Raw genomic sequence first — 55061 nt, 5'->3', positions numbered from 1 at the left:
GCGGTCGGCCAGGGCCTCGTTGCGACCGGCGGGCCGTGTCAGCACGGCCACGCGCGGCGCTTGGGCGGCGGCCCTGTCCATCAGTCCTCGGGGGATGCGTCTTGCAACAGCTCGTCGAGAATGGCCTGGGCGCCGGCATCGAACAACTCGGCGGCGACCGCCTCGCCGATCGCCTGCGCCTGGCCCACCGGACCGCTGCGTTCGGCGCGCAGGGTGCGCGTGCCGTCGGGCGACGCCACCAGCGCGCGCAGCGTCAGGCTGCCGCCGTGGATTTCGGCATAGGCCGCCAGCGGCACCTGACAGGAGCCGCCCAGCCGGCGCGACACCGCGCGTTCGGCCAGCGAGATCGCGGTCGCGGTGGCATCGTTCAGCGGCGCCAGCCAGGCACGCATATCGTCGCGATCGTCGCGGATCTCGATGGTCAGGGCGCCCTGCCCGGCCGCCGGCAGGCAATCCGAGGGATCGAGCAGGCAACGGATGCGATCCGTCAGGCCCAGCCGGTTCAGGCCGGCGGCGGCCAGCACGATGGCATCGTATTCGCCGCGGTCGAGCTTGCCCAGACGGGTATCGAGGTTGCCGCGCAGCGGCTTGACCGCCAGGTGCGGATAACGCGCGCGGATCTGCGATTCGCGGCGCAGGCTGGAGGTGCCGACGACGGCGCCGGCCGGCAGGTCGGCCAGCGTGTCGTAGCGATTGGAGACGAAGGCATCGCGCGGATCGGCGCGATCGAGCACGGCGCACAGTTCGAACGGCGCCTGCAGATCGACCGGCATGTCCTTCAGACAATGCACGGCCAGATCGGCGCGGCCGTCGAGCAGGGCGTTTTCGAGTTCCTTGACGAAGAGCCCCTTGCCGCCCACCTTGGAGAGGGTGCGGTCGAGGATCTGGTCGCCTCGGGTCGTCAGGGTGAGCAGTTCAACCGCGCACGCCGGGTACAGCGTGCGCAGTCGATCGCGCACATGCTCGGCTTGCCACAGGGCAAGCCGGCTGGCGCGGGTCGCGATGACCAAGCGTTGCGGCAGAGACACGAGGCGTCATCGAACGAAGTGGGAGACGATGACCGTCGCCACGACGCCCAGGATGGCCAGCACGAACAGGCCCTGCAGGAGGCTCAGGCCTGATTCGGATTGCTGGGGATCGGCGGATCTACGCAGACTCATGTACGGATTCCTTGGAGGCGGTTTTGCGGCTTGCCAGCCACCGTCCAAGGACAACAACGAGCAAGGCGCCGAAGATTTCTACGCCGATTTTAACCGCAGTGGGCTGGACGCCGAATTGACCTTCGACAAACACGTCCGTGACCAGCATGCCGCCCGCGATCCAGCCGAGCAGCGCCGCGCCGAAAGTCACCACCAGCGGATAGCGGTCGATCAGCTTCAGGACCAGCGTGCTGCCCCAGATGATGATGGGCACGCTCACGACCAGGCCGAAAATTACCAGACCGATCTGATGATCAGCGTGAGCATTCTGGGCCGCGCCGGCGATGGCGATGACGTTGTCCAGGCTCATCACGAAGTCGGCGATGATGATGGTCTTGATGGCGGCGATGATGGATGTGCCGCCCTTCACGTTGCCATGGGCATCATCCTCGGGCACCAGCAGCTTGACGCCGATCCAGACCAGCAACAGGCCGCCCACCACCTTCAGGAACGGGATCGACAGCAGGGTCAGCGCAAAGGCGATCAGGACCACGCGCAGCAGGATGGCGCCGGCGGTGCCCCACAGGATGCCCTGCATGCGCTGCTTGGGCTCCAGGTTGCGGCACGCCAGCGCGATCACCACCGCGTTGTCGCCGCCGAGCAGGATGTCGATGAGGATGATCTGGAATACCGCTGCCCAACTCAGCGTCTGGAAAAACTCAAGCAATTTGAACCCCCGAAGGCATTTATCAAAATAAAGGCCGGCCCCGTGCCGGCCGGCCCGCCGCCGTGGCGGCGGGCTTGGAACAACGTATTATTGTAGTTCAGCTTTCAGTCAGCTTTCTGGCGCATCAGCAAAACTTTGCCGATCGCCAGTACCAGCACCGCGCCCAACGCTCCGGTCATGAGGGCGAAGCTGTGCTGGGTCACGCCCAATGCCGCATCGATGCGCGCCACCGGCTCCTGTAGGGCGGGATCACCCACCAGCAATTCGCCGGCGATGAAGCCCAACAACGCCGCGCCCACCCAGACGATGAGCGGGAAGCGTTCGATGACCTTGAGCAGCAGCGTGCTGCCGAAAATCACAAGCGGAATACTGATCGCCAGGCCCAGCACCAGCAGCGTGGTGTCGCCCATCGCCGCGGCGGCGACGGCCACCACATTGTCCAGGCTCATGACCAGGTCGGCGATCATGATAGTGCGGATTGCGGTCAGCAGATTGCCATGGGTCTTGCCGTCCCCCTCTTCCTCGCCTTCCGGCAGCAACAGGGTCACGCCGATGTACACCAGCAGCAGTGCGCCGATGAGCTTGAGCCACGGCAGCATCAGCAGCTTGGCGGCGACCAGCGTCAGCACGATACGCATGATGATCGCGGCGGCCGAGCCAACCACGATCGCTTTCTTTTGCTGCGCCGGCGGCAGCGAGCGCGCGGCCAGCGCAATCACCACGGCGTTATCGCCCGACAGCAGAATGTTGACCCAAATGATCTGGAGCAACGCTAACCAGAATGCCGCTGAACTGAGTTCCATACCTCTCTTTCCTAGGACGTGATCCCCCTAGGACAAACCAAATGAATGGGTGGAAAAGACAAAAAGACGTACTGACCGTCTTGGTGCGAGCCCGACGGCATTCTTGCTGGGTACGTGCAGAATTTCTTTCATTATAGTTTCGTTCAGCTTTCCGTATGTTTCGCCGGCCGCATCATGGACACGGGATTTCCCTAGGCTGGAACGAAAAAAAGGCCCGCCGAGGCGGGCCTTCTTCATGCGCACAACCTTACAGCACCGACTTGAGCAGCTTGCCCATTTCGGAGGGGTTGCGCGTGGTGCGGATGCCGCAGGCTTCCATGACTTCCAGCTTGGCGTCGGCCGTGTCGGCGCCGCCGGAGATCAGCGCGCCGGCGTGGCCCATGCGCTTTCCGGGAGGGGCGGTGACACCGGCGATGAAGCCGACGACCGGCTTCTTCATGTTGTCCTTGGCCCACTGGGCGGCGTTGACTTCGTCCGGACCGCCGATCTCGCCGATCATGATGACGGCGTCGGTGTCGGGATCGTCATTGAACATCTTCAGGACGTCGACGTGCTTGAGGCCGTTGATGGGGTCGCCACCGATGCCGACGGCGCTGGATTGACCCAGGCCCAGCTCGGTGACTTGCGCCACGGCTTCGTACGTCAGGGTGCCCGAGCGGCTGACGATGCCGATGCGGCCCTTGCGGTGGATGTGACCGGGCATGATGCCGATCTTGATTTCGTCCGGGGTGATCAGGCCGGGGCAGTTCGGGCCCAGCAGCAGCGTCTTGCTGCCCTTGGCCTTCATGCGGTTCTTGACTTCCAGCATGTCGCGGACCGGGATGCCTTCGGTGATGCAGATCACCAGATCCAGTTCGGCCTCGACGGCTTCCCAGATGGCGGCGGCGGCGCCGGCGGGCGGCACGTAGATGACCGACACGGTGGCGCCGGTGTCGGCCTTGGCGTCCTTGACCGACGCGAAGATCGGCACGCCTTCGAAGTCCTCACCGGCCTTCTTGGGGTTCACGCCGGCCACGAAGGCGGCTTTGCCATTGGCGTACTCGCGGCACATGCGAGTGTGGAACTGACCGGTCTTGCCCGTGATGCCCTGGGTGATGACCTTGGTGTCCTTGTTGATCAGAATCGACATTTGTGAATCCTTGGATTTTTTCTCTTTACTTGACGGCGGCGACGACGCGGGTGGCGGCTTCGGCCATCGTGTCGGCGCTGATGATCGGCAGGCCCGACTCGGCCAGCATCTTCTTGCCGAGTTCTTCGTTGGTGCCCTTCATGCGCACGACCAGCGGCACGTTCAGGTTGACGGCCTTGCAAGCGGCGATCACGCCTTCGGCGATGACGTCGCAGCGCATGATGCCGCCGAAGATGTTGACCAGGATGGCCTTCACGCTCTTGTTCTTGAGCATGATCTTGAAGGCTTCCGTGACCTTCTCGGCCGTGGCGCCGCCGCCGACGTCCAGGAAGTTGGCCGGCTCGCCGCCGAACAGCTTGATGGTGTCCATGGTGGCCATGGCCAGGCCGGCGCCGTTCACCAGGCAGCCGATGTTGCCGTCGAGCTGGATGTAGGCCAGGTCGAACTTCGAGGCTTCGATTTCAGCCGGATCTTCTTCGTCCAGGTCGCGGTAGGCGACGATTTCCGGGTGACGGAACAGGGCGTTGGAGTCGAAGTTGAACTTGGCGTCCAGGGCGATGATGTTGCCCTTGCTGTCGCGGTTCAGGGGGTTGATTTCGACCAGCGAGGCGTCGGTGTCCATGTAGCACTTGTAGAGCTTCTGGAACACGTCCACGGCCTGGGCGGTCGAGTCGGCGGGCAGGCCGATCGCGTTGGCGATCTTGGTGGCTTGCTCGGCCGACAGGCCGGTCAGCGGATCGATGTATTCGGTGACGATCTTCTCGGGGGTGGAGTGGGCCACTTCCTCGATGTCCATGCCGCCTTCGCTGGAGGCGATGAAGGCGACCTTCTGGGTGGCGCGGTCGGTGACCAGCGACACGTAGTATTCCTTCTGGATGTCGGCGCCGTCTTCGATGTACAGGCGGCGGACCTTCTGGCCTTCCGGGCCGGTCTGGTGCGTGACCAGTTGCATGCCCAGGATTTCGGAGGCGAGCTTGCGCACGTCGTCCAGCGAGCGCGCCAGCTTCACGCCGCCGCCCTTGCCGCGGCCGCCCGCGTGGATCTGTGCCTTGACGACCCAGACCGGTCCACCCAGCTTTTCAGCGGCAGCCACGGCCTCGTCGACGGAAAGAGCGGGAATCCCGCGCGGCACCGGGATGCCAAATTGCTTCAGCAGTTCCTTGCCTTGATACTCGTGGATTTTCATGTGTTACCTGTCAGGACGTATGAGAAAGAGAAGGTGAATCGGAGGTCGAATCGGCCGATGCCTCAGCGCTACCCCCGGTGTACCACTTGGGATAGTGCTCAGCCACCACCGGGCCGTCGGTGCTCAGGGCATGACAGCCGTCCAGTTGGAACGGACGCCGGTTCGGGTTGCTTTCCTGCCGCCGGCGATTGGCCATGGTCTGCACCGCCGCGGTGGGAAGCACCTGCGACAGCTCGGTCATGTGCGTACAGCCCTCGACATGGCCGAAGCGTTCCTTGACCTGACGGCGGAACCCCTTGAGCAGGTTCATGCCGACCAGGTCAGCGTAGGCGGATTCGATGGCCATGCAGTGCTCGCCATAGGGAGCGGCATCATAGACGGCCCGCGCGGCCACGATGGTGAAATCGCCATCGATGGTGATGCGCAGGTGCATATGGTGGATGGGTTGCCCCGCCTTGAACATCTCGCCGTCGCGCTTGGGAAAATCGTACGCCTTGACGTCGATGAGCTCGGCTTCCAGGTCCCAGTTGCCGTCATCGCGCGCATACGACTGCACGCGTATGGAACGCGTGTGCAGCGGCTGGCGAGGACAATCCGGCGGTGGCAAGGGCATGCTTGGGGCCTGCGGGGCGAAGACGGCCGGCGCATGGTGCGCGGCAACAAAACCTTCAAAGTATAGCGCAGCCCGCCCTGCCCCGACGGTCAAAATGCGCGGCGCGAACGCCCGTCGCCCGGGCAGATCGCGCCGCGCCGCCTCAGCGTTGTGTCCACGGCGTGGCCGGACTGCCCATCCAGGCCTGCCCCGCCGGGATGCTTTCGCCCTTGAGCACCAGGGTCAGCGGGCCCAGGCGGGCCCCGTCCTCGACCCGGGTGTCATACAGGATGGTGCTGCGCGGGCCGACATTGACGCCGTTACCGATACGGACCTGCCCGATCTTCATGACGCGGTCCTCGAACAGGTGCGTCTGCGGCCCCGACCAGGCATGCAGCACGGCATCGTCCCCAATTGATACACAGTCGTATTCGGTGATGTCGGTGGTGTCCATGAACACCCGCCTGCCGATCCGCGCGCCCATGCAGCGCAGGGCCAGCGGCAGCCAGGGCGTGGCACGCAGGAAATTGAAGAAGTTCGGCACCGCGATCGACTCATACAGGCTGGTCACGGCCTCGCTCTTCCACACGAACGGCGTCCACATTGGTTCGGCGTGCGGTCGGTAGCGGCCGATCAGCAGCCATTTGAGCGCCACCAGAAACAGGAAGGTGCCGACGCCATACAGCACGCCGGCCAGCATCAGTTCGTCGAACGCCGCCACGAAACCGTCGCGCGCCGCGATCGGGATGACCTTCATGACCGTCAGGTAGCCCACCGCGATCACCACGGCCAGCGGCAGAATCATGCGCATCAGCTCGACCGCGCCGCGCGCCACCTTGCGGCCCAGGCTGGGGCGGAAGGTCAGGTGCTCGGGAAAGCCGGCCGCCTGCTCCCGCGCCGGCAGCGCCAGCGGCGGATTGCCGAGCCAGGTCTGGCCGCTGGCCATGCGGGCATTGGCCGGCGCCCGGCTCTGCACGCCGATCAACACGTCGTCGGGCAGCACCGAGCCGTCCGGCACGTAGGCGCCGTTGCCCACGAAACTGCGATTGCCGATGACGGTGGGTCGCATGGTCATCCAGCCCCGGTCGACCTCCTCGTCGCCCAGCATCACGCCATCGGCGATGAAGCTGTCGCGGCCCAGCGTCAGCATGTCCGGCACGATGCCCATCGCGGTCGAGATTTCGGTGCCGCGCCCCACCTTCGCGCCCAGCAGCCGATACCAGGTGCCGGCATAGATCGAGGCGTACAGGCCGTGCAGCACGCTCAGGCTGGACTCCTGGATCTGGTTGGTGAGCCAGCGCCGCAGATAGATCTGGCCATAGACCGGCCAGCGCCCGCCGCTCAAGCGCGGCAGCAACGCCCAGCGCAGCATGGCCGAGACCAGCACGGTCAGCAGCAGCAGCAAGGCGCTGGCCGGCAAGGCCAGCAGCAGATAGGCCAGGAACGCATTCGGCCACCAGACGCGCGAGCCCATCAGGTCGAGCCAGCGCGCGTCGATCCAGTCGATCAGCACGAAGCTGGGAAACACGGGCATGAAGAACAGCGCGGCGATCAGCGTGCCGCCGGCGGCGTAGGCCAGCATGTCGAGCCGCGCCCAGCGCCCCTCGCGCACCGGCCGCGGCGGCAGCTCGGGCGCGCGCGCCTGCGGGTCGTGCCGCGCCGGCGCGCCGCTCCAGATCTGGCCGGCGGGGATGCGCGCGCCGGCCGCCAGGGACGACAGCCCTTCGAGCCGGCCGTCGGCCTCGATCGTGACGCCGCCCTGCAGCACCGCATACGAGCCCACGTAGGCGTTCTCGCCCAGCGTGATCGGCGCCACCTCCCAGTGCGCGCCGTGGACCTCGAAATTCTCCAGGTTCACCGCCGCGCCGACGCTGACGCCGTCGGCCACCGTCAGCAGGTCGGGCGCCCGCACCGAAATGCGGCTGATGGCGGTATCGCGGCCGATGCGCGCGCCCAGCGCCCGCAGGTACCAGGCCTGCAGCGGCGAGCCCGCCAACAGGTGCGCCGGCGGAATGTCGAGGATGCGGTCGACCAGCCACCAGCGGTAGAAGGTCCAGCCATAGAGCGGATAGCGGCCCGCCTTGAGCCGGCCCAGGATGCCCCACTTACAGACCACCGCGACGCCGAAGCTGAGCAGGTTGCAGGCCAGGTAGCTGGCGATCGACAACGCCACCGCGCGCCAGACCGAGTCGCCCTCGTCGCCGGTGAAGTAGTGATACGTGAAGAACGGCGTCAGCCAGATCAGCATGCGCACGCCGATCAGGAGCGGCAGCACCGCCAACTGCGCCAGGCCGCAGGCCCAGCGCCGCCATTCCGGCGCGCGCTCGATCGGCGTCGGCTGGAGCGGCGCCGCCGCGGCCGCCGATTCGGCCGCCAGCGTGTCGAGCCGCGCCGCCAACGCGCCCAGCACGGAATGCTGGTAGAGCTCATGCATGGTCAGCGCGGAAAACTGCGGATGCTTGCGCAGCGACGACACCAGCCGCGCGGCCAGCAGCGAATGGCCGCCCAGGTCGCGGAAGAAATCGCTGGCCAGCCGCAGCGGCTGGCCGGGAAACAACGGCCGCAGGGCTTCGAACAAGGCGTGCTCGGCGGGCGAGACCGGCGTGTCGTCTTCGCCGCTGGGCTCGGACGCGGTGGCCAGCTCGCGTGCCTTCAGCGCCTTGCGGTCGATCTTGCCCGAGGTCAGGCGCGGCACCTCGGCCACCAACTCGAAGCGGGCCGGAATCATGTAGGCGGGCAGCTCCGCGGCCAGCGCGGCGCGCAGCGCGTGCGGATCGAGCCGCGCGTCACCCTCGGGGGTCAGGAACGCCACCAGTTGGTCGATGCCCGCCAGGTCGCGCAGCACCACGGCGGCCGCGCCAATGCCGGCCTGCCGGTACAGCGCGGCCTCGATCTCGCCCAGTTCGACACGAAAGCCGCGCACCTTGACCTGGTCGTCGCTGCGGCCCAGGCACTGGATCTGGCCGTTTTCGTCGATGCGCGCCAGGTCGCCGCTGCGGTACATGCGGGTGTCGTGGTCGCCGCTCGGACGCGGATTGGCCAGGAACTTCTCGGCCGTCAGTTCGGGCCGCCCCAGATAGCCGCCGGCCACGCCAGGGCCGGTGATACAGAGCTCGCCGGTCTGGCCCTGCGGCAGCACGGCGCCGTCCTCGCCGCGGATCAGCATGCCGTAGTTGGGCAGCGGCGTGCCAATGGTCACGGGCTGGCCCGGCAGCAGCTCGGCCAGGCTGGCCGATACGGTGGTCTCGGTCGGGCCATAGGTATTGAACAGCCGGCGACCCGGCGTGGCCCAGCGCTGCACCAGGAATTCCGGGCACATCTCCCCGCCCAGGTTGACGATGCGCAGGCCAGGCACGTCGCGCGCGAACAGCGCCAGCAGCGTCGGCACCGCATGCAGCACCGTCACGCCCTCGCGCACCAGCGCATCGGGCAATGCCTCGGGATCCGTGGTCAGCATCTTGGGCGCCACCCAGAGCGTGGCGCCGACCAGGTAGCTGATCCAGATTTCCTCGAACGACATGTCGAAGGCCACCGAAAACCCTTGGTACACCTTGTCGCCGTGGCGCACGCCCAGCACTTCGTTTTCGCTGCGCAGGAAATGGCAGATGCTGGCCTGGCTGATGGGCACGCCCTTGGGCTTGCCAGTCGACCCCGAGGTGTAGATCACGTAGGCCGGGTGCTCCGGCAGCAGGCCGTCGCGCCGGCGCAGCGGCGCATCGACCGCCACCGACAGCTCCCAGGTGGTCCAGGTGATCATGCCGTCCAGGCGCACGTCGCCGCCCGCAACCAGGCCGCGCGCGCCCGCATCCTGCAGGCAAACCAGCATGCGGTCGGGCGGCGTGTCGGATTCGAACGGCAGCCAGGCCGCGCCCGCCTTGGCGATGGCGGCCTGCATCACGAGCAGGTCGTCGCCGCGCGGCAGGCACAGGCCGACGATGTCGCCCGGCCGCACGCCGGCCTCGATCAGGTGGTGCGCGGCCAGGTCGGCGCGCCGCCCGAGCGCTTCGTAGGTGAGAGTCTGATCCAGCCAATGAATGGCCGCGGCGGCGGGATACCGCAGGATCGTGGCTTCCAGAATATCGGGCAGCGTCTCCGCGGCAAGCAGATCCGGCCGATAGGGGCCTTGGAGAATCATAGGTACGGCGACAATCCAGCAGAAGGGATGTTTTGCCTATTGACCCACAAGGCGCCAATTCGTTCAAGCGCCAATGAAAAAAACCCCTGTGGTGTGCATCCCGCGCACAACACAGGGGTTCCGGGCTGCCGGACCCGGGAGACTGGCCCGAGCGTGGCGGCTCAGGCGGCGTCGCGCAGCGCGCGAGCGGCTTGCACCATGCCGCTCAGCGCGGCTTCGGTTTCGGGCCAGGCGCGCGTCTTCAGGCCGCAGTCCGGATTGACCCACAGCCGCTCCTTAGGCAGGCGGGCGGCGGCCTTCTGCATCAGGCCGACCATCCAGTCCACTTCGGGCACGTTGGGCGAATGGATGTCGTAAACGCCCGGGCCGATATCGTTGGGGTAGCGGAAGTCCTCGAACGCCTTGAGCAATTCCATGTTGGAGCGCGACGTCTCGATCGTGATCACGTCCGCGTCCATGGCGGCGATCGATTCGATGATGTCGTTGAACTCCGAATAGCACATGTGCGTGTGGATCTGCGTCTCGTCGCGCACGCCGGCGGTCGACAGACGGAAGCAGTCCACCGCCCAGTCCAGGTATGCCTGCCAGTCGGCGCGGCGCAACGGCAGGCCTTCGCGGATCGCCGGCTCGTCGATCTGGATGACGCTGATGCCGGCGGCCTCCAGGTCCACCACCTCGTCGCGCAGCGCCAGCGCCAGTTGGCGGCAGGTCTGTTCGCGCGGCTGGTCGTCGCGCACGAACGACCACTGCAGAATGGTGACCGGCCCGGTCAGCATGCCCTTGACCGGCTTGTCGGTCAGCGACTGGGCGTACGAGGACCAGCCGACGGTCATGGGCGCGGGCCGGGCCACGTCGCCGAAGATGATCGGCGGCTTGACGCAGCGCGAGCCGTAGCTCTGCACCCAGCCATTCTTGGTGAAGGCGAAGCCGGCCAGCAGCTCGCCGAAGTATTCCACCATGTCGTTGCGCTCGGGTTCGCCGTGCACCAGCACGTCCAGGCCGACCTTCTCCTGGAAGCGGATCACTTCCTCGATTTCCTTGCGGATGGCGGTCTCGTAGGCCGCGTCCGTCAGCGCGCCCGACTTCCAGTCGCGGCGCAGCGCACGGATCTCGGCGGTCTGCGGGAACGAACCGATGGTGGTGGTCGGATAGGCCGGCAGGCCCAGTTCCTCCTGCTGACGGGCGATGCGGCCGGCGAATGGCGCGCGGTCACGCGACACGCTGGCCGACTCGGCCATGCGCTGCGCCACCGAGGGATTGTGGATGCGGCTCGACGAGCGACGCGCGGCCAGGGCGGCGCGCTGCCCGGCCAGGCCTTCCTGCACGCCGGCATCAGCCGCGCCGTCCAGCGCGCGACCCAGCAGGCTCAGTTCTTCCAGCTTCTGCGCCGCGAACGACAGCCAGCTCTTGAGTTCGGCGTCCAGCTCGGTTTCGTTGGCCAGATCCACCGGCACGTGCAGCAGCGAGCACGACGGCGCCAGCCACAGGCGCTCGCCCAGTTGCTGCCTGACCGGCGTCAGCGCGGCGAGGGCGGCGTCCAGGTCGGTGCGCCAGATGTTGCGGCCGTTGATGACGCCGGCGGACAGCACTTTGTCCGAGCCCAGGCCGGCCAGCACGTCGGCCAGTTGTTCGGGAGCGCGCACCAGATCCACGTGCACGCCGGCCACCGGCAGCGCCAGCGCCGTGCTCAGATTGTCCTTGAGGCCGTCGAAGTAAGTGGCGATCAGCAGCTTGACCGGGCTGGTCGACAGCGTGGCGTACACCTGCTTGAAGGCGTCGCGCCAGGCCTGCGGCAGGTCCAGCACCAGGATCGGCTCGTCGATCTGCACCCACTCCACGCCCAGCTTGGCCACGCGCGCCAGCACCTCTTCGTACACGGGCACCAGGTGGGCCAGCAGTTGCAGCTTGGCCGTATCGGCCGCGCCCTCGCCGAAAGCGTCGCCCTTGCCGAGGAACAACCAGGTCAGCGGCCCCGGGATCACCGGCTTGACGGCGTGGCCCAATGCCTGCGCTTCCCCGATCTGCTCGAACAGCGATTCACGGGCGATGCGAAAGCTCTGGCCCGGCACCAGCTCCGGCACGATGTAGTGGTAGTTGGTGTCGAACCACTTGGTCATTTCGCAGGCGGCGGCGGGCTTGCCCGACGGGGCGCGGCCGCGTCCCATGCGGAACAGCGTATCCAGCGAGACCGGCTCGCTGTCTTTCTGGCCGAAGCGCGCGGGCACTGCGCCCAGCAGCGTGGTCCATTCCAGGATCTGGTCGTACCAGGCGAAATCGCCGACGGGTACGAACTTGACGCCAGCGTCGGCCTGTACCTTCCAGTGCCGGGCGCGCAGCTCGCGGCCCGTCTGCTCCAGCGCTTCGCCGGTCTGCTTGCCCGCCCAGTAGGCTTCGACAGCGCGCTTCAGTTCCCGCTGGGCACCAATGCGGGGGAACCCCAAATTATGAATCGTAGTCATGGCAATCCCGTCGTCAGACAAAATTTGTTCAAGTGCCAGCCATTCTGACGCCAAAGCAAAATGAATCAAAATCAATGTCTACATTTATAAGATGAAAAAACCTCATATAATGTGAGCACACTCCCTCCGGGGCTGGCAGTCCCGGCCGCGGATCGCCACGCCCTTCACACCCTCATCCTCGCCGTTGCCGCCCCATGCTGGAAATCCGCCATCTCGAAACGCTGACCGCCATCCGTGAAGGCGGCAGCCTGCAGGAAGCCGCCGACCGCCTGCACCTGACCCAGTCCGCCCTGTCACACCAACTGCGCGATCTGGAGACCCGCCTGGGCACGCCGCTGCTGAACCGCCGCACCCGCCCCGCCCGCCTGACCACCGCGGGCCTGCGCGTGCTGGCGCTGGCCGACGAAGTGCTGCCGCGCATCCGCGCCACCGAGCGCGAATTGCAGCGGCTGGCAGCCGGCCGCACCGGCCGCCTGCACCTGGCCATCGACTGCCATTCCTGCTTTCAGTGGTTGATGCCGGCGCTGGACGCGTTCCGCGCGCAATGGCCGGACGTGGCGCTGGATCTGTCGGCGGCGTTCTCGTTCGCCCCCCTGCCCGCGCTGGTGCGCGGCGATCTGGACCTGGTCATCACGTCCGATCCCCAGCAACTGGACGCCGTCGAATACCTGCCGCTGTTCAAATACGAGCTCGTGCTGGCCGTGTCCGAATCGAATCCGCTGGCCGGCAGCAAGTTCGTCATGCCGGACCAGTTGGCCGACCAGACGCTCATCACCTATCCGGTGGACAGGCAGCGCCTGGACATTTTCACGGCATTCCTGGATCCCGCCGATGTCGAACCCGCCGCGATCCGCAAGGCCGAACTCACGCCCATCATCGCGCAATTGGTGGCCAGCAATCGCGGCGTCGCGGCCCTGCCCAACTGGGCCCTGACCGAATACATGAACCAGGGTTGGCTGCGCCTGTGCCGCCTCGGCCCGCAGGGTGTGTGGCGAACGCTGTACGCGACGGTGCGCAGCGAAGATACCGACGCTTCGTACATCGACGAATTCCTGACGCTGACGCGCGACGTTTGTTTCAAAACGCTCAGCGGCATCAAGTCGGCAAAATAAGCGCGGCAGAAAAACAGGCGCGGCGGCCGGCGCATGCCGGCGCGCGCCGCGCCAAGCACGCGGCCGACTCAGTCGTCGTCGCCCGCCCCCAGGATGCGACGGATGACGTCATGCGCAAAGCCGCGACTGGCCAGGAAGCGGGCCTGCTTGGCATAGGCGGCGCGGTCCTCGGGCCTGGCGCCGAAGCGTTTCTGCCAGACCTCGAGCGCGCGCTCGTATTCGGTGGCGCGCAATTGCTCGCGCAGCTCGGACACCTGGGCATCATCCACGCCGTGCTGGCGCAATTCCTGCACGATGCGGGCCGCCCCCTGGCGCGAGGCGCGGCGATGCACCAGGCTTTGCGCAAACCGCTCGGTCGACAGCCAGCCTTCCTTTTCCAGCGCGTCCAGCACGCGCTCGACCTCATCGGGGTCTTCGGCATGGGGCGCGAGTTTGCGCGCCAGCTCATTGCGGGCATGCTCGCGCCGCGACAGATAACCCACCGCGCGCATTTTCAGCGAGGGTCCCTTGGGGGGCGTGCGGGGCTTGTCTTCGGATGTCCGCGCCCCTTCGTCCGTGCCATCGCCGTCACCGTCCTTGCCACGCCGGCCGCGTCCACTGGCCGCGCGCCGTTCGGAGCTGCGCTGCCACTGCGACGCCGGGGCGCTCGCGCCCTCTGGATCCTGGCCCGACGCCGCGGTGGATTCGGCCGCCCGCCGCAGGTCGGACGTGCGGCGCAGCCCCTCGGGCTTGGCCACGGTCTCGAATTCATCGTCCAGCCTGGCGCGCAGGCGATCAGCGGACGTGACGGGCGGTTTCCAGCTCATGCGCTTCCTCTATGTGCCAGCGGCAGGCCTCCCGGGACGGGAGCCTGCCGCTGGCGGCCGGACTGGCGAGCCCGGCGCTATCCGATGACGCGACGACGCGATTACTCGTCGCTGTCGTCTTCAGCGGTGGGCACGAATTCCGCGGCGCGGCTGACGATGCCCTGGTTCTCACGGACCCGGTTCTCGATCTCGATGGCCAGTTCCTTGTGTTCCTTCAGGTATTCACGGACATTGTCCTTGCCCTGGCCGATGCGGTTGCCGTTGTAGCTGTACCACGCACCCGACTTGTCCACCACGTTGGCGGCCACGCCCAGGTCAATGATTTCGCCTTCGCGCGAGATGCCGGCGCCGTACATGATGTCGAACTCGGCCTGCTTGAACGGAGGCGCAACCTTGTTTTTGACGACCTTGACGCGGGTTTCGTTGCCGACGACCTCGTCGCCCTTCTTGATCGAGCCGATGCGGCGGATGTCCAGGCGCACCGAGGCGTAGAACTTGAGCGCGTTGCCGCCGGTGGTGGTTTCGGGGTTGCCGAACATCACGCCGATCTTCATGCGGATCTGGTTGATGAAGATGACCATGCAGTTGGTCTTCTTGATGGTGGCGGTCAGCTTGCGCAGCGCCTGGCTCATCAGGCGAGCCTGCAGGCCGGGCAGCGAATCGCCCATTTCGCCTTCGATTTCGGCCTTGGGCACCAGCGCCGCAACCGAGTCGACCACGATCAGGTCGACGGAGCCCGAGCGCACCAGCGCGTCGGTGATTTCCAGCGCCTGCTCGCCCGTGTCCGGCTGCGAGATCAGCAGGTCGGCCAGGTTGACGCCCAGCTTCGAGGCGTACTGCACGTCCAGCGCGTGTTCGGCGTCGACGAAGGCGCACGTGCCGCCCAGCTTCTGCATTTCGGCCACGACCTGCAGGGTCAGGGTGGTCTTGCCCGAGGATTCCGGACCGTAGATTTCCACCACGCGGCCGCGCGGCAGGCCGCCGACGCCCAGCGCGATGTCCAGGCCCAGCGAGCCGGTCGACACCACCTGGATGTCATGCGAGACCTCGTTGTCGCCGTAGCGCATGATCGAGCCCTTGCCGAACTGCTTTTCGATCTGCGAGAGCGCGGCGGCCAGCGCCTTGGCTTTTTCCGAAGCGGCGGCCTTGGTGGTTTTGTCGTCCATGTAGTGTCCTGTCAGGTCTGGGTCTGTAACGTATCGGGGCGCGGCACGGGGTGTCGGTCAGCGCGCGGGTTGTCGCAAGGGGTGATCGGGCCGTTGCCTGACAGTTGTTGCCAGAAAACTGGCAGTGCAAACTGTGGCGCTCAAGCGTGATCGGTAAAGCGATAGCGCAGATTATGGCATCGGATTGTACTGTACAAATAACCAGTGTGCCACAGTTTTCCACGTATTCCCTGAGTGGGCAAGCCCGATGCCGTATGACAGAATCGAGGAAAAAACTGGCGCTATGTCCCCATTGCGCTCCCGGCACGCCGCCCCGGCATCCCACCGAGGGCGGCACGCGTGCGCCGCTCACCCGGCGCCCTTCTTCTTTTCGACTGCCCATGCGCATCCTGATCGCGGAAGACGACAGCATCCTGGCCGACGGCCTGTCACGCTCGTTGCGCCACAACGGTTACGCGGTCGACGCCGTCCGCGATGGCCTGGCGGCCGATTCGGCGCTGGCGGCCCAGGCCTTCGACCTGCTGATCCTCGACCTGGGCCTGCCGCAACTGGCCGGCCTGGAGGTCCTGCGCCGGCTGCGCGCCCGCAATTCCGCCCTGCCCGTGCTGATCCTGACCGCCGCTGACAGTATCGAGCAACGCGTCAAGGGGCTGGACCTGGGCGCCGACGACTACATGGCCAAGCCCTTCGCCCTGTCCGAGCTGGAAGCCCGCGTGCGCGCCCTGACCCGCCGCGGCGCGGGCGGCGGCGCCACGCTGCTCAAGCATGGCCGGCTGGTGTTCGACCAGACCGGGCGCGTGGCCATGGTCGACGACCAGACGCTGGACCTGTCCGCGCGCGAGGTCAGCCTGCTGGAAATCCTGCTGACCCGCAGCGGGCGCATGGTCAGCAAGACCCAACTGGTGGACCACCTGTGCGAATGGGGCGAGGAAGTCAGCACCAATGCCATCGAGGTCTACGTGCACCGCCTGCGCAAGAAACTCGAGCCCAGCGGCGTGAAGATCGTGACGGTGCGCGGCCTAGGCTATTGCCTCGAACGGGACCAGGGTGCGGCCTACCTCGCAAGCTGAATCGCCACAGCCGGAAGCGCTCAACCAGGAAGCGCTGGATGTGATGCAGGCCGGGGCCCGCGGCCCCAGCTTCGCGCCGCCGCAACGCTCGCTCCTGGGCGAGATCCTCGACTGGATGCTGGCGCCCCTGTTCCTGCTGTGGCCGATGAGCGTCGCCATCACCTACGTGGTGGCGCAGAACATCGCCAACGTGCCCTACGACCGCGCGCTGGCCAACAACCTGCACGTACTGACGCGCCAGGTGCACGCCCAGGATGGCCGCGCGGTGCTGCGGATGACCGACCCAGCGCGCGATGTGCTGCGCGCCGACGAGACCGACAGCGTGTTCTGGCTGGCGCTCGGCAGCCGCGGTGAATACCTGGGCGGCGACCGCGCCCTGCCCCTGCCCGCTTCCGTCGGCCAGCCGCGCCCCGGCGAGGTCCAGTACGAGGACGACACCCTGCGCGGCTTCGGCGTGCGCCTGGCCTTCACCTGGGTCGATCTGAACCTGCCCAATACCCAGCCGGCGCTCTTGATCGTGGCCGAGACGGTCGAAAAGCGCACCCAACTGGCCAACGACATCATCAAGGGCGTGATCATTCCGCAGTTCGTGGTGCTGCCGATCGCGGTGCTGCTGGTATGGTTCGGGCTGTCGCGCGGCGTGGCGCCACTCAATGCGCTGCAGCAGCGGCTGCGGGCGCGCCGGCCGGATGACCTGTCGCCGATCGACGAACGCGCCGCCCCCTCCGAGATCGCCCCGCTGGTCGCGGCCATGAACGACCTGCTCGACAGGCTGTCGGACAACGTCCAGGCGCAGCGCCGCTTCGTCGCCGATGCCGCGCACCAGTTGAAAACCCCGCTGGCGGGCCTGCGCACCCAGGCCGAGCTGGCCCTGCGCGATGCCAGTCCCGAGGAGATGCAGGCCAGCCTGCGACAGTTGGTGACCGGCTCCGAGCGCGCCACCCGCCTGGTGAACCAGTTGCTGCTGCTGGCGCGGGCCGAAAACCCCAGCGCCATCGGACTGGCCGCCACCGACCTGAACGCCATCGCCTACGAACAGGCGATGCACTGGGTGCCGCAGGCGCTGTCGCTCGGCACCGACCTGGGCTTCGAAGGCTCGGAGACCCCGGTCGAGATCAACGGCAACCCGCTGCTGCTGGCGGAACTGCTCAACAACCTGGTGGACAACGCGCTGCGCTATACGCCGCGCGGCGGCCACATCACGGTGCGCGTGCAGGCGCAAGGCGACCAGGGCGTGCTGGAGGTCGAGGATTCCGGCCCCGGCATCGCCCCGGAAGAGCGCGAGCGCGTGTTCGACCGCTTTTACCGCGTGCTCGGCACGCTGTCGGACGGCAGCGGACTGGGTCTGGCCATCGTCCGGGAGATCGCGCAAAAGCACCAGGCCACCGTCGTGGTCACCGACCACCCGACGCCGCACTCGAACCTGCCGGGCACGCGCATCCGCGTCGTCTTCCCGCTCTACGTCGAACCCGTCGACGACCTCGGCGACTGAGGCCGGCCGACCCCGCCTGCCCCCCCCGACGGGCGCCTCGCGCCGGCCCAGGCGTTTCCCGCCCGGCGTGGTCGCGCGCCGCGCTGGCCGCCACGCAAGTTCCCCGCTCCGTCCCCAGGACTATCCCTAGCCCTCCCAGGGAATTTTACTTTTTGTTTCAAATTTAAGATTCAGGTAAGGGTTCCGTCAGAACCTCGTCAGCCTCGCGCCCCAACCTTGCGATAGCTCGATGTCGGCCCCGCCGGCGGAGGGTCAAGCACGGCGGAAAACCGCCGGCCAGAAAAATCGAGGAGACATCATGAGCACAACTACCATGGCAGGTCGCGGCCCATCCGCGGATCCGCGCCCGATGACCAAGGATGAACGCCGTGTCATCTTTGCCTCGTCGCTGGGCACGGTGTTCGAGTGGTACGACTTTTATCTGTACGGTTCGCTGGCCGCGATCATCGCCCAGCACTTCTTCTCCGGCGTGAACCCGACCGCGGGCTTCATCTTCGCGCTGCTGGCCTTCGCCGCCGGCTTCGCGGTGCGTCCGTTCGGCGCGCTGGTGTTCGGCCGACTGGGCGACCTGGTCGGACGTAAATACACCTTCCTGGTCACCATCGTGCTGATGGGCCTGTCCACCTTCCTGGTGGGCGTGCTGCCCAGCTATGCCAGCATCGGCATCGCCGCGCCCGCCATCCTGATCATTCTGCGCCTGCTGCAAGGCCTGGCGCTGGGCGGTGAATACGGTGGCGCCGCGACCTACGTCGCGGAACACGCGCCGCATGGCCGCCGCGGCTTCTACACCTCCTGGATCCAGACCACCGCGACGCTGGGCCTGTTCCTGTCGCTGCTGGTGATCCTGGGCATCCGCTCGTTCATGGGCGAGGACGACTTCAAGGCCTGGGGCTGGCGCATTCCGTTCCTGATCTCGGTCGTGCTGCTGGGCATCTCGGTGTGGATCCGCCTGCAGTTGAACGAATCGCCGACCTTCAAGCGCATGAAGGAAGAAGGCAAGGGTTCGAAGGCGCCGATCGCCGAATCGTTCGGCCAGTGGAAGAACCTGAAGGTGGTACTGCTGGCGCTGCTGGGCCTGACCGCCGGCCAGGCCGTGGTTTGGTACACGGGCCAGTTCTACGCGCTGTTCTTCCTGACGCAGACGCTCAAGGTGGACGCCAACACCGCCAACATCATGATCGCCATCGCGCTGCTGATCGGCACGCCTTTCTTCGTGATCTTCGGCGCGCTGTCGGACAAGATCGGCCGCAAGCCCATCATCATGGCGGGCTGCCTGATCGCCGCCGCGACCTACTTCCCGATCTTCCAGGGCATCACGCACTTCGCCAACCCCGCGCTGGAAAAGGCGCAGGCTACCGCCCCGGTCACCGTCATCGCCGATCCGACCACCTGCTCGTTCCAGTTCAACCCGGTGGGCACCGCCTCGTTCACCAGTTCGTGCGACGTGGTCAAGTCGTTCATGGCGCGCAATTCGGTGAACTACAAGAACGAAGCGGCTCCGGCCGGCTCGGTCGCCAAGGTCAAGATCGGCAGCGACGAGTTCGCCTCGTTCGACGGCAAGGGCATGGCGCCGGCCGACTTCAAGGCCAAGGCCGCCGAACTCGACAAGGCCCTGACCGCCGCCATCCGCAGCCACGGCTACCCCGCCAAGGCGGACCCGGCGCAAAGCAACAACGTCATGGTCGTCGTGCTGCTGACCATCCTGGTGATCTACGTGACCATGGTCTACGGCCCGATCGCGGCAATGCTGGTGGAAATGTTCCCGACCCGCATCCGCTACACCTCGATGAGCCTGCCCTATCACATCGGCAACGGCTGGTTCGGCGGCTTCCTGCCCCCGGTCGCCTTCGCCGTGGTGGCCGCCACCGGCAACATCTACGACGGCCTGTGGTACCCGATCATCATTGCGGTGATGACCCTGGTCATCGGCACGCTCTTCGTGCGCGAAACCAAGGACAACGACATCAACGCCTAACGACCATCCCCCGCCGGGCGGGACTGCTGCGCCTGCCCGGCCTTTCAAAAGCTCCCCTGGGAGCTTTTTTTTTGCGCTCGCGCCGGCTGAAAGACCTGATACGGTCTGACGTCTGCTCGATTCAGGACCCTGTCAGACCCTCGCCGTTAGACTGGCGCTTCAGATTACGGCCTTGCGCCTCTTCGCCCGGCGATTGATCCCCCTGCCAGGCGATTGCAGGGCCAGTGTTCTGACACCGATACCGCGTTCCCCGCGAGCCTTTTATGACGCGGTATTGTGTGCTCCCGTACCGGCCCGGCCTCTATTGAGCCGGGCCGCTTTTTTTTTCCGGACGCGTTCCGTTCGCGCAAGAAAAAGGCGGCCTCGCTTCGGCCGCCCGGGCACTGCGCGGGGCCGCGCCTCAGCGGCGCATGCCCACCCCGATGACCAGCACGCCGGCCACGATCGCAGCAATCCCTGCCCACATCGGAATCGGCACGGACTTCTCGGTCTCGGCCGTGGCCTTGACCGAACCGACCTGCAGCACGGTTTCCTCGGACTTGTAGCTGAAGCCCTTATACGCCAGGGCGGCGATGCCCAACACGATCAGGATGGCGCCGACAATCTTCATGCTTCTTCTCCTATTGCACAGGGGTGACGCGGACATTACCGCAAGGCTGCCCCCCTGTCAGTGACAGAACGTGTCGCCTGCCCCCATCGTATTGCACCGCTGCGGCAAAGCGGCCCGCGTCGTATAGAATCAACCCTTTTGGCCGACGCTCATGTGGTTCAAGAATCTCAAGATTTACCGTCTCTCCTCGCCGTGGACGCTGACCGGCGAGCAGCTTGAAGAAACGCTTGCGCGGCATGCCTACCAAGCCGGCAACAACCTCGAAATGCAAAGCCTGGGCTGGGTTCCGCCGCGCGAAAACGGCGGGCTGGCGCACGTCGTCGGCGGGCAGATCCTGCTGAACCTGCGCGCCGAGAAGAAGCTGCTGCCCAGCACCGTGGTCAACCAGGTCGCCAAGGCGCGCGCCCAGGAGATCGAAGAACAGCAAGGCTACAAGCCGGGCCGCAAGCAGATGAAGGAAATCAAGGAGCGCGTCACCGACGAGCTGCTGCCGCGCGCCTTCAGCGTGTACCGCGACACCCGCGTGTGGATCGACCCGCAGAATCACTGGCTGGTGATCGACGCCGCCGCCTCGGCCAAGGCCGACGAAGTCATCGGCCTCTTGGCCAAGTGCGTGGATCCGTTCCCGCTCGAAAACCTGTACGTGGCCCAATCGCCCGCCTCGGCCATGACCGGCTGGCTGGCCGAGGACGAGGCGCCGAGCAACTTCAGCATCGACCAGGACACCGAACTGCGTTCGTCCGGCGAAAGCGGCGCGGCCATCCGCTACGTCAAGCACTCCATCGACGCCGACGACGTGCGCAGGCACATCCAGTCGGGCAAGCAATGCACCCGCCTGGCCATGACCTGGGCCGACCGCATTTCGTTCGTGCTGACCGAAGGCCTGGACGTCAAGCGCGTCGCGCCGCTGGACGTGCTCAAGGAAGGCAACGACACCGTCGCCACCAATGACGACGAAAAATTCGACTCCGACATGATGCTGATGACGGGCGAGCTGGCCAAGATGCTGGCCGAGCTGGTCGACGCGCTGGGCGGCGAAAAGAAGATCTGAGCCCCGCGCTCCGGCTTCACCGCGACAGGCCGCTCCTGGGGAAGCGGCCTTTTTCATGGCGCGGCGGGACGGCGGCTGGCAAGCCGCGCAACCGCTGTCAGGCAGCGACGCTGCGATCGCGGCCCGACTGCTTGGCCTGGTAGAGCGCCTTGTCGGCGCGGTCGATCAGATAGGCGTAGTCCGGATGCCCATCGAAGGCCGCCACGCCGATGCTGGCGGTGATGCGCAAGGCGCCCACTTCCGGAATCATGAAGGCGTGCCGGCGGATCTCGGCGCCCAGTTTCTCGGCCACCAGCAGGGCCGCGTCGCGCGCCGTATCCACCAGCACCACCAGGAATTCCTCGCCGCCGTATCGAAACACGAAGTCACTCGAACGACAGGATTGATGCACCACCTCGGCGAACTGGCGCAGCACCTGGTCGCCGCCCGCGTGGCCATGCTGGTCGTTGACCGCCTTGAAGTGGTCGATATCCAGCAGCAGCACCGAGAACGTCGAGCGCTCGCGCGTGGCGATCAGGATCTCGCGGCCGATCACCGACGGCAGGAAGCGGCGGTTGAGCACGTTGGTGAGCGGATCGCTGCCGCTTTCGATCTCGGCCACCATGTCGAACAGGCCGTTGAGCAGGTGCTTGATGCGCGCCACCAGTTCCTGCAATTCGCGCACCTGGTCCGGCAGCGACGCCGGGCCGCATTGCAGCAGGCCGGGCAGCACCACGTCGTCCAGCCGCTCCACCGCCTCGGTAATCTGCCGCAGCGCCGGCGCACTCTCGAACAGCACGCCGCCCTTATGCTGCAGCCACAGGCCGAACTCGGAGGCTGCCAGGCGCGGCAACACCTGCTCCGGCGCGCGATAGTGCAGGCCGATCAGCACCGCCTGGCTCCATTCGAGCAGGGCGGCGCGCTGGCGCTCGCGCTCGGTGGAAATGTTCTGGCCCAACGCGAACAGCCGATACGCCTCGTCATTGCGGGCGCCGCGGTTGATGTCGCGCATGAAGGCGCGGCTCATCTGCTCGATCGCCAGGTCGAACAGATTGCAGACGTACTGCGTCGCGACCGAGGCCGCCACGCCGTCCAGGTCGCTGGCGCGCAGGCGCATTGCGATTTCGTTTTTCAGGATGCGGGCGCCGGCCATCACCAGGTGGATCGGGATGTGCACGCGCGCATGCACCTCTCCCACCTTCTTCTGTACCGCCATCAGCGCCGCGATGTCGCCCTGCTCGCGTACGCACAGCAGGCCCTTGAGCCAGCCCTTCATGCCCTTGTGCAGGCGGGTGGCGACAATTTCGTGCGACAGGCGCGGGCCGGCCTCGGCATCGGCCAGCAGGGTGGAATAAAAGGCGTCGACCAGCTCGTCGGCGCTGTCGGACACTACCGCCGCGACCTGGCCGCGGGTATAGGCATCGACCGACGAATAGACCGCCTGCCAGGCCTGGGCATTGGACGCGCTCAGGTAGCACGCCTGCCCGGCGGGATCAGGAGAAGACGGGACTGTGCGACTGCTCGAAGACATAAGACCATCCGACCGAAGATTCCATGGCGTGTCTCGGAGCGACACGCGACAGGAAAAACCAGCGCGGATTATGCTTGAAATCGCCGGCGTCGGCCGTCATGACGGCCGCGCCCCGCTGCCTCGCGAACGCCTTACTCCAGGCCGTGGAACACCGAGTCGTCCGGGCCGATATGCGACGGGTGCTGCCAGGTGACATCGCGCAGCGAGTGTTGCACCAGCCCTTCCACGCCCAGCAGCACCGCGAAGATGGCCATGCGGATGGGGATCCCGTTGTCGGTCTGGCGGAAGATCGCCAGGCGCGGATCATGGTTCAGGTCCACGCTCAGGTCGTTGGCGCCCGGCCGGCTGTCGCGCGGCAGCGGGTGCATGACGATGGTGTCCGGGCCGCAATACGCGTCGATGATGGCGCGGTTGATCTGGAAGTCCGGCGTGTAGCCCTCGTTCTCTTCGTTGGCAAAGCGCTCTTTCTGCACCCGCGTCGCGTAGATCACGTCGGCACCCGCCAGGCCTTCGGCCAGCGAGGTCTTCTGCTCGATGATGTTGCCGTTGCGGCTGGCCTGCTCGATGATGTAGGCGGGCATTTCGAGCCCCTTGGGCGACACCAGCGAGAATTTGACGTTCTTGTACAGCGCCATCAGCTTGATCAGCGAATGCACCGTGCGGCCGTACTTCAGGTCGCCGACCATGGCGATGTGCGCGCCGTCGAGCAGCTTGCCCAGGCGCGAGAACTCGGTGAGGATGGTGTACAGGTCCAGCAGTGCCTGGCTCGGGTGCTCGCCGGGGCCATCGCCGCCGTTGACCACCGGGATGTTGGTGGCGCGCGCGAATTCGGCCACCGAACCCTGGTCGGGATGGCGGATCACCATCGCATCGACGTAGCCGCTCATGACGCGGCTGGTGTCGTAGATGGACTCGCCCTTGGCCATCGACGAGAAGGTGAAGCCGGTGGTGTCGCAGACCGAGCCGCCCAGGCGGCAGAAGGCCGAGCCGAAGCTGACACGGGTGCGCGTGCTGGCCTCGAAGAACAGGTTGCCCAGCACCGCGCCTTCCAGTACGCGCGACACTTTCTGGCGGCGCGCGATGGGCTGCATCATGTCGGCCACGCGGAACAGGTCTTCGACCGATTCGCGCGTGAACTGGTCCACCGACAGCAACTGGTTCTTGCCCTCGACCGCGATCCGCTCACGCAGCGGGCCATCTTGTACGCTTTGCGTATATTTTTCGAGCAGCACGCCGTTTTGCACGATCTCGCTGACGAAACGCTGCACCACTTCCGGCATCGCGCGGAACTCCTGCGAGCCCTCCGGCAGCAGCCAGGTATCAAGCGCGCGGCGTTTGACGCCGATTCGGGTCGCGAACACGTCGCGCGTGAGATTCAGGCGGCGCATCGCATCGCGCAGGAAAGCTTGCTGGGAAATGGTCATGACAGGTCCCGAAGAAAGGGGTTGTATACGCACTGCGCATATTATTCCCAACGCAAGTGCATGTCCAACACTTTTGCGCACACGGGTTTACCCTCGAAATCTCAGCGTCGAGCGTAGGTTGTCATCTGCGACGCGGCATCCGTCGTGCCCTGCCCCGTCGCCAGCCAGCAGCCGGCGCAGAACGCCAGGGCGCTGACGAGGTAGCAGAGCATGGCCAGCACCTGCGCCGGCAGGTGCGCCCGGGTCACATGGCCGGTGTAGCCCTGGCGCAACAGGCTTACCTGCGCCAGGTAGGCGAACAAGACCCCGAGGCAGGCCAGCAGCAGCCCGGCCAGCAACAGCAGCAGCGGCAATTGCAGGTCGGGCGCGGCGATATCGCCCCCGACGATGCCCAGCGAGAACGCCGCCAGCCCCAGCGCGGCGCCGCCGTTCAGCCACCCCAGGAAGCGGAACGCGCCGGCCAGCAGCGCGAACGGCAGGCCGGCGGCGCGCAACTGCCGGGCGCGCGGGTCCATTAGTCTTCCTTGCGGCAGACCGGCGTGGCGGTCTGGATGGAGGTGCGCGCGGCGGCGATCTCGGCCGCGTTCCAGCGGCCCTGCCCCAGCACGGTCACGGTGACCTTGGCCTTGGCCGGGCCGTCGGCCTCGGCGGAAATCAGTTCGAGGATCTTGGCGGTTTCCCCCACCTTGTAGACCTGGACTTCGTCCGGCGCGCCTTTCTCGCCAAGGACATGCTTCCAGGCATACGCCACGTTGTACGGATGCTGCACGTTCACATGGCAGGTGCGCACGTATTCGCCGGCGCGGCGGAACGCCGCCTGGTAGTTGGTATCCACGCTGAAGGTTTCCTTCAGCACGGTATCGGCCTCGTAAACGCCCGTGCTGGCGCAACCGCCCAGCAACGCCATCAACGTGACACCCACCCATACAGACTTGCGCATGATTCTTCCTGCCATCGGATTCGGATTCCCGCGATTATGCCAGCGGCCGCAAAAAGGCCACGCCCGAAATGTCGCGACATTTCTGCGTGGCCCTGGCCGCGCCCGGGGGCGCGAGGAACGCCCGGCACCCTTATTTGGTCGCGGCGCCCTCGATCTTCTCGCCGCCGCGCTGGATATCCTTGCCCGCGCCGGCCACGGTATTGCACCCCGCCGACATGGCGGCAATCGAAAGCAGCATGACGAGAATCACTTTGTTCTTCATGGGCATCTCCTTGTCGAGGCGTGAAAACCGCAGCCAGCATACCGCAAAGACCACCGTTTGCGCAGGGTCCGCCCCTCCCCCGTACGCCTGTCGCGTATTTGGCGGCAATGGATTAGGATGCGCTATGAACAAGAAACACGTATCGGAAAACGCGGGCGGCACGCCCCAGGCATGGGGCTGGGAACAGCCGCAATGCCGCGGGCAGGCTGCGCTGGCGCTCTTCATCGACGATCTGCACCGCATTCTGCAGAATTACACCGCCGGCAGGTTGGCCGCCAGCGGCTCGCTGGCCGACGCCCAGGAACAGGTCGACCAGTTGCTGGCGCGATACAACGAGATCGCCGCCGCCCCCGAGATTTTCCTGGGCCAATCGGTCCAGCTCAAGGAGGGTGTCGATCGCAGTGGCGTCTCGCACACCGTACCTATTTTTTCCGCGCGCCTGAAGCAGTCCCTGGTCGCGATGCTTGGACAAAGACCCGGCTGACCCATCTCCGGCGTGCGCCCGCCGCCGGCCAGAACCGCTCCAAAGAGAGGGAGACCGAAGCATGAATACAGACAATGTCGTGGAGTTTCTCCGCCGGCTGTCGCTCGACGTCTCGCTGGGCGCGGCCGCCCAGCACGCCGCGAGCCAGGCGGATGCGCCTCTGGCGTTGGCCCGCCTGGCCACCGCGCACGGCTTGCCTTGCAGCGCCTCCGACTGGTCGATGTTCACCCGCGACTGCCTCGATGCCACCGACAGCGCCGAAAGCGAAACCTTCTCGGGCGACGCCAGGATCTGGCAGTTGGTGCAGGACCCGGGCCAGGGCACCAGCATGCCGGCCAGCGCCATCACCCGCGTAATCGGCATCGCCACGCAACCCGACGGCCCGACCGTCGTCGGCCATGTCGTCAACGATCTGGCGCCGCGTTCAGCCCAGGGCTCCTCGCCCTATCCCGGCAGTTCCTGATCCGGCGCGCCGACCATTGCCAGAAACGCCGCCACGCCGTTGGCGGCCACCACCCCGCTGGCCATGCACGCGGTCAGCAGGTAACCGCCGGTCGGCGCTTCCCAATCCAGCATTTCCCCTGCGCAGAACACGCCCGGCGCCTGGCGCAACATCAGGCCGGGCTCGAGCGCGTCGAACGCCACGCCGCCGGCGGTGCTGATGGCCTCGTCCATCGGACGGGCACGCACCAGCGTGAGCGGCAGGGCCTTGATCAGCCGGCCCAGGCGCGCCGCGTCGCGGAAATCGTCGGCGCCGGCGCACTCGCGCAGCAGGCCGGCCTTGACGCCGGTCAGCCCCAGCCGGCTCTGCAGGTGGCTGGACATCGAGCGCGCGCCGCGCGGATGGGTCACGGCCTGCAGCACCCGTTCCTGCGTCCAACCCGGCGCCAGGTCGAGCAAGGCGACCGCCTGCCCGGCCGCCTCGATGCGGTCGCGCAGCGGCGCCGACAACGCGTAGACCAGGCTGCCCTCGATGCCGTGTGCCGTCACGACGAACTCGCCCTTGCGGGCCGGTCCCGGTCCCGCCTCTCCCACGCAACGCAGCGTGACGGACTTGACTGGCTGGCCGGCGTAGCGCTGGCGGAAGTGTTCGGACCACGCCACCTCGAAGCCGCAATTGGTCGCGCGCAGCGGCGCCGTGGCGATCCCGTGCGCCGCCAGTCCGGGCAGCCAGGCGCCATCCGACCCCAGCTTTGCCCAACTACCGCCGCCCAGGGCCAGCACCACCGCATCGGCCGCGCAGGCGCGCAAGCCATCGGGCGTGTCGAAGCGCAGGTCGGCGGCGCCCGGCGCCCGGTCCGGCGGCCACCCGAGCCAGCGATGGCGCATATGGAAACGCACGCCGCTGCCGCGCAGGCGCGCCAGCCAGGCGCGCAACAGCGGCGCCGCCTTCATTTCGGCGGGAAAGACGCGGCCCGACGAACCGACGAAGGTCTCGATCCCGAGCTGGGCCGCCCATTCCCGCAAGCCATCGGCGTCCAGCGCGCGCAGCCAGGGCGCGATCTGCGCCGCGCGTTCGCCATAGCGCGCCAGGAACGGCGCCGCGGCCTCGCTGTGGGTCAGGTTCAAGCCGCCACGTCCGGCCATGAGGAACTTGCGGCCGACCGACGGCATCGCGTCGTACACATCGACCTGCATCCCCCGCGCGGCCAACCCTTCGGCCGCCATCAGGCCGGCCGGCCCGCCGCCGATAACGGCCACGCGCTTGGCGGATGGACTCAGGGCGCCCGGGGGCGGATACGGGTTGGAATGCATGGCGGCGGAATTCGGAAAAGCCAGGGCGGGACGGGCCGCCGGGGCTGCGATTGTCGCACGCGGCGGCGCCCCCTCCGGCCGCCGTCCCAGCCGGATGAAAAAAAGCCCCGCATGGGGCATTTTTTCATCGCAACGGCCAAGCCATTGATATTGCGGCGATATTGCGACATGCGCAACGCCTATCCCAAGGCTTGTCCACAGTCGCTGTGGGTAACTGCGCTAAGCGTTGCCAGCGGCCTGCATCGGCCCGGACCAGGGTTCGGCATCGAGCTGGAAGCGCAATTCCTGGAACTCGCCGTCGACAGCGACCGAGCGCAGCAGACCCGACCCCAGCGCCTGTCCCATCGCGCGGCGGCACAGGGTTTCGGGATCGTCCGGCAACGACTGGAACACGCCATCGGGAATGCGCAGCCGCAGCAGCGCCTGGGGATCGCCGCGTTCAGCGGGCCGCCCGATGTGGATGTGAGCCGGATAGCCGTGCGGGCACCAGATGCCCACGTGGTACTTGCCTTCGCTGCCGGTATCGGCGACATAGCCGGGATGATCGTATTTTGCCGTGCCCATGGCCCCTCCTCGTGTGCGGCGGACTCGCGCGCTTGAGCCATGGTAGCGCAGCGTCCGCCGCCTGTCCGGACCCGTGACCCCGGGAAACTCCGGACTGGAACGCCGGCTTGATGCAGGGCAAGCGGGGACGAAAAAAGAGGTAAACCACGCCGGACACGGGCGCCCGGAAAAACAAAAAGCCTTGATTTCGGCATGAAATCAAGGCTTCGAAAGCTGGTTGCGGGGGCAGGATTTGAACCTACGACCTTCGGGTTATGAGCCCGACGAGCTGCCAGACTGCTCCACCCCGCGTCTGATGTGTGAATCATACATCATTTTGAAATCTTGTGCAGCGCACCCAGCGCATTGGGCTGATTATTTTTGCTCTCCGCGCCAAAAAAACCCGTTGCGAAGGCCGCGACGCGCGCCAGCAGGCCGGGCGGATCCAGACAGATCGCCTGCGCGTGGCCGACCGCCGTCAGCATCAAGGGACCGCCTTCCGGCAGACGATGGCTTTCGCCCGCGTTCAGACGCATCGACGGCGGCAAATAGCGGCCTGGCGGCATATCCGAGCGATACGGCGGCTCGGCCACCATCAGGCCGCCGCTGACGCAGACGATGAGCGCGCCACCGCGCAGGCGCACCTGGCGGCTGGCGCCGGGCAGCAGATCAATATGTTGCGAACGCGTTTCGGGGGCGGAAAACAGGGCCATGGGAATCTCCAATCTGACCCCCTCAGACTACGTCCGCCCTGTTTTGCGCAACAGCCACACAATCCCTCTTTCTGTACCGATGCAGCCTCTCGATTTCGACCCTGTTATGGTGTACTTTGCGTGAATCTGTGCCTACCCTCAATCCAACCTAGGGGAGCATGATCGGCGCATGGACCCGCAACCGCTATACCTACGCCTGGCAAACCACTACCGGCGCGCCATCCAGACCGGGGTCCTGGCCCCGGACCAGCGCATGCCGTCCGTGCGCACCCTGGTGCGCACCCATCACGTCAGTCTCTCGACCGCGCTACAGGCCTGCCGTCTGCTCGAGGACGACGGTTTGATCGAAGCTCGCCCCCGTTCCGGCTACTTCGTCCTCAAGCCGCGCCGCAACAGCATCCCGCCCGTCAACGAACCGGACATCCGCCAGACGCTGGGAGCGGCCCAGTACGTCGGCATCCACGACCGCGTGTCGGATTTCATCGCCAAATGCGAGGCCCATCCCGTGAGCGCCAACTTCGCGCTCGCGGCGGCGGTGCCGCAAGCCTATCCGATGGAAGACCTGAAGCAGGCCATGATCCGCGCGCTGCGACAGTCGCCCGAGGTGCTGGTCAGCCCGGTGCCGCCGCAGGGCCATCCCGAGCTGCGCACGGTGCTGGCGCGGCGCGCGCTGGCCAACGGCATCAACGCCACGCCTGATGACGTCATCGTGACGCACGGCTGCATCGAGGCGTTGAACCTGGCGTTGCGCGCCGTGGCCCGGCCGGGCGACACCATCGCGGTCGAGTCGCCCACCTACTTCGGCCTGCTGCAGATCCTGGAAAGCCTGGGCATGCGCGCGCTGGAAATTCCCACCAGCCCGCAACACGGCCTGTCGATCGAGGCGCTGGACCTGGCATTCCAGACCCACGGCAACATCCGCGCGGTAGTGGTGGTGCCGAACTTCCAGAACCCGCTCGGCTGCGTCATGCCAGACGCCGAGAAGGCGCGCCTGGTGGCCCTGTGCGAACGCCAGCAGGTGCCGCTGATCGAGGACGACACCTATGGCGCGCTGAACGACGACGACACGCCGCTGGCCGCGGCCAAGTCCTGGGACCCGACTGGCAACGTCATCTACTGTTCGTCGCTGCACAAGACGCTGGCGCCGGGCATGCGCCTGGGCTGGCTGCTGGGAGGCCGCTGGAAAGCCCGCATCGCCATGCTGAAATTCGCGCAGAGCCGGCCCAACGAACCGCTGGCGCAGATCGCGGTGGCCGAATACCTGGGATCGCGCGCCTACGACCGGCACCTGGCGCGGCTGCGCCGGCAATTGAAGACGCAGCGCGAGCAGACCGCCGAAGTCATCGCCGCGCATTTCCCGCGCGGCACCCGCCTGAGCATGCCGACCGGCGGCATGCTGCTGTGGCTGGAGATGCCGGACGGCCGCTCGGGGATGGACGTCTTCGAGGCCGCCCTGCGGCAGGGCATCCGCGTGGCGCCGGGCGCGATGTTCTCCAACGGCACGCGCTACGACCATTTCCTGCGCATCAGTTGCGGACAGCGTCACACGCCCGAGATCGCGCGGGCGCTGATGAACCTGGCGCGCATCGTCGGCGAACGCCAGCCATGAATCCGCAGTTGCATCAATTCATCGTCGACTACGGCCTGTGGGCGGTACTGGGCGGCACCCTGCTCGAGGGCGAAAGCGTGGTCGTGCTGGCGGGCTTCCTGTCGCACCAGCGCCTGCTGCACCTGCCCTACGTAATGCTGTGCGCGTTCGCCGGCTCCTTCCTCGCCGACCAGGCCCTGTTCTATCTGGGCCGCCGCTACCGCGAGCATCGCTACGTGCGGCGGGTCCGCGCCCAGCCCGCGTTCGGCAAGGCGCTGGCGGCGGTCGACCGCTATCCGCATGGCTTCATCCTGGCGTTGCGCTTTCTCTATGGACTGCGCACGGTGGGTCCGGTGGCGCTGGGGGTCTCGCAGGTGTCGGCGCTGCGTTTTCTGGTCCTCAACGCCATCGCCGCCGCGATCTGGGCGGTGTGTTTCAGCCTGGTGGGCTATGTATTCGGGCAGACCATCGAGTCCCTGCTCGGCCGCCTGCACGGCGTGGAAACCAAGCTGGCGGTGGCCGTGGCGATCGGCGTGGCGACCTGGCTGGTCTACCGGCTGTATGCGCGGCGCCGGCGCCGCTGACCGCGCTACTCAGAAGACCAGCTTGCCGCTGGCGCGCAACACGTGGCGGCGGCGCGCCTTGCGATACAGGGAGCCGATGAACGGCAGCAGGGCCAGCCGCCGCAGGATGGGATGACGCTGGTCGAAGTCGTGCCAGGCCTTGAAGCCATGGCCCAGGCGCTCCCAGCTTTGGCGCGCCTCGGGAGAGAGTTTGCCGGGGTCGAACGCCGCCAGCTTTGCCGCTTCCGAGACCCGGGCCGCCAGGCCACGGTTCCGGTGTTCCGATGGATACTGATTCCGCATGGGGCGGCATATTACCCGGCTTGCGGGACCTCTGCCGGCCCCTGTCGCGCGGTGAACACAGGCGGTTTTGGCGCCGCCTTTGATCGCGCTTTGCAAGCCGTTGTAATCAAAGAAAAAAAGCGTTCTATGCCCGCACTATCCCAAGGCTTGTCCACAGAAGTTGTGGGTAACTCCGGCACACCGCCGGGGCCCGCGGCTACTTCAGCGCGGCGATGATCTGGTCGCGCACGCTCTCGAAACCCGCCACGTACTGCGGGTTTTCCGAACGGGCCAGCAGGCTGGAATAGTTCTGCTCCAGTTGCGCCTCGATCGCCTCGCGCAGGCCCGGCGAGCCCTTGGCCAGGTGCAGCATCGTCAGCAGCGCCGAGTTGAGCGCGTCGATGCGGCCGCCCTGATGCGAAATGGTATGCACGATGACCGCGATTTGTTCCTGGATGTCCATGGGAAAAGCCCTCCTGGCAATGAATATCGGCGCAAATCCTAGCATGGGCGGAGCGGGCCGCTGGGCAAGCGCCGCCGTGCGCGCTAGCATCGGGCATAGCGCGGCATAAACGGAGCGTGCCCCATGAAGACGATCCACGACTATGTGCCCCCCGACGCGGCATCGCTGCGGCGGCTGCAGGAACGGCTGGGATACAGCGATGCGCAGATGGCCGAACTGGCCGGCCTGGACGCTGCGGTGCCCTGGTCCAGCTACGTGGGCGGCCCGCGGCCGCGCGCGCTCGGGCAGCAGCGGCTGCTGGGCATCGCAGCCCGCCTGACGCTGGATGAGTCGGCCTGGCAAGGCGTGCTGGCGGCCATGCGCGACGCCGGCGCGCGCTTCGACTACGGTTCCGCCGACGCGCCCAGCGCCGCGCCGCCGGTGGCCGCCCCGCCCGCCGCCCAGGAAGAACACAAGTTCGGCATGCGGCTGGTCAGCGAGCACGGCGCCTTCCACGAGATGGAGCAGTTGCGCGAGTTCGCCCACCACGTGCAGGAATTCGGCGTCAGCGACCTGGTGCGCGAGGCCCGCTACGACAGCGCCGCGGACCTGTGCCGCTTCACGCTGGCGCCGGCGCGAGAGCCGGACGCCGCCCGTCGCGACAGGGTCTTCGACGCGGCCTCCCGGACCATCACGCGCTTTGCCTTCGACGGGCGCGTCTATCAAGGCGGCGTTCCGCCCGAATCCGACGGCTGAGCCGCGCATTGACTTGCGCCGCATCGCCCCTGTATGGTCCGCGCATGAAAGAACGCCTAGATGCCATCGACCGGCAACTGCTCAGCCTGCTGCAGGCCAATGCCCGCGAACCCGCCGCCATCCTGGCGCGCAAGCTGGGGCTGGCGCGCACCACCGTGGTGGCGCGCATCGCCCGGCTCGAACGCGAGAGCATCGTGGCGGGCTACGGCGTGCGCCTCGGCCGCCTGCTCGAAGAAGCCGCGGTGCGTGCCTACTGCTTCATCAGCGTCCTGCCCAAGACGCCAGCGGCCGTCATCCGCGAACTCGAGAAAATGCCGGAGGTCGAGGAAGTGTCCTCGGTCAGCGGACCGCATGACTACCTGATCTTCCTGCGTTGCGAAACCCATGAACAGCTCGACGCGCTGCTGGACCGCATCGGCCTGATCGAAGGCGTCAAACAGACGCAGACCTCCATCGTGCTCAGCCGCAAGGTCGACCGCCGCAGCGCGGTCGGCGCCCCGTAGCCCTCCCCGGCGGGCGGCGGGGGCGGCATAATGTTGTAATGTGGCCAATTGCCTTTTACGGATCTCCCATGCTCGCACGCCTTGCCTTCGTCTCCGCCATGCTCGCCCTGCTGACCGCCTGTTCCAGCATGAGCGAGGTGACGCCCACGGGCAAGAATGGCTACAGCGTCACCTACAGTTCCGGCACGCAGTTGCTGACGTGGGTCGAAATCAAGAACCAGGCCTTGCAGCGCGCCGACCAGTACTGCCAGTCCATCGGGCGCAAGCTGCAAAAGCCGTCTGTGACGTCCAACCACGCCACGGGCCTGGGCTCCAAGCGCGCAACGGTCACGTTCGAATGTGGCCAGATCGAACCGCCAAAGGGCGCCAAGCAGTAATCCAGGAACACATCGTGAACACTCCCCCACCCGTGGGCATCACCATGGGGGATGCCGCCGGCATCGGCCCCGAAATCGTCGTCAAGGCCTGCGCCCAGGGCCTGAACGCGCCTTGCGTGGTATACGGTGACGCCGGCGCCTTGCGCCGCGCCGCAGGCGCGTTGGGAGCGCGCCTGAAGATCACGGAAATCGCGCACGCCGGCCTGGCCAGCGGCGATGCCGGCCGCATCGAGGTCATCGCCTGTGGCGGCGCGTTGCCGCCCGACCTGCCCTTCGGGCAGGTCAACGCCGCGGCCGGACGCGCCGCCTACGAGTACGTGTGCGCCGCCATCGATGACGCCCAGGCCGGACGCATCCGCGCGATCGTCACCGCGCCGCTGAACAAGCAATCCATGCACGAGGCCGGTATCGACTATCCCGGCCACACCGAAATCCTGGCGGAGCGCTCGGGCACCGACGACTTCGCCATGATGCTCGCCAACGACGAACTGCGCGTGCTGCTGGTGACCATCCACCTCGCCCTGGCCGACGTCATGGAGCGCATTACGCCGGAGGCCGAGCTGACCGCCATGCGCCTGGCCGACCGCGCCTGCCGCCAGATGGGCATCGCCCATCCGCGCGTCGCGGTGGCTGGCCTGAACCCGCACGCCGGCGAAGGCGGCAAGTTCGGCCGCGAGGACATCGACATCATCGAGCCGGCCATCCGTCAGGCACGCGACGAGGGCATCGACGCCAGCGGTCCGTGGCCCGGCGACACAGTCTTCATGCGGGCCCGCCGCGGCGAGTTCGACATCGTGGTGGCCCAATACCACGACCAGGGCCTGATCCCGGTGAAATACCTGGGCGTGGACCACGGCGTCAACGTCACCGTCGGCCTGCCGTTCGTGCGCACCAGCGTCGACCACGGCACCGCGTTCGACATCGCCGGCAAGGGCGTGGCCGACCAGGCCTCGCTGATCGCCGCCTTCGACCTGGCCCTGGCCATGACGCCCTGACCGCCCACGGCGGGGCCGGCAGGCGGACACCCGCCCGGCCCGCCATAGGGCGGCACGCGCCCGAGGTCTACTACAATACGCCCCGATTCCGGCGCCCTGGCGCGCCGCCGCTTTCCGTCATTGCCCCTACCCCCTCCATGTCACGTCTTGTCCGTCTCCTGCCCGATCGCTTCACCCTCTACCTGATCTGCACCGTCATCATCGCCAGCATCGTGCCCGCCCATGGCCAGGGCGTGGTGGTGTTCGGCTGGATCACCAACATCGCGGTCGGCCTGCTGTTCTTCCTGCACGGCGCCCGCCTGTCGCGCGAAGCCATCATCGCCGGCCTGACGCACTGGAAGCTGCACCTCACGATCTTCTCGGCCACCTTCCTGATGTTCCCGCTGCTGGGCCTGGCGCTCAAGCCGGTGCTGGAACCGCTGGTCACGCCCGAGCTCTACCTCGGCATCCTGTTCCTGTGCTGCCTGCCGGCCACGGTGCAGTCGGCCATCGCTTTCACCTCGATGGCGCGCGGCAACGTGCCGGCGGCGGTCTGCAGCGCCTCGGCCTCGAGCCTGCTGGGCATTTTCCTGACGCCGCTGCTGGTCGGCACGGTGGTCGCCAACGCCGGCAGCGCGCCGATTTCGTTCGACGCGGTCGGCAAGATCATGCTGCAGTTGCTGCTGCCGTTCGTGCTGGGTCAGTTCGCGCGTCGCTGGATCGGCGCGTGGGTCCACAAGCGCAAGGCGATGCTGAAATTCGTCGACCAAGGTTCGATCCTGCTGGTGGTCTACACCGCGTTTTCGGAAGCCATCAACGAGGGCCTGTGGCGCTCCACGCCGATCCCGGCGCTGCTGGGCCTGGTGGCGTGCTGCGCCGTCATCCTGGCGCTGGCGCTGGGCCTGTCTGCGCTGGCCGGCAGGATGTTCGGCTTCAACCTGCCCGACCGCATCACGCTGCTGTTCTGCGGCTCCAAGAAGAGCCTGGCCAGCGGCATTCCGATGGCCCAAGTGCTGTTCGCGGGCCACGCGGTAGGCGCCATCGTGCTGCCGCTGATGCTGTTCCACCAGATCCAGTTGATGGTCTGCGGCGTGCTGGCCGCGCGCTACGGCAAGCGGCCCGAAACGGAAGAATGATTCCGGCACGCCAGCATGAAAAAGCCGCGCCCTCGGGCGCGGCTTTTCTTTCTGGCCAGGCGGCTGCGCACGCTCAATACATGTCGCGCGGCTGCGCGCCGGAGAAGTTCAGGAAGCGCGTGCTCGAGCCCTGGAAGGTCAGGCGCACCGTGCCGATGGGGCCGTTACGCTGCTTGCCGATGATGATCTCGGCGGTGCCCTTGTCTGGCGAATCCGGGTTGTAGACCTCGTCGCGGTAGATGAACAGGATCACGTCGGCATCCTGTTCGATGGCGCCCGATTCGCGCAGGTCGCTCATCACGGGACGCTTGTTGGGACGCTGCTCCAGGCTTCGGTTCAACTGCGACAGCGCGATCAGCGGACAGTTCAGCTCCTTGGCCAGGCCCTTGAGCGAACGGCTGATTTCCGACACTTCGGTGGCGCGGTTTTCGCCCGAACCGTTGCCGGACATCAGTTGCAGGTAGTCGATGATGATCAGCCCGAGCTGGCCGCACTGGCGCGCCAGGCGGCGCGCGCGGGCGCGCACTTCCATCGGGCTGAGCGCGGGCGATTCATCGATGTAGACCTGCGCGTCCTGCATTAGCTGCACCGCGTGGGTCACGCGCGGCCAGTCCTCGGCGATCAGCTTGCCGGTCCGCATGCGGTGCTGGTCGAGCAGGCCGACCGACCCCAGCATACGCATGGCCAACTGCACCGCGCCCATTTCCATCGAGAACACCGCCACCGGCAGGCCCTCTTCGATGGCCACGTGTTCGCCAATGTTCATCGAGAACGAGGTCTTGCCCATCGACGGACGGCCGGCCACGATGATCAGGTCGCCGCCCTGCATGCCCGAGGTCATCTTGTCGAGATCGGTGAAGCCGGTGGGCACGCCGGTCACATCAGAGGTGCTTTCGCGGTGGTAGAGCTCGTCGATGCGTTCCACCACCTGCGTCAGCAGCGGCTGGATTTCCTGGAAGCCGGCGGCGCCGCGCGCGCCTTCCTGGGCGATCTGGAACACCTTGGACTCGGCCTCGTCCAGCAGTTGGCGCGCTTCCTTGCCCTGCGGGTTCATGGCGGCCGAGGAGATCTCGTCGGCGATCGACACCAGCTTGCGCAGCATGGCGCGCTCGCGCACGATCTCGCCATAGCGGCGGATGTTCGCGGCGGACGGCGTGTTGTGCGCCAGCGCGTTCAGATACGCCAGGCCGCCAGCGTCTTCGGCCTTGCCGGCGCTGACCAGCGATTCGTGCACGGTGATGACGTCGGCCGGCCGCGCCAGCCCGATCAGCCGGGCGATGTGGTGCCAGATGAGACGGTGGTCGTGGCGGTAGAAGTCTTCCTCGACCAGCACGTCGGCAATGCGGTCCCAGGCTGCGTTGTCCAGCAGCAGGCCGCCCAGCACCGACTGCTCCGCCTCGATGGAATGCGGGGGAACGCGCAGGTATTCAAGCTGGGAATCGGCAGGTGTGTTCATGGCTTCAATAATAACGGCTGCAGGATATCCGCGACGCGGAAGAAACCCTGCACATCGCGCGACGGCAGGCGGCCCAGCAGGGGCCGCAGCGGCGTGGCGATGAAGGAAAGCACCCGGGTCAGGCGGCGCAGGCGGGCCTTGACCTCGGGGTCGGGATTGCATTCGAAATAGACGTCCAGCGCCAGTTTACCCAGCGCCCGGCCCACGTCGTCGGGCAATTTGCGCAACGACACCAGCGAGGCCAGCATCTGGAACAGATCATAGGCCTGGGCCAGCGGACGAGACAGCGTCGAACCGATGTTCTCTTCGAAATCGATGCGCCACAGCTCGCCGTCCTGCAGGGTGATGTTGCGAATCTGCGCGCCGCCATGCCACAGCCCGCGGGCGTGGAAGGCGGCCAGGTCGGTCGCGGCGGCGCGTGTCAGCCACAGGCGCGAGGTGGTGTCCTCGTTGCGGATCAGGTCCGCCAGGTCTTCGCCGACGAATTCCAGCACCAGCAGACCCTGCTCCTGCCACCAGACCTCGGGCACGCGACAGCCGGCCTGCAGCAACTGCTTCAGGCGCCGGGCCTCGTGTTCCAGACCGTTGCGCAGCAGGATGCCGGGCCGCGGGAATTCGCCCAGGAACAGCTTGCACCCCAGGCCGAGGAACAGCGCGCGCGCATAGCGCAACACGTAGCTCACACCGCTGGCCAGGCTCGGACGCCGGCGCTTGATGATGCAGCGCACCCCGTCGATGGTCACATCGCGCACCGACGGCTCACGCTCGGCATCCACGCTGTCGAGCCAGGCGCGCAATCCGGGGGGGGCATTGTGATGGACGGGCGGCGGGGTCAAGAGGTCCTCGGACGAAACAGCGTGGGAGACAAGCGTGCAGCCCGCAAGACTACACGCAAATGGCGATGGGTAAAGCGAGGAACAACAAGGCGCAAAGAAAAAAAGCCGGCACGCGGGCCGGCTTTTTTCTACCGCGGGGTCAGGCTTACGACAGTTCGCCTTCGACCAGCACCGTGACGTCGACGACGACGTCGGCGTGCAGGGCGACCTGGATCGGGAACTCGCCGATGGCCTTGAGCTGGCCATTGGGCATGCGCACCTGGGCCTTTTCGATGCCTTCGAAACCGGCCTTCTTCAGACCTTCGGCGATGTCGGCGTTGGTCACCGAGCCGAACAGACGGCCGTCGACGCCAGCCTTCTGGACGATCTTCAGTTGGTAGCCGTTGACGCGCTCACCCAGGGCCTGGGCGGCGGCCAGCTTCTCGGCCTGGATCTTTTCCAGTTCGGCGCGGCGGGCTTCGAATTCCTTCAGGGCGGCGTCGGTTGCGCGACGGGCCTTCTTCTGGGGGATCAGGAAGTTGCGGGCGTAGCCATCACGCACGCGGACGACTTCGCCGAGGTTACCCAGGTTGACGACTTTTTCGAGCAGAATAACTTGCATTTCAGTGCCCCGGATTAGTTGTGGTTGTCGGTGTAAGGCAACAGGGCCAGGAAGCGCGCGCGCTTGATGGCGGTGTCCAGCTGGCGCTGGTAGATTGCCTTGGTGCCGGTCAGGCGAGCCGGGATGATCTTGCCGTTTTCTTGCACGAAGTCGCGCAGGGTGTCCAGATCCTTGTAGTCGATCTCTTCGACGCCGGCGGCGGTGAAGCGGCAGAACTTACGACGCTTGAAGAGCGGGTTCTGCTGCGTGAATTTGCGTTTTTCCTTGCGTTTTCCGAAGAAAGCCATGATATGTGCCTCTATGTTTGAGGGGACCGGGTCTGCCTTGATCGGGCCCGACTCCCCGTAACCTATCCGTATTCAGAAGGCGCTCTCGCGCCCGTTGCCCTTCCCTGTCAAGCCACCAGCGGATCGCGTCCTGCGCTGCCGCCGATCTTGCGCGCCTGCTGCAGATGCAGCTTGAACTTCACCGAGTCCTTGCGCACGGGGGCCAGAAACCCCTGCACCAGCAATTCGGACCCCAGCGCCGTTCCTTGCAACAGCAACGCCAGATCGCCCAGTGCCACGGCCGAGATCGTCAGTTCGACACGGCGCGGATGGCCGGCTTCGATGACCTCGGATTCGTGCGCCAGCACCATTTCCAGGGCTGGCAGACCGGCGGGAGTGTGGCGCAAAGGCTCGCATTCGAGAACGCGGGCGCTGAGTTCCAGCTTGTTCATCCTGCCAGGCACCAAGGGGACTTCATGGGATGGGCTCTGCCTGAGCCCTGCTTACTCGGCCTGAGCCGCGACAGCTTCCGCCGAAGCCTTGCGGGCTTCTTCGCGCTCGACCGACTTCATCATGATCGAGGGAGCGGTCTGGGCCTTCTTGGTCTTGATGACCAGGTGGCGCAGCACGGCGTCGTTGTAGCGGAACGAGTGTTCCAGCTCATCCAGCGTGGCTTGGCCGCACTCGATGTTCAGGCAGACGTAGTGAGCCTTGACGAGCTTCTGGATCGGGTAGGCCAGTTGACGGCGACCCCAGTCTTCCAGGCGGTGCACCGAGCCGCCTTGGCCCGTGACCAGCGCTTGGTAACGCTCGACCATGGCGGGCACTTGCTCGCTTTGGTCGGGGTGAACGATAAACACCACTTCGTAGTGACGCATGAGTAAAACTCCTTGAGGATGTCTTGCCTGCCGCTCGCCTGACACCGTCATCAGTCCGCGCACGCATCGCGTTCGCGGTCAGTTCCGGCTTTCCAGTGCTTTCTCTATCACTGGTCTTTTTCTTCGAGGCGTATGGCTTGCAAGGGGCAGCCCGCTGCCCAAAAAACATGGGCGGTCGAGCAAGAAAGCTCTCGATTATCGCCGATCGGACCGTTGGACGCAAGCCAGGGGCGGTCAGGAAATCGGGGACGCGTTATTCGCCCCTGCCGGGCGCGGCATATCGGCCACGCCGATCTCCCGGGGCCGGCTGACCACGCTGACCATCACATAGCTGATGATCATGAGCAGGAACCACGAACCCAGCTTGTTGATCGACACCAGCTCCCAGCCTTGCGACTGGTTGGGATAGCGCCAGGCGTTGGCAAAGGTGCCGATGTTCTCGGCGAACCAGATGAACAGCGCCACCAGCACGAAGCCCAGCAGCAACGGCATGCGGCGGTAGTCGCGCCAGATGCGGAAATAGACCCAGGTGCGGGCGAACAGCAGCGCCGTCAGGCCGAACAGCGCCAGCCTGAAGTCGACAATGAAATGGTGCGCGAAGAAGTTCACGTAGATCAGCACCGACAGCGCCACGGTCGCCGCCAGCGGCGGATGGGCACGGAAACGGAAGTCGAACAGGCGCCAGACCCGCGCCAGGTAGCTGCCGACCGCGGCGTACATGAAGCCGGTGAAGAGCGGCACGCCGCCGATGCGCAGCACGCTCGCCTCGGGGTAGATCCAGGAGCCAGCCGCTGTCTTGAACAGTTCCATGCCGGTGCCGACCACATGGAACATCAGGATGACCTTGGCCTCGTCCCAGGTTTCCATGCGCAGGGCCAGCAGCGCGGCCTGGATCGCCAGCGCCGCCAGCGTCAGGAAATCGTAGCGCGCCAGCCAGGCGTCCTTGGGATACCACCAGTGCGTGCCCAGCAGCAGCGCGCACATCAGGCCGCCAAACAGGCAGGCCCAACCCTGCTTCACGCCGAAACGGAAGAACTCATAGAGCGCGACGCCCAAACGACCGCGGCCGGCCAGGTGATCGGCCAGCCGCGCTTCCCATCCCGCCAGTCGCGCAATGAGCGGCCAGTCGCTGGCCGCCGGATGCCGCACGGAGGACTCAGCCTTCCACCACGGCGTAGGCCGAGTGGTTGTGGATCGATTCGAAGTTCTCGGCCTCGACTCGGTAGCGGGCGATGCCGGGGTGCGCGTTCAGGCGGGCCGCCACGTCGCGCACCAGGTCTTCGACGAACTTGGGGTTGTCGTAGGCGCGCTCGGTGACGTACTTCTCGTCGGGCCGCTTGAGCAGGCCCCAGAGCTCACACGAGCCTTCGTCTTCGATCAGGCGGATGACGCCATCCATGCTGATGTCCGATTCCAGGATGGCCGAGACCGTCACGTGCGAGCGCTGGTTGTGCGCGCCGTATTCGGAGATGGCCTTGGAACACGGGCACAGGCTGGTCACCGGCACCTGCACCACCAGCTCGAACTCGACCTGGTCGCCCTGGGCGCGGGCGATCCACTGCACTTCGTAGTCCAGCAGGCTCTGCACGCCGGAGATCGGCGCCGACTTGTTGATGAAGTACGGGAAGGCCGCGGTGATGTCGCCGCGCTCGGCGTGCAGCAACGGCAGCATGTCGGCCGCCATGGCGCGGAACAGCGTTGGCGTCATGGGGGTGCTGCGGTACTTTTCCAGCAGCGCCACGAAGCGGGACATGTGCGTCCCCTTTTCTTCGGGCGGCAGCGCCACCGTCAGGGTCCAGTTGGCCACGGTGCCCTGGGGCGAACCGTCGGCGTTCTCGATGAGCATGGGGTGGCGCACGCCACGGATGCCCACGCGCTGGATCGGGATGTGCCGCGTGTCCGTCGAGCTCTGGACGTCGGGCATCACGATGGCGGGGTCGATCGGAGAATTCATTTCGGCTTACCAGTCTGGGCGACGAGCGTGGCGTGAACACGCAGACCCAGGAATCTTTAGGAGGGGGCCATTATCGCCCAAAGTCCCGCCAGCGCCAGGGAAAACCCTTTCATTCGTAGGCTGGCGGGGCCGGAACACACTGTTTCGCCACACGGACCAAACCGCCGGGGCCGGTCCGTGGGTGCGGGCAATCAGGCCAGCAGCGAGGCGTAGCGCGCCCGGATCGACTGCTCGATCCCGGCGGCATCCAGGCCGATACCGGCCAGCAGCGCCAATTGGTCGCCGTGGTCGATGAACTCGTCGGGAAAGCCCAGTTGCAGCACCGGGATCGCGACACCTTCGGCGGCCAGCACCTCCAGCACCGCGCTGCCAGCGCCGCCCATGATGGCGGCATCCTCGATCGTCACCAGGGCGTCGTGGCTGCCAGCCAGATCGAGGATCAGGGCGCGGTCGATCGGCTTGACGAAGCGCATGTCGGCCACGGTGGCGTCCAGTTTTTCGGCCGCCGCCAGCGCCGGCTGCAGCAGCGTGCCGAAACCGAGGATGGCGATCTTGCGCCCTTTGCGCCGCACCACGCCGCGGCCCAGCTCGACCGTGTCCAGGCCGGCCGTTTCCGGCGCGCCACAGCCCGCGCCGCGCGGATAGCGCACCGAAGCGGGGCCGGGATACTGATAACAGGTGGACAGCAGCAGGCGGGCTTCGTTTTCGTCCGAGGGCGTGGCCACCACCATGTTCGGCACGCAGCGCAGGAACGCGGTGTCGTAGTTGCCGGCGTGGGTCGCGCCGTCGGCGCCGACGATGCCGGCGCGGTCGAGCGCGAAGGTGACGTCCAGGTTCTGCAGCGCCACGTCGTGGATCAACTGGTCGTAGCCGCGCTGCAGGAAGGTCGAGTAGATCGCCAGCACCGGCTTCTGCCCCTCGCAGGCGACGCCGCCGGCGAACGTCACGGCGTGCTGTTCGGCGATGCCGACGTCGAAGTAGCGCTGCGGGAAGCGCTTCTCGAATTCGACCAGGCCGCTGCCCTCGCGCATCGCCGGAGTGACGGCGACCAGACGCGCATCCTGTTCGCCCATCTCGCACAGCCAGTCGCTGAACACCTGGGTGAAGGTGCGCTTGCCCGGCGCCTTCGATTGCTGGATGCCGACGGCGGGATCGAACTTGCCCGGCCCGTGGTACAGCACCGGATCGGCCTCGGCCAGCTTGTAGCCCTGCCCTTTCTTGGTGACCACGTGCAGGAACTGCAAGCCTTGCAGCGCCTTCAGGTTCTGCAGCGTCGGCACCAGCGCGTCGAGGTCGTGGCCGTCGATCGGGCCGACGTAGTTGAAGCCGAATTCCTCGAACAGCGTGGCCGGCGTGACCATGCCCTTGGCGTGTTCCTCGAAGCGGCGCGCCAGTTCCAGCACCGGCGGCACGTGCTGCAGCACGGCGCGGCCGACGTTCTTGGCGGCGGCGTAGAAGCGGCCGGACATCAGGCGCGCCAGGTAGCGGTTCAGCGCCCCCACCGGCGGCGAGATCGACATGTCGTTGTCGTTCAGGATCACCAGCAGATTGATGTTGGCGGTGACGCCGGCATTGTTCATGGCCTCGAAGGCCATGCCGGCGGACATCGCGCCGTCGCCGATCACGGCGATGTGCTGGCGCTGCACGCCAGCGTTACGCGAGGCCACCGCCATGCCCAGCGCGGCCGAGATCGACGTGGACGAATGCGCGGTGCCGAAGGCGTCGTATTCGGATTCGCTGCGCTTGGGAAAGCCCGAGATGCCGCCCTGCTGGCGCAGCTTGGCCATGCCGGCGCGGCGTCCGGTGAGGATCTTGTGCGGATAGGACTGGTGGCCCACGTCCCAGACGATGCGGTCATGCGGCGTGTCGAAGACCTGGTGCAGGGCCAGCGTCAGCTCCACCGTGCCCAGGTTCGACGACAGGTGGCCCCCGGTCTTGGAGACCGACTCCAGCACGAAGCCGCGCAACTCGTCGGCCAGGCGCTTGAGCTCGCGACGATCCAGGCGCTTGAGGTCTGCCGGGGATTGGATGCGGTCCAGTAATTCTGTCGTCATGCTTGTATGGGGTTCGTATGCCCGGCCTGCGGCCAGCCCGGACGGGTCACGGATCAGCGGTCTCGAAGGACGATGAAATCAGCCAGCTCGGCCAGGCGCTTGCCGGCGTCGCCCAGCGGCTCGAGCGCGGACAACGCGGCTTCGCGCAGCTCGCCCGCGAACGCGCGCGCTTCGTCCAGCCCCAGCAACGAAACGTAGGTCGGCTTGTTTTCGGCCGCGTCCTTGCCCGGCGTCTTGCCCAGGCTGGCGGAATCGGCGGTCACATCCAGAATATCGTCCACCACCTGGAACGCCAGGCCGATGGCCTGGGCGTAGACGTCCAGCGCCTGGCGCGAGGCCGAGCTGGCGCCGGCGACGATGCCGCCCAGCGCCACGCTGCAGGCCAGCATGGCGCCGGTTTTCATGCTGTGCATCTGCTGCAGCTCGTCGCGCGAGAGCCGGTGGCCGACGCTGAGCAGGTCGATGGCCTGGCCGCCGGCCATGCCCTGGCTGCCCGCCGCGCGCGCCAGCGACTGCGTGGCCTGCACGATCAGGGCCGGGGCGATGGGCATGGAGGCCAGCAGCTCGAAGGCGAGCGGCTGCAGCGCGTCGCCGGCCAACATGGCGGTGGCTTCGTCGAACTGCACATGGGCGGTGGGACGGCCGCGGCGCAGGACGTCGTCGTCCATGCAGGGCAGGTCGTCGTGCACCAGCGAGTAGGCGTGGATCAGTTCCACCGCCGCGGCGGCGCGGTCCAGCGAGGCCTCGACAGCCAGCACGCTGCCGCTGACCGGGCAGGCCTGGCCGGCGGCGTAGACCAGCGCGGCCCGCACCCGCTTGCCGCCGCCGAGCACGGCGTAACGCATGGCTTCGTGCAGGCGGGCGGGCACGGCGTCGGCAGGCGGCAGGAGGTCGTCGAGAACGTCTTCGACATGCCGCACGCGGCCCTGCAGCCACTCCGGGAAAGCGAGTTGTATTTGCTTCATCCGATTCTTATTCGTCATCCAGCGCGGCGGCATCCAGCGGGCGCAGCAAGTCGCCCTCCAGGACCTTGACCTGCTGTTCGGCCTGCGCCAAGCGCTCCTGGCAGACGCGGGTCAGGGCCACGCCGCGCCGGTAGGCGGCCAGCGACTGCTCCAGCGGCAGCGAACCGTCTTCCATGGCCGCGACCAGCGATTCCAGTTCGGCCAGGGCCGTTTCGAAATCCTGGGGCAAGGGACGGTCGTCGGTCTGCGGATCGGCTTGAGAAGGTTTGGCCAAACGGGCCTCCGGGGGCACTAGGGGTGGATCAATCCGTGAATTGTACGAGATACCACGGTCGCGCCACGCCGCGCCTTTGCGCTCAGGCGGGAGCGCCCGCCAGGCCCGCGATGGCGGCCCGCAGCGCCGGCGCCACCTGGGTGCGCAACCCGGCCTCGGGCAGCAGGCCTTCGGGGCCGCCGCAACTCATGACGAACACGCCCTCCCCGGTCACGGACGTGAATGGCACCGCCACGGCATTGATGCCCGACTGCCACTCGCCGATCGCGAAGCAGCAACCCGTGTCGCGCAACTCGGCGCGGGCGCGCTCGATCGCGGCAGCCGCCGGCGCGGCCGGCCCCAATCGTTCCAGCACGTCGGCGCAGGCCGCCGCCGGCAGGCTGGCAAGGTAGGCGCGCCCCATGGCGCTGTCGAGGCTGGCGCGATAGCCCACCGGCAGGCGCAGGTAGAGGGCGGACGAACCATGGATGGCCTCGACATAGGTCATGGCGTCGCCGTCGAAGGCGCCCAGCGCCACCGCGCCGCCGGTTTCGCGCGCCAGGTCGGTCATGGAGGCCTTGGCCAGCTCGCGCACTTCCAGCCCGGCCAACAGGCCGAAGCCCAACGCCAGCACGCCGTACCCGGGCGAGTACTTGCCGGTGTCCGGGTGATAGCGCAGGTAGCCCAACTCGGTCAGCGTGTAGGTGATGCGGCTGATGGTGGGCTTGGGCAGGCCGGTCAGGCGCGCCAGGTCCAGGTTGCCCAGCGCCGCCACGCCGGGCCGGAAGCAGCGCAGCACTTCCAGGCCGCGCGCCAGCGCGGTGATGAAGTCGGGCGACACGGGCCCCTCGCCCACGGCGCCGGCGCGCTTGCGGCGCGCGGGCGCGCTCAGCGCCAGCTTCTGGTCGGGTTTGGCCGCGGGATGGGGGATGCGCTTGGGGTCAGAAAAAGATTGCATTTCTATTCGCTTCGTTTTTATAGTTTATTCCGAATAACAAAACTAAATTCCATTTATCGGAATTTAAAACATCCATGGAGACCTGGCAAGCCTTGCCCGCCCGCCTTCACCGGCACGCGGACCGGGCCGAGCCGGGCCCGACCTATCACTCAAGCACGCGATTTCAAGGGGAAAACATGATTCGCAAGCGCTACCCGTTCCTGGCGGGTCTACTGCTCAGCATTGCCGCGCTGGGCGCCCAGGCAGATACCTATCCGTCCCGCCCGATCAAGGTGGTCTCGCCGTTCCCGGCGGGCGGCGCCACCGATGTGCTGACGCGGGTGCTGGCCGAACGCATGGCCAAGACGCTGGGCCAGCCCATGATCGTCGAGAACAAGGCCGGCGCCGGCACGTCGATCGGCGCCGCCTTCGTCTCGCGCGAGGCGCCGGACGGCTACACCATCCTGATGGCCACCAACTCCACGCTGGTCACCAACCGCTATCTGTATAAGGAGCTGCCCTACGATCCCGACGGCTTCGCGCCCATCGGCATGGTCGGGATTGGCCCCCTGGTACTGCTGTCCAGCCCCAAGCGCCCGTTCAACAGCACCGCGGACGTGGTCGCCTATGCCAAGCAGAATCCGGGCAAGCTGACCTTCGCCACCTTCGGCGCGGGCACTTCGTCGCACCTGGCGGGCGAACTGTTCAAGGAACGCGCCGGCATCGACATCCTGCACGTGCCCTTCAAGGGCGCGACCCAGGCCCTGCCGGCGTTGATCAGCGGCGACGTGGACCTGTTCTTCGACATGGTCGCCACCGGCATGCCGCAGGCCGAGGCCGGCAAGGTCAAGGTGTTCGCGATCACCAGCCCCAGCCGCCTGGCCACCGAACCGAAGCTGGCGACGCTGGCCGAACAAGGCTATCCGTCCTTCGACATGACGGCCTGGTTCAGCTTCGTGGCCCCCAAGGGCACGCCGGCGCCGGTGCTGGACAAACTGCAGGCCGCGCTGGCCGAGACGCTCAAGGACGAGGCGGTGCAAAAGCGCATGCTCGACATGGGAATCGAGCCGCGCTCGGGCAGCGCCGCCGAACTGGACAGGCAGGTCAAGAGTGAACAGCCCATCGTGTCGCAATTGATCAAGCAGGCCAACATCGTCCTGCAATGACGGTCGCATCCGTTTCGTGACAAAACGTTCATGCCGCCGCGCGGGCCCGGGCGCCCGCGCCGCCGGGGCCGCCGACCGACAGCGCCTCGCAGGCCCTGTCGGTTTTTCATGCGCCCCCTAACCCCTGGATACAGAACCCGTATCGGCCTGGCTGCTAAGGTGAAAAGCGAGGATGGCCGCCGCGCCGGCCCCGCCCGACTCACCTTCGCCAGGGAGCCCGATGCCACTGACCGATGACCGCTACGCCCGGCTGGATTCCGCCCGCTGGCTCGCCGCCGCGGCGGTGGTGTTGCTGCACAGCGCCGCCCTGATCGTCAGCGACCCGTCTGCCTACGGCAACGGCGCCTGGCTGGCCGCCAATCTGTATGACTCCGCGGTCCGCTGGTGTGTGCCCGTGTTCGTGATGGTCAGCGGCGCCCTGCTGCTCGATCCCGACAAGCCGCAGGATGCGAGGCGGTTCTACAGCAAGCGGGTCACGCGGATCTGCGCGCCGCTGCTGTTCTGGACCCTCTTCTACCTGGCCTGGCGCACCGGGCTGGACTGGTGGGACGACGGCCACGTCGACTTTTCGTTCTGGCCGCGCAAGGTCGCCCAGGGTGAGCCGTACTACCACCTCTGGTATCTGTACATGATCGTGGGACTGTACCTGTTCGCGCCGCTGGTGCGCCTGCTGTACGTGCGCAGCACGCCGCGCGCGCGTTCGCTTTGGGTGGTGGGCATTCTGGGCCTGGCCATCCTGGATGCGCTCTACCGACGCGCGCTCGGCGCCCAGCCCGGCTTCTTCCTGACCTGGTTCCTGCCCTACCTGGGCTATTTCGTCGCCGGCCGCCAGATCTTCGATGGCGAACTGCGCGTGCCGCGTCCGACCCTGGTGCTGGCCGTGAGCGTGGCGGCCACGGCACTGGGCGTGCACACCATGTCCAGCAACCGGACGCTGGACACCTATTTCTACGATTACTTCAGCCTGACCGTGCCGTTCATGTCGCTGGCGGCGTTCCAGTGCATCGTCTCGTCGCCGCGCCTGCCGCGGCTGGCATCGCTGGCCCCGCTGACCTTCGGGGTCTACCTGATCCATCCGGTGTTCCTGGATGTGGCGCACCGGGCCGGCGCCATCGGCGGCGGACGTCGCGATGCCTGGGTCGTGCCGTTGCTGACGCTGGCCGTGTTCGCTTTGTCCGCGGGCAGCAGTTGGCTGTTGCGACGCCATCCCGCCACCCGCAGGCTGGTCTGAAAAGCCTACGGCGCGAAGGGTTAATCACGATTTGCGCGGGGTCAAACCGCCAGGGCCGGATCTTCACCAAGCTTCACCGATCTTCACGGGCGGGGCGTATGGGGTTGGGGTACAATTGACGGCTTACTTGATCGGCCAGACACCGATTTTTCTTCGCGCCAGAACGGATTTAACCATCCCCTTCCGAACAGCTAGGGCGTGGTGAAGCTCAAGCCGTCCTGGCTTTTTAACGCCGGGCCGCCCCAAGAAAGAGGCCCCCTTTGAGGGCAGCCCGCCCACCGCGTACGCAGTACTGAGTGGGCACGGCGTTGGGGGAAATATTCATCCGAGCGGAGGGAATCATGACCGACATCGGTCGGATGGCACATGTTGTGCCAGCTCGCACCCAGCTACCCGTCAGTGCTTACTTTGACGAAGCCCTCTTTGCCCGCGAGCAAGAACTCATTTTCAAGCAATCCTCGCTGTACGTCGGCCACCAGAAGCTGGTGCCCGAAATCGGGGATTGGCGCACCTTGGCCCAGGAAAATGGAGGGCGCGTGCTGGTTCGCAACCAGCAGGGCGTTGACCTCATCTCAAATGTCTGCCGCCACCGCCAGGCATTGATGCTGGGCGGCCAGGCCGGCGACGTCACCGGCCATTGCAATTCGCACGGCAGCCTCAAGGCCACCGGCGGCAACATCGTCTGCCCGCTGCACCGCTGGACCTATAACAACCAGGGCGAGCTGCTGGGCGCGCCGCAGTTCGACACCACGCCGTGCATGAACCTGCAGAAGTTCCGCCTGCGCGATTGCCATGGCCTGCTGTTCGAAGGCCCGCGCGACCCGGCCGCCGACATGGCGCCGCTGTTCGCGCGCCCGGAGTTCGACTTCGGCGACTACGTGCTGGACCACGTCGAAGTGCACCAGTGCAACTACAACTGGAAGACCTTCATCGAGGTGTACCTGGAGGACTACCACGTCGGCCCGTTCCACCCCGGGCTGGGCCGCTTCGTCACCTGCGACGACCTGACCTGGGAGTTCAACGACTGGTACAGCCTGCAGAAGGTCGGCGTGCATAACGCGCTGGCCCAGCCGGGTTCTGACGTCTACAAGCAATGGCACGATCGCCTGCTGTCGTTCCGCGACGGCGACGCGCCGGATTTCGGCGCCGTCTGGGTCACGTATTTCCCGACCCACATGATCGAGCTGTATCCGCACGTGCTGGTGCTGTCGACGTTGTACCCGAAGAGCCCGCAGGAAACGGTCAACGTGGTCGAGTTCTACTACCCCGAGGAAATCGCCGCCTTCGAGCGCGAGTTCGTCGAGGCGCAACGCGCGGCCTACATGGAAACGGCGATCGAGGACGACGAGATCGCCGAGCGCATGGACGCCGGCCGCAAGGCGCTGATGCTGCGCGGCGTGAACGAGACCGGTCCGTACCAGTCGCCGATGGAAGACGGCATGCAGCACTTCCATGAGTGGTACCGCCGCATCATGCAGGAGCGGCTCTGAGGACACGCTCCGCCAACGCAAAAGGGCTCGCGATCGCGAGCCCTTTCTTTTTGCCGGGGCGGCTGCTCAGCGGCCGAGGGCGGCGGCGACCGTGCGCTCCCCGATCGCCAGCCCGACCGTCATGCCCACGCCCGAATGCATCACCGCCACCGTGGTGGCGGCATCCACCGGCATCACGGAGAACGGCGCGGGGCCGTGCGTGCCATAGACGCCCTGCCAGCGCTCCAGCACCCGCAGCCGCGCCCCCAGCGCCTGCGACGCCAGGTCCAGCATGGCGTTGTCGACCGCCTCGTCGTTGAACGGGAAGGCATCCTGGCCGTAGCGGTGCGAGTCGCCGATGATCAGCTCGCCATAAGGCGTGGGGCTGATCAGCAGGTGGATGCCGTTTTCCAGCAGCATCGGCGTGCGCGCCTGGATCTGCGCGCGCAGCGCCAGCGCCGACGGCAGGTCGGAGAAGGCGCCGTAGTGCACGCAGGACAGGCCAGTCAATAGCGGGCGGTCCAGCGCCATCGGACGCGTCTCGAAGGCCGCGCGCAGCATCTGCAGGCGCGTCACCTCCAGGTTCAGCGGCGCGAACTGTTCGGGCAGCAGCGTCAGGTAGTCATGGCCGGGACACACGAAGACGTGCGCACCGGCGAAGTCGCCCGCGGTGGTCGCGACCTGCCCTTGCTCGACGGCGCGCGCCAGGGTGCCGGTGACGAATTCGACGCCCAGCGAATCGGCCAGGTAGCGCGTGATGGCCGGCAAGGCCTCGCGCGAGTAGATCTGCAGGTCGTCCAGCCCGCGCAGCGCGGCGCAGTGGTGCGCCAGCTGGCCGTCATACAGCTTTGCCACCTCACGGCCCGACAGCAGCTCGGCGCGATAGCCTTCCTGTTGCAGGCGGGTCCGGGCGAATTCGTCCAGCACGTCGGCCTCGCCAGCGTCGCGCGCCAGCACCAGCGCGCCGTTGGCTCGCACATGGAAGCCGGCCTGGGATGCCAGGTCCAGCCACAGCTCGCGCGCCTGCCGGGCGTGCGACAGCATCATGCCGGGAGCCTGGCCGGTGACGATCACCTGACCGAAATTGCGGATGGTCGCGCCATGCGCCTGGCGGCTGCGTTCGATCACGGCCACCGACAGGCCGCGCTTGGCGGCGGCCCAGGCGTGGGCGATGCCGAGCATGCCGGCGCCGACCACGACTACGTCGAATTTTTTCATTTGGAAAACGAGGCAGAGAGGTTGCACGGGAAGCGCCCGCCCGGGCGCCTCCCCTGCCACGGCGGCGTGGCCGCCGCGGTGGCCCGATTACTTCTTCTTGGGCTCGGACTTGCCGTCGTAGCGGCGGGTCCACTCGGCGATGATGCGATCGCGGTTGGTGGCGGCCCAGACGAAGTCGTTCTTGATCATGCGCTTGGTCAGGTCGGCCGGCAGGTTGGGATTGGACGTGGCGATCGAGGGAATTGCCAGCACCGCGAAGTTGGCCTTGTACAGTTCGTTGGCCTCGCGGCTGGCCGAGAAGTCGGCCAGCTTGCGCGCGGCTTCCAGGTTCTTGGTGCCCTTGACGATGGCGGTGGCTTCGACTTCCCAGCCCAGCCCTTCCGACGGGAACACGGCTTCGACCGGCGCGCCGTCGGCCTTGAGCTTGGCGGCGCGGTAGTCGAACGACACGCCGATCGGGAATTCGCCAGCGGCGGCCATGTTGCACGGCTTGGAGCCCGAGTGCGTATACGAACCGATGTTCTTGTGCAGGGCGTCCATGTAGGCCCAGCCCTTTTCTTCGCCGAAGATCTGCAGCCAGGCGCTGACGTCCAGGAAGCCCGTGCCCGACGAGGCCGGGTTCGGCATGACGATCTTGCCGGCGTAGACCGGCTTGGTCAGGTCCTGCCACGATTCGGGCTTGGGCAGCTTCTGCTTTTCGGCTTCGACGGTGTTAAAGCAGATGGCGGCGGCGAAGCCGTCCATGCCGACCCAGGTGGGCTCGGCCTTGGCATCGCGCATATTGGCGGCGATCTGGCCCAGGCCCTTGGGGGCGTAGGGCTGCAGCATGCCTTCCTTGTCCATCAGGCCCAGCGAGGTGCCGGCCAGGCCCCAGATCACGTCGGCCTTGGGGTTGCTCTTTTCGGCCAGCAACTTGGCGGTGATGATGCCCGTGGAGTCGCGCACCCACTGGATCTTGATGTCGGGGTTGGCCTTTTCGAAGGCGGCCTGGTAGGCCTTGATCTGGTCGGCTTCCAGCGCCGTGTAGACGGTCAGCGTGGTCTCGGCGGAAGCGGCGCCGGTGATGCCGGCGAAAGCGGCGGCCAAGGCAAGCAGCGTGAAGCGTTTCATGAGGGTACTCCGTGGGTGAGCGGAAAAAGGGTGAGTCGGGTCGCCGCGGCCGGCCCATGCCCGCCGCGGAGCGTTGCGAAAAAAGGTTGGGTCAGGATTCCCGGCGTGGGCAGCCTCAGGGTCGCTGCCCCGCCGCCAGGCGGGATTCGATATCGGCAATCACGCCAGGCAGGTCGGCCACGGTGTCGATCAGGTAATGCGGCGCGGCGCCCGACAGTTCGCGGCCGGCGCGCTCGCGGGCCGCCTGGCGGCCGTTGTCGTCCAGGCTCAGGTATTCGTCCAGCGTCAGGCCGGCGGCATTGCCCGACAGCAGCAGGCCGACGGTCCACATGCCGGCGCGGCGGCCTTCCTCGATGCCGGGAGCGGTGTCGTCGACCTTGACGCAGCCGGCCACATCCGTCAGGCCCAGCTCCACCACGTTCTTGAGCGCCATGGCCGGCGCCGGGCGCGCGCGCGGCACGTCGTCGCTGGCGACGATGCAATCGGGCTGCAGGCCTTCGCCGGCGGCGCGCTCGACCACGCGGCGCATCACGCTGCCGGGGTAGCCGGAGCATGAGCCGATCTTCAGGCCGCGCTGGCGCAGCGCGCGCAGCAGCTCGGCCGCGCCGGGAATGGCCGCCGAGTACTGCGCCACCTTGTCCAACTGCATCGGCAGGAAGCGCTCATAGATGGCGGTGACGTCGTCGTCGGTCGGCAGGCGGCCGAACCGGGCCTGGTACTGGTTGGCGATGGCGGGCTCGTCGCACAGCGCGCGGATATGGTCCCACTTGCCCACCCCCATCGGGCCGCGGGCCTGCTCCAGCGTGACTTCCATGCCGAACTCGGCGAAGGCGTCGACGAACACCTTGGTCGGCGCGAAGGAACCGAAGTCGACCAGCGTGCCGGCCCAATCGAAAATCACCGCTTCCAGGCGGACGGGCAGAGGCGAAACAGTCATGAGGGTCTTCCTTGCTGAGTATTCAAATCAAAGGGTCGCGGGCCGGCGCCACGCCTGGCTGCGCGCCACCAGGGCGCGGCTGGCCAGGTGCAGCAGCAGCGCCGCGACCGCCGAGCTGGCCATGATCACGGTGCACATGGCGGCGGCCGGGCCGATGAAGCCGGCGTCATCCATGTTCAGCACCGCGACGGCGGCCAGCACCGTGGACGGGCTGTACAGGAACACCACGGCCGACACGGTGGTCATGGCGGAAACGAACAGGTAGCGGGCGACGTCCAGCGCGGCCGGCAGGCACATCGGCAGCGTCACGCGCAGGAAGGTGGTCAGGCGCGGCACCTTGAGCGAGGCCGAGGCGGCTTCGAACTCCGGGTCCAGCGCGTTCAGCGCGGTGGCGGCCGTCAGGTGCGCGCTGGTGTAGAAGTGCACCACCGTGCACAGCACCAGCAGCGGCATGGTGCCGTACAGCATATTGAGCGGATTGGCGGCGCCGTTGAAGAAGAAGATGTAGCCCAGGCCCAGCACCAGGCCGGGCACGGCCATCGGCATCAGCGCCAGCATCCCCAGCACACCGCGCAGGCCGCGCGACGAGGCGCTGCGGGCCGGCACCTTTTCCATCATCCAGGCGCCCAGGAACACCACCACCGTGCCGATCAGCGCGGTGCAGAAGGCCAGTTCCAGGCTGTTGCGCCAGGCCAGCCAGCCGCCGCCATCCATGTTGTCGAAGTCGTAAGAACGCAGCGACAGCGACAGGTTGTAGGGCCACATCTTCACGAACGAGGCCCACACCGCCACGCCGATGATGAGCAGCAGAAACCCGGCCATGGCGCCTGCCAGCAGCAGGAAGGCCGTGTCGCGCCGACGGTTGGCGCCGGCCGCATAGGGCTGGGCGCGACCGCTCAACTGGGCGCCCTGGCGGGCCCGCAGGCGGCGGTCCAGCACGAAGGTCAGCAGCGCCGGCAACAGCAGCAGGATGCCGATGGCGGCGCCCTTGGGGAAGTTCTGCTGGCCGACCACCGCCTTGTAGGCTTCCATCGCCAGCACGTTGTAGTCGCCGCCCACCACCTTGGGCACGCCGAAGTCGGTCACCGTCAGCGTGAACACCACGCAGCAGGCCGAGAACACCGCATAGCGCGTGCCGGGCAGGGTCACCGTCATGAAGGTGCGCAACGGCCCGGCGCCCATGGCGCGCGCCGCGTCATAGAGGCGGCCGTCGGCCAGCGTCAGGCCGGTCAGCAGGATCATCAGCGCGTGCGGGAAGGTATAGAACGCCTCGCCCACCACGATGCCCCAGAAGCCATAGATGGTCGCGCCGCCGAACAGGCCTTTCAGCAGGCCCTGGTTGCCCAGCAGGTAGACCAGCGCGATGCCCGGCAGCAGCGACGGCGCCAGCAGCGGCAGCAGCGCGATGGTGCGCAGCAGGCCCTTGCCAGGAATGCGGCTGCGCGTCAGGGCGTAGGCGAAGGCATAGGCGCATGGCACCACCAGCATCATGGTGACCACGCCCACCGTCAGGCTGCGCCCGACCATGCCGAGGAAACCGTCGGCGCCGATGATGCCCAGCACCACCGACAGGCCGGCCCAATCGCCATTGGCATCGGTGACCGACTTGGCCAGGATCGCCACCAGCGGCAGGGCCAGGAACAGTGCCAGTCCCAGCGCCAGGGCGCCCTGCCCGAGCGTCAGCCCGAAGGCGCCGACCCAGGCGGGCAGCGGCCGGCGGCCCAATGACGCCGCAACGGGGGCGACGGACGTGTCGGTGGGCACGGACATGGCGGCGGGGACGGGGCTCGCAGCCGGATCAAGCGTAGGCGCGAATCGCATGGCGCGGCAGCTCCACCCAGCAACGGCTGGCAGCGTGAGGCCCCAGCAGGGCATCTCCGGTTTCAGGGGACACGATCGAGTGCACGGTCGCGCCGGGCACGCCTTCCAGGCGCAGCGCCAGGCGGTAGCCGCGGCCCAGGAACACACCGTCCAGCACGTCGGCCAGCATGGTGTTGGGCTGCTCCGGACGCGCCACGCTCACGCG

57 protein-coding genes and 1 tRNA gene (2 of these 58 only partly in view) are annotated in these 55061 nt (G+C 66.9%); 17 read left to right on the top strand and 41 right to left on the bottom strand.

Translation table 11 applies throughout. From position 1 onward, the window contains the following. The 10 genes from AAID08_RS08020 to metE form a co-directional block, all read right to left on the bottom strand. Nucleotides 1–81, bottom strand: partial view of a uroporphyrinogen-III synthase gene (locus AAID08_RS08020; RefSeq protein ID WP_054501362.1) — the beginning only. Its footprint begins 732 nt before the window's first position; 81 of the gene's 813 nt are visible here — the first part of the coding sequence; the start codon lies at nucleotides 79–81; its stop codon lies beyond the left edge, outside the window. Next, a complete protein-coding gene (hemC, locus tag AAID08_RS08015) occupies nucleotides 81–1028 on the bottom strand; it encodes a hydroxymethylbilane synthase (protein ID WP_054501363.1) in 948 nt (315 codons plus the stop codon). Before hemC ends, AAID08_RS08020 begins: the two co-directional genes overlap by 1 nt. A gap of 6 nt (nucleotides 1029–1034) precedes the next feature. Then, nucleotides 1035–1160 (bottom strand): hypothetical protein, encoded by a 126-nt coding sequence (locus AAID08_RS08010; RefSeq protein WP_258955702.1) that lies wholly within the window; start codon nucleotides 1158–1160, stop codon nucleotides 1035–1037. Beyond that, nucleotides 1147–1866: a TerC family protein gene (locus AAID08_RS08005; protein ID WP_049072474.1), complete on the bottom strand. Its 720-nt coding sequence runs from the start codon at nucleotides 1864–1866 to the stop codon at nucleotides 1147–1149. Before AAID08_RS08005 ends, AAID08_RS08010 begins: the two co-directional genes overlap by 14 nt. Nucleotides 1867–1970: 104 nt before the next feature. Then, nucleotides 1971–2669: a TerC family protein gene (locus AAID08_RS08000; protein WP_395757508.1), complete on the bottom strand. Its 699-nt coding sequence runs from the start codon at nucleotides 2667–2669 to the stop codon at nucleotides 1971–1973. A gap of 247 nt (nucleotides 2670–2916) precedes the next feature. Further along, nucleotides 2917–3798, bottom strand: a complete 882-nt coding sequence (gene sucD / locus AAID08_RS07995) for a succinate--CoA ligase subunit alpha (protein ID WP_006388410.1) — start codon at nucleotides 3796–3798, stop codon at nucleotides 2917–2919. A gap of 25 nt (nucleotides 3799–3823) precedes the next feature. Further along, nucleotides 3824–4984, bottom strand: a complete 1161-nt coding sequence (gene sucC, locus AAID08_RS07990) for an ADP-forming succinate--CoA ligase subunit beta (RefSeq protein ID WP_006388409.1) — start codon at nucleotides 4982–4984, stop codon at nucleotides 3824–3826. 10 nt (nucleotides 4985–4994) lie between these two features. After that, nucleotides 4995–5597, bottom strand: a complete 603-nt coding sequence (locus AAID08_RS07985) for a DUF2889 domain-containing protein (RefSeq protein WP_049072472.1) — start codon at nucleotides 5595–5597, stop codon at nucleotides 4995–4997. 142 nt (nucleotides 5598–5739) lie between these two features. Further along, nucleotides 5740–9711: a Pls/PosA family non-ribosomal peptide synthetase gene (locus AAID08_RS07980; RefSeq protein ID WP_395757507.1), complete on the bottom strand. Its 3972-nt coding sequence runs from the start codon at nucleotides 9709–9711 to the stop codon at nucleotides 5740–5742. A gap of 161 nt (nucleotides 9712–9872) precedes the next feature. Next, nucleotides 9873–12170, bottom strand: a complete 2298-nt coding sequence (gene metE, locus AAID08_RS07975) for a 5-methyltetrahydropteroyltriglutamate--homocysteine S-methyltransferase (RefSeq protein WP_395757506.1) — start codon at nucleotides 12168–12170, stop codon at nucleotides 9873–9875. A 194-nt stretch (nucleotides 12171–12364) separates the two neighbouring features. On the opposite strand from metE, the gene AAID08_RS07970 reads away from it, so the two are divergent. Continuing rightward, entirely contained in the window at nucleotides 12365–13282 is a 918-nt protein-coding gene (locus AAID08_RS07970; protein ID WP_054501368.1) for a LysR family transcriptional regulator, read from the top strand. Between the two features lie 68 nt (nucleotides 13283–13350). Here the strand turns inward: AAID08_RS07970 and recX are convergent, their stop codons facing one another. After that, nucleotides 13351–14088 (bottom strand): recombination regulator RecX, encoded by a 738-nt coding sequence (recX, locus tag AAID08_RS07965; protein WP_395757505.1) that lies wholly within the window; start codon nucleotides 14086–14088, stop codon nucleotides 13351–13353. A 101-nt stretch (nucleotides 14089–14189) separates the two neighbouring features. Beyond that, a complete protein-coding gene (gene recA, locus AAID08_RS07960; RefSeq protein ID WP_054417614.1) occupies nucleotides 14190–15254 on the bottom strand; it encodes a recombinase RecA in 1065 nt (354 codons plus the stop codon). A 380-nt stretch (nucleotides 15255–15634) separates the two neighbouring features. Between recA and AAID08_RS07955 the strand changes: the two genes are divergently transcribed. The 3 genes from AAID08_RS07955 to AAID08_RS07945 all read left to right on the top strand — a co-directional run bounded on the left by AAID08_RS07955 (nucleotide 15635) and on the right by AAID08_RS07945 (nucleotide 19791). Then, nucleotides 15635–16324, top strand: coding sequence for a response regulator transcription factor (locus AAID08_RS07955; protein WP_006393745.1), 690 nt, complete (start codon nucleotides 15635–15637; stop codon nucleotides 16322–16324). Between the two features lie 115 nt (nucleotides 16325–16439). Beyond that, nucleotides 16440–17816, top strand: coding sequence for a sensor histidine kinase (locus AAID08_RS07950; protein ID WP_116791107.1), 1377 nt, complete (start codon nucleotides 16440–16442; stop codon nucleotides 17814–17816). A gap of 313 nt (nucleotides 17817–18129) precedes the next feature. After that, nucleotides 18130–19791: an MFS transporter gene (locus AAID08_RS07945; RefSeq protein ID WP_054501371.1), complete on the top strand. Its 1662-nt coding sequence runs from the start codon at nucleotides 18130–18132 to the stop codon at nucleotides 19789–19791. 400 nt (nucleotides 19792–20191) lie between these two features. On the opposite strand, the gene AAID08_RS07940 is transcribed toward AAID08_RS07945, so the two are convergent. Further along, a complete protein-coding gene (locus AAID08_RS07940) occupies nucleotides 20192–20401 on the bottom strand; it encodes a hypothetical protein (RefSeq protein ID WP_006388393.1) in 210 nt (69 codons plus the stop codon). A 151-nt stretch (nucleotides 20402–20552) separates the two neighbouring features. Between AAID08_RS07940 and AAID08_RS07935 the strand changes: the two genes are divergently transcribed. Beyond that, nucleotides 20553–21452: a recombination-associated protein RdgC gene (locus tag AAID08_RS07935; RefSeq protein WP_006393742.1), complete on the top strand. Its 900-nt coding sequence runs from the start codon at nucleotides 20553–20555 to the stop codon at nucleotides 21450–21452. Between the two features lie 97 nt (nucleotides 21453–21549). Here AAID08_RS07935 and AAID08_RS07930 read toward each other — a convergent pair whose 3' ends face one another. The 5 genes from AAID08_RS07930 to AAID08_RS07910 form a co-directional block, all read right to left on the bottom strand. Further along, on the bottom strand, nucleotides 21550–22962 hold the full coding sequence (locus AAID08_RS07930) for a diguanylate cyclase (protein ID WP_054501373.1): 1413 nt from the start codon (nucleotides 22960–22962) through the stop codon (nucleotides 21550–21552). A gap of 131 nt (nucleotides 22963–23093) precedes the next feature. Beyond that, nucleotides 23094–24386: an aspartate carbamoyltransferase gene (locus AAID08_RS07925; RefSeq protein WP_054501374.1), complete on the bottom strand. Its 1293-nt coding sequence runs from the start codon at nucleotides 24384–24386 to the stop codon at nucleotides 23094–23096. Between the two features lie 101 nt (nucleotides 24387–24487). Beyond that, nucleotides 24488–24901, bottom strand: a complete 414-nt coding sequence (locus AAID08_RS07920; protein ID WP_054501375.1) for a hypothetical protein — start codon at nucleotides 24899–24901, stop codon at nucleotides 24488–24490. Then, nucleotides 24901–25326 carry a BPTD_2524 family lipoprotein gene (locus tag AAID08_RS07915; protein WP_054501376.1) on the bottom strand — a complete coding sequence of 142 codons (426 nt, stop codon included), beginning with the start codon at nucleotides 25324–25326 and terminating at the stop codon, nucleotides 24901–24903. The genes AAID08_RS07920 and AAID08_RS07915 overlap by 1 nt, the downstream gene beginning before the upstream one ends. 130 nt (nucleotides 25327–25456) lie before the next feature. Next, nucleotides 25457–25588, bottom strand: a complete 132-nt coding sequence (locus AAID08_RS07910) for an entericidin A/B family lipoprotein (RefSeq protein ID WP_006388387.1) — start codon at nucleotides 25586–25588, stop codon at nucleotides 25457–25459. Between the two features lie 124 nt (nucleotides 25589–25712). Between AAID08_RS07910 and AAID08_RS07905 the strand changes: the two genes are divergently transcribed. Further along, nucleotides 25713–26072 carry a hypothetical protein gene (locus AAID08_RS07905; RefSeq protein WP_054501377.1) on the top strand — a complete coding sequence of 120 codons (360 nt, stop codon included), beginning with the start codon at nucleotides 25713–25715 and terminating at the stop codon, nucleotides 26070–26072. Between the two features lie 61 nt (nucleotides 26073–26133). Next, the gene (locus AAID08_RS07900) at nucleotides 26134–26535 is read left to right on the top strand and encodes a hypothetical protein (RefSeq protein WP_116791094.1); all 402 of its coding nucleotides are present in this window, start codon (nucleotides 26134–26136) and stop codon (nucleotides 26533–26535) included. Here the strand turns inward: AAID08_RS07900 and AAID08_RS07895 are convergent. The 4 genes from AAID08_RS07895 to AAID08_RS07880 all read right to left on the bottom strand — a co-directional run bounded on the left by AAID08_RS07895 (nucleotide 26517) and on the right by AAID08_RS07880 (nucleotide 29083). Continuing rightward, complete coding sequence (locus AAID08_RS07895) at nucleotides 26517–27827, bottom strand: TIGR03862 family flavoprotein (protein ID WP_395757504.1); 1311 nt, start codon at nucleotides 27825–27827, stop codon at nucleotides 26517–26519. The two genes, AAID08_RS07900 and AAID08_RS07895, sit on opposite strands and share 19 nt — an antisense overlap. Before the next feature lie 219 nt (nucleotides 27828–28046). Continuing rightward, nucleotides 28047–28391 (bottom strand): hypothetical protein, encoded by a 345-nt coding sequence (locus tag AAID08_RS07890; protein WP_054501380.1) that lies wholly within the window; start codon nucleotides 28389–28391, stop codon nucleotides 28047–28049. Nucleotides 28392–28605: 214 nt separating this feature from the next. Then, nucleotides 28606–28682: transfer RNA gene (locus tag AAID08_RS07885), tRNA-Met, on the bottom strand. 20 nt (nucleotides 28683–28702) lie between these two features. After that, nucleotides 28703–29083: a hypothetical protein gene (locus AAID08_RS07880; protein WP_116791096.1), complete on the bottom strand. Its 381-nt coding sequence runs from the start codon at nucleotides 29081–29083 to the stop codon at nucleotides 28703–28705. A 169-nt stretch (nucleotides 29084–29252) separates the two neighbouring features. Between AAID08_RS07880 and AAID08_RS07875 the strand changes: the two genes are divergently transcribed. Next, the gene (locus tag AAID08_RS07875) at nucleotides 29253–30692 is read left to right on the top strand and encodes a PLP-dependent aminotransferase family protein (protein ID WP_054501382.1); all 1440 of its coding nucleotides are present in this window, start codon (nucleotides 29253–29255) and stop codon (nucleotides 30690–30692) included. Beyond that, nucleotides 30689–31255, top strand: a complete 567-nt coding sequence (locus AAID08_RS07870; protein ID WP_175168291.1) for a DedA family protein — start codon at nucleotides 30689–30691, stop codon at nucleotides 31253–31255. The genes AAID08_RS07875 and AAID08_RS07870 overlap by 4 nt, the downstream gene beginning before the upstream one ends. 9 nt (nucleotides 31256–31264) lie before the next feature. Here the strand turns inward: AAID08_RS07870 and AAID08_RS07865 are convergent, their stop codons facing one another. Together AAID08_RS07865 and AAID08_RS07860 are read right to left on the bottom strand one after the other, a co-directional pair. Further along, a complete protein-coding gene (locus tag AAID08_RS07865) occupies nucleotides 31265–31537 on the bottom strand; it encodes a hypothetical protein (protein WP_231133013.1) in 273 nt (90 codons plus the stop codon). Nucleotides 31538–31733: 196 nt separating this feature from the next. Beyond that, entirely contained in the window at nucleotides 31734–31979 is a 246-nt protein-coding gene (locus tag AAID08_RS07860) for a hypothetical protein (RefSeq protein ID WP_006393727.1), read from the bottom strand. Between the two features lie 123 nt (nucleotides 31980–32102). Between AAID08_RS07860 and AAID08_RS07855 the strand changes: the two genes are divergently transcribed. The 5 genes from AAID08_RS07855 (at nucleotide 32103) to AAID08_RS07835 (ending at nucleotide 35704) form a co-directional block, all read left to right on the top strand. Next, entirely contained in the window at nucleotides 32103–32714 is a 612-nt protein-coding gene (locus tag AAID08_RS07855; protein ID WP_064526881.1) for a hypothetical protein, read from the top strand. A 44-nt stretch (nucleotides 32715–32758) separates the two neighbouring features. Next, nucleotides 32759–33217 carry an Lrp/AsnC family transcriptional regulator gene (locus tag AAID08_RS07850; protein WP_054501385.1) on the top strand — a complete coding sequence of 153 codons (459 nt, stop codon included), beginning with the start codon at nucleotides 32759–32761 and terminating at the stop codon, nucleotides 33215–33217. Nucleotides 33218–33285: 68 nt separating this feature from the next. Continuing rightward, a complete protein-coding gene (locus AAID08_RS07845; protein ID WP_054501386.1) occupies nucleotides 33286–33594 on the top strand; it encodes a hypothetical protein in 309 nt (102 codons plus the stop codon). A gap of 14 nt (nucleotides 33595–33608) precedes the next feature. Continuing rightward, the gene (pdxA, locus tag AAID08_RS07840) at nucleotides 33609–34589 is read left to right on the top strand and encodes a 4-hydroxythreonine-4-phosphate dehydrogenase PdxA (RefSeq protein ID WP_343719129.1); all 981 of its coding nucleotides are present in this window, start codon (nucleotides 33609–33611) and stop codon (nucleotides 34587–34589) included. A 137-nt stretch (nucleotides 34590–34726) separates the two neighbouring features. Then, nucleotides 34727–35704, top strand: coding sequence for a bile acid:sodium symporter family protein (locus AAID08_RS07835; protein ID WP_049072445.1), 978 nt, complete (start codon nucleotides 34727–34729; stop codon nucleotides 35702–35704). A gap of 73 nt (nucleotides 35705–35777) precedes the next feature. Here AAID08_RS07835 and AAID08_RS07830 read toward each other — a convergent pair whose 3' ends face one another. The 12 genes from AAID08_RS07830 to AAID08_RS07775 all read right to left on the bottom strand — a co-directional run bounded on the left by AAID08_RS07830 (nucleotide 35778) and on the right by AAID08_RS07775 (nucleotide 45925). Then, nucleotides 35778–37160 carry a replicative DNA helicase gene (locus AAID08_RS07830; RefSeq protein WP_006388372.1) on the bottom strand — a complete coding sequence of 461 codons (1383 nt, stop codon included), beginning with the start codon at nucleotides 37158–37160 and terminating at the stop codon, nucleotides 35778–35780. Beyond that, nucleotides 37157–37996 carry an RIO1 family regulatory kinase/ATPase gene (locus tag AAID08_RS07825; protein WP_054501387.1) on the bottom strand — a complete coding sequence of 280 codons (840 nt, stop codon included), beginning with the start codon at nucleotides 37994–37996 and terminating at the stop codon, nucleotides 37157–37159. The genes AAID08_RS07830 and AAID08_RS07825 overlap by 4 nt, the downstream gene beginning before the upstream one ends. A gap of 145 nt (nucleotides 37997–38141) precedes the next feature. Continuing rightward, entirely contained in the window at nucleotides 38142–38597 is a 456-nt protein-coding gene (gene rplI / locus AAID08_RS07820) for a 50S ribosomal protein L9 (RefSeq protein WP_020924523.1), read from the bottom strand. Nucleotides 38598–38611: 14 nt separating this feature from the next. After that, complete coding sequence (rpsR, locus tag AAID08_RS07815; RefSeq protein WP_006218308.1) at nucleotides 38612–38884, bottom strand: 30S ribosomal protein S18; 273 nt, start codon at nucleotides 38882–38884, stop codon at nucleotides 38612–38614. 107 nt (nucleotides 38885–38991) lie between these two features. After that, nucleotides 38992–39315, bottom strand: coding sequence for a primosomal replication protein N (gene priB, locus AAID08_RS07810; protein ID WP_116791098.1), 324 nt, complete (start codon nucleotides 39313–39315; stop codon nucleotides 38992–38994). Nucleotides 39316–39366: 51 nt separating this feature from the next. After that, nucleotides 39367–39741: a 30S ribosomal protein S6 gene (gene rpsF / locus AAID08_RS07805; protein WP_020924524.1), complete on the bottom strand. Its 375-nt coding sequence runs from the start codon at nucleotides 39739–39741 to the stop codon at nucleotides 39367–39369. 234 nt (nucleotides 39742–39975) lie between these two features. Beyond that, the gene (locus AAID08_RS07800; RefSeq protein ID WP_054501389.1) at nucleotides 39976–40890 is read right to left on the bottom strand and encodes a DUF817 domain-containing protein; all 915 of its coding nucleotides are present in this window, start codon (nucleotides 40888–40890) and stop codon (nucleotides 39976–39978) included. Nucleotides 40891–40897: 7 nt separating this feature from the next. After that, nucleotides 40898–41695 carry a GTP cyclohydrolase FolE2 gene (gene folE2, locus AAID08_RS07795; protein ID WP_006388366.1) on the bottom strand — a complete coding sequence of 266 codons (798 nt, stop codon included), beginning with the start codon at nucleotides 41693–41695 and terminating at the stop codon, nucleotides 40898–40900. A 191-nt stretch (nucleotides 41696–41886) separates the two neighbouring features. Beyond that, nucleotides 41887–43749 (bottom strand): 1-deoxy-D-xylulose-5-phosphate synthase, encoded by a 1863-nt coding sequence (gene dxs / locus AAID08_RS07790; RefSeq protein ID WP_144654922.1) that lies wholly within the window; start codon nucleotides 43747–43749, stop codon nucleotides 41887–41889. 53 nt (nucleotides 43750–43802) lie between these two features. Then, complete coding sequence (locus AAID08_RS07785; protein WP_054501391.1) at nucleotides 43803–44714, bottom strand: polyprenyl synthetase family protein; 912 nt, start codon at nucleotides 44712–44714, stop codon at nucleotides 43803–43805. A 7-nt stretch (nucleotides 44715–44721) separates the two neighbouring features. Beyond that, complete coding sequence (locus AAID08_RS07780) at nucleotides 44722–44988, bottom strand: exodeoxyribonuclease VII small subunit (RefSeq protein WP_006393710.1); 267 nt, start codon at nucleotides 44986–44988, stop codon at nucleotides 44722–44724. Between the two features lie 82 nt (nucleotides 44989–45070). Continuing rightward, a complete protein-coding gene (locus AAID08_RS07775) occupies nucleotides 45071–45925 on the bottom strand; it encodes an IclR family transcriptional regulator (RefSeq protein WP_054433369.1) in 855 nt (284 codons plus the stop codon). Nucleotides 45926–46101: 176 nt separating this feature from the next. On the opposite strand from AAID08_RS07775, the gene AAID08_RS07770 reads away from it, so the two are divergent. From AAID08_RS07770 to AAID08_RS07760, 3 genes are all read left to right on the top strand, one after another. Beyond that, on the top strand, nucleotides 46102–47070 hold the full coding sequence (locus AAID08_RS07770) for a tripartite tricarboxylate transporter substrate binding protein (RefSeq protein WP_054501392.1): 969 nt from the start codon (nucleotides 46102–46104) through the stop codon (nucleotides 47068–47070). Between the two features lie 220 nt (nucleotides 47071–47290). Next, the gene (locus AAID08_RS07765) at nucleotides 47291–48301 is read left to right on the top strand and encodes an acyltransferase (protein ID WP_054501393.1); all 1011 of its coding nucleotides are present in this window, start codon (nucleotides 47291–47293) and stop codon (nucleotides 48299–48301) included. A 341-nt stretch (nucleotides 48302–48642) separates the two neighbouring features. Next, a complete protein-coding gene (locus tag AAID08_RS07760) occupies nucleotides 48643–49791 on the top strand; it encodes an aromatic ring-hydroxylating dioxygenase subunit alpha (RefSeq protein ID WP_064526889.1) in 1149 nt (382 codons plus the stop codon). Between the two features lie 66 nt (nucleotides 49792–49857). Here AAID08_RS07760 and AAID08_RS07755 read toward each other — a convergent pair whose 3' ends face one another. The 5 genes from AAID08_RS07755 to AAID08_RS07735 all read right to left on the bottom strand — a co-directional run. Further along, nucleotides 49858–50988 carry a TIGR03364 family FAD-dependent oxidoreductase gene (locus AAID08_RS07755; RefSeq protein WP_064526891.1) on the bottom strand — a complete coding sequence of 377 codons (1131 nt, stop codon included), beginning with the start codon at nucleotides 50986–50988 and terminating at the stop codon, nucleotides 49858–49860. An 87-nt stretch (nucleotides 50989–51075) separates the two neighbouring features. Then, nucleotides 51076–52098 carry a putative 2-aminoethylphosphonate ABC transporter substrate-binding protein gene (locus tag AAID08_RS07750; protein WP_395757503.1) on the bottom strand — a complete coding sequence of 341 codons (1023 nt, stop codon included), beginning with the start codon at nucleotides 52096–52098 and terminating at the stop codon, nucleotides 51076–51078. Nucleotides 52099–52213: 115 nt separating this feature from the next. Beyond that, nucleotides 52214–53035, bottom strand: a complete 822-nt coding sequence (gene phnX / locus AAID08_RS07745) for a phosphonoacetaldehyde hydrolase (protein ID WP_054501397.1) — start codon at nucleotides 53033–53035, stop codon at nucleotides 52214–52216. A 27-nt stretch (nucleotides 53036–53062) separates the two neighbouring features. After that, nucleotides 53063–54805, bottom strand: a complete 1743-nt coding sequence (locus AAID08_RS07740) for a putative 2-aminoethylphosphonate ABC transporter permease subunit (RefSeq protein WP_395757502.1) — start codon at nucleotides 54803–54805, stop codon at nucleotides 53063–53065. 28 nt (nucleotides 54806–54833) lie between these two features. Next, nucleotides 54834–55061 carry the 3' end of a putative 2-aminoethylphosphonate ABC transporter ATP-binding protein gene (locus AAID08_RS07735; protein WP_049072431.1) on the bottom strand. 903 nt of this gene lie beyond the right edge of the window, so only the last 228 of its 1131 coding nucleotides appear in the window; the start codon falls outside the window, past its right edge — the gene reads right to left on this strand; its stop codon occupies nucleotides 54834–54836.

This window comes from Achromobacter sp. EB05 (assembly GCF_044232075.1).
GTDB lineage: Bacteria > Pseudomonadota > Gammaproteobacteria > Burkholderiales > Burkholderiaceae_B > Achromobacter > Achromobacter dolens.
Note: the sequence above shows the minus strand (reverse complement) of the source record. Positions and strands in the feature narration are given on the sequence as shown.

Bases quoted from the DNA above. Each gene is read 5' to 3' on its own strand.
- AAID08_RS08010 (WP_258955702.1), bottom strand. From the start codon at position 1,160: ATGAGTCTGCGTAGATCCGCCGATCCCCAGCAATCCGAATCAGGCCTG.
- AAID08_RS08000 (WP_395757508.1), bottom strand. From the start codon at position 2,669: ATGGAACTCAGTTCAGCGGCATTCTGGTTAGCGTTGCTCCAGATCATT.
- sucD (WP_006388410.1), bottom strand. From the start codon at position 3,798: ATGTCGATTCTGATCAACAAGGACACCAAGGTCATCACCCAGGGCATC.
- sucC (WP_006388409.1), bottom strand. From the start codon at position 4,984: ATGAAAATCCACGAGTATCAAGGCAAGGAACTGCTGAAGCAATTTGGC.
- AAID08_RS07985 (WP_049072472.1), bottom strand. From the start codon at position 5,597: ATGCCCTTGCCACCGCCGGATTGTCCTCGCCAGCCGCTGCACACGCGT.
- AAID08_RS07980 (WP_395757507.1), bottom strand. From the start codon at position 9,711: ATGATTCTCCAAGGCCCCTATCGGCCGGATCTGCTTGCCGCGGAGACG.
- metE (WP_395757506.1), bottom strand. From the start codon at position 12,170: ATGACTACGATTCATAATTTGGGGTTCCCCCGCATTGGTGCCCAGCGG.
- AAID08_RS07970 (WP_054501368.1), top strand. From the start codon at position 12,365: ATGCTGGAAATCCGCCATCTCGAAACGCTGACCGCCATCCGTGAAGGC.
- recX (WP_395757505.1), bottom strand. From the start codon at position 14,088: ATGAGCTGGAAACCGCCCGTCACGTCCGCTGATCGCCTGCGCGCCAGG.
- recA (WP_054417614.1), bottom strand. From the start codon at position 15,254: ATGGACGACAAAACCACCAAGGCCGCCGCTTCGGAAAAAGCCAAGGCG.
- AAID08_RS07955 (WP_006393745.1), top strand. From the start codon at position 15,635: ATGCGCATCCTGATCGCGGAAGACGACAGCATCCTGGCCGACGGCCTG.
- AAID08_RS07950 (WP_116791107.1), top strand. From the start codon at position 16,440: ATGCTGGCGCCCCTGTTCCTGCTGTGGCCGATGAGCGTCGCCATCACC.
- AAID08_RS07945 (WP_054501371.1), top strand. From the start codon at position 18,130: ATGGCAGGTCGCGGCCCATCCGCGGATCCGCGCCCGATGACCAAGGAT.
- AAID08_RS07940 (WP_006388393.1), bottom strand. From the start codon at position 20,401: ATGAAGATTGTCGGCGCCATCCTGATCGTGTTGGGCATCGCCGCCCTG.
- AAID08_RS07935 (WP_006393742.1), top strand. From the start codon at position 20,553: ATGTGGTTCAAGAATCTCAAGATTTACCGTCTCTCCTCGCCGTGGACG.
- AAID08_RS07930 (WP_054501373.1), bottom strand. From the start codon at position 22,962: ATGTCTTCGAGCAGTCGCACAGTCCCGTCTTCTCCTGATCCCGCCGGG.
- AAID08_RS07925 (WP_054501374.1), bottom strand. From the start codon at position 24,386: ATGACCATTTCCCAGCAAGCTTTCCTGCGCGATGCGATGCGCCGCCTG.
- AAID08_RS07920 (WP_054501375.1), bottom strand. From the start codon at position 24,901: ATGGACCCGCGCGCCCGGCAGTTGCGCGCCGCCGGCCTGCCGTTCGCG.
- AAID08_RS07915 (WP_054501376.1), bottom strand. From the start codon at position 25,326: ATGCGCAAGTCTGTATGGGTGGGTGTCACGTTGATGGCGTTGCTGGGC.
- AAID08_RS07910 (WP_006388387.1), bottom strand. From the start codon at position 25,588: ATGAAGAACAAAGTGATTCTCGTCATGCTGCTTTCGATTGCCGCCATG.
- AAID08_RS07905 (WP_054501377.1), top strand. From the start codon at position 25,713: ATGAACAAGAAACACGTATCGGAAAACGCGGGCGGCACGCCCCAGGCA.
- AAID08_RS07900 (WP_116791094.1), top strand. From the start codon at position 26,134: ATGAATACAGACAATGTCGTGGAGTTTCTCCGCCGGCTGTCGCTCGAC.
- AAID08_RS07895 (WP_395757504.1), bottom strand. From the start codon at position 27,827: ATGCATTCCAACCCGTATCCGCCCCCGGGCGCCCTGAGTCCATCCGCC.
- AAID08_RS07890 (WP_054501380.1), bottom strand. From the start codon at position 28,391: ATGGGCACGGCAAAATACGATCATCCCGGCTATGTCGCCGATACCGGC.
- AAID08_RS07880 (WP_116791096.1), bottom strand. From the start codon at position 29,083: ATGGCCCTGTTTTCCGCCCCCGAAACGCGTTCGCAACATATTGATCTG.
- AAID08_RS07875 (WP_054501382.1), top strand. From the start codon at position 29,253: ATGGACCCGCAACCGCTATACCTACGCCTGGCAAACCACTACCGGCGC.
- AAID08_RS07870 (WP_175168291.1), top strand. From the start codon at position 30,689: ATGAATCCGCAGTTGCATCAATTCATCGTCGACTACGGCCTGTGGGCG.
- AAID08_RS07865 (WP_231133013.1), bottom strand. From the start codon at position 31,537: ATGCGGAATCAGTATCCATCGGAACACCGGAACCGTGGCCTGGCGGCC.
- AAID08_RS07860 (WP_006393727.1), bottom strand. From the start codon at position 31,979: ATGGACATCCAGGAACAAATCGCGGTCATCGTGCATACCATTTCGCAT.
- AAID08_RS07855 (WP_064526881.1), top strand. From the start codon at position 32,103: ATGAAGACGATCCACGACTATGTGCCCCCCGACGCGGCATCGCTGCGG.
- AAID08_RS07850 (WP_054501385.1), top strand. From the start codon at position 32,759: ATGAAAGAACGCCTAGATGCCATCGACCGGCAACTGCTCAGCCTGCTG.
- AAID08_RS07845 (WP_054501386.1), top strand. From the start codon at position 33,286: ATGCTCGCACGCCTTGCCTTCGTCTCCGCCATGCTCGCCCTGCTGACC.
- AAID08_RS07835 (WP_049072445.1), top strand. From the start codon at position 34,727: ATGTCACGTCTTGTCCGTCTCCTGCCCGATCGCTTCACCCTCTACCTG.
- AAID08_RS07830 (WP_006388372.1), bottom strand. From the start codon at position 37,160: ATGAACACACCTGCCGATTCCCAGCTTGAATACCTGCGCGTTCCCCCG.
- rplI (WP_020924523.1), bottom strand. From the start codon at position 38,597: ATGCAAGTTATTCTGCTCGAAAAAGTCGTCAACCTGGGTAACCTCGGC.
- rpsR (WP_006218308.1), bottom strand. From the start codon at position 38,884: ATGGCTTTCTTCGGAAAACGCAAGGAAAAACGCAAATTCACGCAGCAG.
- priB (WP_116791098.1), bottom strand. From the start codon at position 39,315: ATGAACAAGCTGGAACTCAGCGCCCGCGTTCTCGAATGCGAGCCTTTG.
- rpsF (WP_020924524.1), bottom strand. From the start codon at position 39,741: ATGCGTCACTACGAAGTGGTGTTTATCGTTCACCCCGACCAAAGCGAG.
- folE2 (WP_006388366.1), bottom strand. From the start codon at position 41,695: ATGAATTCTCCGATCGACCCCGCCATCGTGATGCCCGACGTCCAGAGC.
- dxs (WP_144654922.1), bottom strand. From the start codon at position 43,749: ATGACGACAGAATTACTGGACCGCATCCAATCCCCGGCAGACCTCAAG.
- AAID08_RS07785 (WP_054501391.1), bottom strand. From the start codon at position 44,714: ATGAAGCAAATACAACTCGCTTTCCCGGAGTGGCTGCAGGGCCGCGTG.
- AAID08_RS07775 (WP_054433369.1), bottom strand. From the start codon at position 45,925: ATGCAATCTTTTTCTGACCCCAAGCGCATCCCCCATCCCGCGGCCAAA.
- AAID08_RS07770 (WP_054501392.1), top strand. From the start codon at position 46,102: ATGATTCGCAAGCGCTACCCGTTCCTGGCGGGTCTACTGCTCAGCATT.
- AAID08_RS07765 (WP_054501393.1), top strand. From the start codon at position 47,291: ATGCCACTGACCGATGACCGCTACGCCCGGCTGGATTCCGCCCGCTGG.
- AAID08_RS07760 (WP_064526889.1), top strand. From the start codon at position 48,643: ATGACCGACATCGGTCGGATGGCACATGTTGTGCCAGCTCGCACCCAG.
- AAID08_RS07755 (WP_064526891.1), bottom strand. From the start codon at position 50,988: ATGAAAAAATTCGACGTAGTCGTGGTCGGCGCCGGCATGCTCGGCATC.
- AAID08_RS07750 (WP_395757503.1), bottom strand. From the start codon at position 52,098: ATGAAACGCTTCACGCTGCTTGCCTTGGCCGCCGCTTTCGCCGGCATC.
- phnX (WP_054501397.1), bottom strand. From the start codon at position 53,035: ATGACTGTTTCGCCTCTGCCCGTCCGCCTGGAAGCGGTGATTTTCGAT.
- AAID08_RS07740 (WP_395757502.1), bottom strand. From the start codon at position 54,805: ATGTCCGTGCCCACCGACACGTCCGTCGCCCCCGTTGCGGCGTCATTG.